This is a genomic window from Nonomuraea sp. NPDC005983 (assembly GCF_040614375.1).
Classification (GTDB): domain Bacteria; phylum Actinomycetota; class Actinomycetes; order Streptosporangiales; family Streptosporangiaceae; genus Nonomuraea.
The window spans coordinates 1-57,033 of the sequence record NZ_JBEXUP010000011.1 but is presented as its reverse complement, the minus strand read 5'-3'; the positions used below and the strand labels follow the sequence as shown (position 1 = coordinate 57,033).

Genomic DNA, 57,033 nt, shown 5'->3' with positions numbered 1-57,033 from the left:
TGGCGCTGGCGGGGCGCGACGGCGCCGTCCCGCGCTACCACGTCTCGCCGCTCCAGGTCCGCACCGCCGACCTGGAGCAGTGCCCGATGGTCGCGATGGACGTCGACGACCTCATCCGCCCCTACCTGAGCAGCGGCAGCCTGCCCCGGGTGCCCGAGCAGCTCGGCCCGAAGGAGCGGCGTGACGCGCTGCGGCTGGCCGACGCCAAGGCGGGCGCACTGCTGTCGATCCTGCCGCAGAACACCACGGTGCTGCTGGCGGGCCTGTCCGACCACGGGTCGGTCCCCCACCTGCGGGTGGCGATGATGCGCGAGGCCGGAGCGCAGGGCCGGCTGCTCGGCGCGGCCTCCACCCACCGCGAGGACATCTCGATCCTGCCCGACCTGACCGCGACGACGCTGACGCTGCTCGGCGTGCCCGTGCCGCAGACGGTCGTCGGCGTGCCGCTGCAGGCCGGGGAGCGCGGAGCGACGTTCGACCGGCTCCAGCGGGCCGACGCGACGGCGCAGGCGATCCGCTCGGTGAAGGGCATCTACTTCACCGTCGTCGCCGTGCTGCAGGTCCTGTTCTACGTGATCGCCTTCCTGCTGCTCCGCCGCCGCAAGGGCCTGTCCTGGGTGCGCCTGGCGGCCGTCGCGCTCGCCGCGCTGCCGGTCTCCAGCTACCTGGTGAACCTGCTGCCGTGGTCCAGCCTGACGGGCCTGATCGCGGGCGCGCTCGGCTGCATGGTGGCCATCACGGCCGTGGCCTTCGCCGGGCCGTGGCGGCGCAGCCCGCTCGGCCCGCTCGCGGTGGTCGCGGGCGTCACCGCGCTGACGCTGGCCGGAGACCTGCTGACCGGCACCACGCTCCAGCTCAACAGCGTCATGGGCTACAGCGCCGAGGTGGGCGCCCGCTACTACGGCCTGGGCAACATCCCGTTCGCGCTGCTGGCCACCGGCACGCTGCTGGCCACCACGGTGATCGCGCACCGCTGGCCGGGCAGGCTCGGCGTGGCCGCGGTGGTCGTGCTCGGCGCGTTCGCCATGGTGCTCGGCGGGTCCGGGATGGGCAGCGACTTCGGCGGCGTGATCGCCTTCGTGCCGGGCATCGCGGTGACCGCGCTGCTGGTGGCGGGCAAGCGGGTGTCGATCATCAAGCTCGGGGCGTTCTGCGTCGCCGGAGCGGTGATCGTGATGACGTTCGCGGTGATCAACTACCTGCAGCCGCCCGACAAGCAGACCCATCTGGGCCGGTTCGTCGGGCAGGTGCTCAGCGGCGAGGCGTTCGAGGTGATCTTCCGCAAGCTGAACGCGATGCTGGCCACGCTGCTCAGCCCCAACCTGATGCCGATCGTGATCGCGGCCGTGGCGTTCCTCGTCTACGCGATCCTGCGGCCCGAGCAGGCGTCGGCAGGGGTGGTGCCGGCCGCGTTCCGCTACTCCCCCGCGCTGCGGGCCGGGCTGATCGGCACCCTGGTCAGCGGCGTCATCGGAATGCTGGTCAACGACTCGGGGGCGGCCGTGCTGTCGATGGCGCTGGCGCTGGCCGTGCCCCTGCTGCTGTCGGCGGGCATCGCGGCGCTGCCGCGCGAGCAGGGCTCAGCGCCAGGCGTCGGCGAGCAGCTGGCGCGTGTCACGAAGTAGCTCGGGCAGCACCTTGGTCTGGGCGACCACCGGCATGAAGTTGGTGTCGCCGCCCCACCTGGGCACCACGTGCTGGTGCAGGTGCGCGGCGATGCCCGCGCCGGCCACCTCGCCGAGGTTCATGCCGACGTTGAAGCCCTGGGCGCCGCTGGCCTCGCGCAGCGTGCGCACCGCCTTCTGGGTGAACTCGCCCAGTTCCGTCAGCTCGGCGCGGTCGAGCTCGTCGTAGCCGGAGACGTGGCGGTAGGGCACGACCATGAGGTGGCCGGAGTTGTACGGGTAGAGGTTGAGCACCGCATAGACGACCTCGCCCCTGGCCACGACCAGGCCTTCCTCGTCGGTCATCTTGGGGATGGCGTCGAACGGGCACCCGTCGTCGGGGCCCGTGCCGGTGGGCTTGCCCTCACCCTTGATGTAGGCCATCCGATGAGGGGTCCACAGCCGCTGGAAGTTGTCGGGGGACCCGGCTCCTGCCTGATCGTGCATATCTAGCAGCATAGGGCCAGGACGGTCGCCACCCTCCTGCGAACCCCGCGTCAGCCACCGCCCGTCACAACCGACGGCGGTCTAGGGTGGGCGCATGGCGGAGCAGCTCGAACCGATGCCGGAAGACTGGCAGCGCGCCCTGGCGATCGTGGCGCACCCCGACGACCTCGAGTACGGCTGCGCTGCGGCCGTCGCGACCTGGACCGACGCGGGGCGGGAGGTGACCTACCTGGTCGTCACCCGCGGCGAGGCGGGCATCGACACGCTGGAGCCCGCGAAGGCCGGGCCGGTGCGGGAGCGGGAGGAACGGGCGAGCGCCGCCGTCGTCGGGGTGACGGGCGTGGAGTTCCTCGACCACGCCGACGGGGTGATCGAGTACGGCACCGCGCTGCGCAGGGACCTCGCCGCCGCGATCCGCAGGCACCGTCCGGAGCTGGTGATCACGCTCAACCCCGACGACACCTGGGGCGGCACGTACTGGAACACTCCGGACCACCGGGCGGTCGGCAGGGCCGTCCTGGACGCCGCCGGAGACGCGGGAAATCGGTGGATATTTCCGGATACTGACGCGGAGCCGTGGAACGGGGTGCGCTGGGTGGCCGTCGCGGGCTCGTCCGAGCCGACCCACGCGGTGGACGTCACCGACGGCCTCGAGCGGGGGGTGCAGTCGCTCGTGGAGCACCGCACCTACATCGAAGCCCTGACGGACGAGGCCCCGGAGGCGTACGCCCGCTCCCTCATCGAGGGCTTCGCCGAGCAGGCCGCCGAGCGGTTCGGCGGCCGCCCCGCGATCACCTTCCGCCTGTTCCCGCGCTGAGCCCCGCAGGGCCGGCGGCGTGGGTAAGCGGTCGTATCAGAGGCCGTGATCCCGGGTGCGGCGGAGCAGCCTGAGCCGGGCCGCTCCGCCGGGCCGTGTCAGACCTGGACGCGACGTTCCACCGCGTTGACGATCTCGGCGATCGCCTCGTCGACGGGGACGCCGTTCTTCTGCTCGCCGTTGCGGTAGCGGAACGAGACCGCGCCGTTGGCGATGTCGTCGTCGCCCGCGAGCAGCATGTACGGCACCTTGGCCTTCTGCGCGTTGCGGATCTTCTTCTGCATCCGGTCGTCGGCCACGTCGACCTCGACCCTGACGCCGCGCTCACGCAGCTTCTCGGCGAGATCCTGCAGGTACGGGGCGTGCGCGTCGGCGATCGGGACGCCGACGACCTGCACGGGGGCCAGCCAGGGCGGGAAGGCGCCCGCGTAGTGCTCGGTGAGCACGCCGAGGAAGCGCTCGACCGAGCCGAACAGCGCCCGGTGGATCATGACCGGGGTCTGCCGGCTGCCATCGGCCGCCTGGTATTCCAGACCGAAGCGCTTGGGCTGGTTGAGGTCGAGCTGGATGGTCGACAGCTGCCAGGTGCGGCCGATCGCGTCCTTGGCCTGCACGGAGATCTTCGGCCCGTAGAACGCCGCGCCGCCCGGGTCGTCGACCAGCTCCAGCCCCGACTCGGTGGCGACCTGGCGCAGCGCCTCGGTGGCCTCGTCCCACTCGGCCGGGTCGCCGATGAACTTGTCGGAGTCGTCGCGGGTGGACAGCTCGAGGTAGAAGTCTTCGAGGCCGAAGTCGCGCAGCACGCTGAGCACGAACCTCAGCAGCGACTTGATCTCATCGGCCATCTGCTCCCTGGTGGTGTAGATGTGCGCGTCGTCCTGCGTCATGCCGCGCACCCGGGTCAGCCCGTGCACCACACCCGACTTCTCGTAGCGGTAGACCGAGCCGAACTCGCACAGCCGCAGCGGCAGCTCGCGGTAGGACCGCCCGCGCGCCCTGAAGATCAGGTTGTGCATCGGGCAGTTCATCGGCTTGACCCGGTAGTCGATGCCCTCCAGCTCGAAGGCCGGGAACATGTCGTCGGCGTACCAGGGAAGGTGGCCCGACGTCTCGAACAGCGACGACTTGGTGATGTGCGGGGTGTTGACGAACTCGTAGCCCGCCTCCGCCTGCCGCCGCCGCATGTAGTCTTCCATCTCCTTGCGGATGATGCCGCCCTTGGGGTGGAAGATCGGCAGGCCGCTGCCCAGCTCCGGCGGGAAGCTGAACAGGTCGAGCTCGGCACCCAGCTTGCGGTGGTCGCGCTTCTCGGCCTCCTCCAGCAGCTTGAGGTACTCATCCTGCTTGTCGCGGGACTCCCAGGCGGTGCCGTAGATGCGCTGGAGCTGCGGGTTCTTCTCACTGCCTCGCCAGTAGGCGCCGCCGGAGCGCATCAGCTTGAAGGCCGGGATGGACCTGGTGGACGGCACGTGCGGGCCGCGGCACAGGTCCTTCCAGCACAGCTCGCCGGTCTTCGGGTCGAGGTTGTCGTAGATGGTGAGCTGGCCGGCGCCGACCTCCACGCTCTCCTCGGCGTCGGCACCGCCGCCCTTGAGCCCGATCAGCTCCAGCTTGTACGGCTCCGCGGCCAGTTCCTCGCGCGCCTCGTCGTCGGAGACGGGCCGGCGGGAGAACAGCTGGCCCTGCTTGACGATCTCACGCATGCGCTTCTCGATGCGCTTGAGATCATCGGGGTGGAACGCCTGCTTGACGTCGAAGTCGTAGTAGAACCCGTTCTCCACGGGCGGGCCGATGCCCAGCTTGGCGTCGGGGAACAGCTCCTGGACCGCCTGCGCCATGACGTGCGCGGTGGAGTGCCGGACGATGGCCCTGCCTTCGCTGCTGCCGGCCTCGATCGGCTCGACCACGTCGTTGTCGGCGAGCGGGTGGGCCAGGTCGCGCGGCTCCCCGTTGACGCGGGCGGCCACGACGGTGCGCCCGTCGGCCTCCAGCGCCTCACCGGCCGTCGTGCCGGCCGCGACCACACGCTCGGCTCCGGCGAGGGTGATGCGTAGCTCGGCTGACACGGTGACTCCCTGGGATAGATACGGCTGTCATGGTGGACAACCGATGCTATCGCGGGTCGAACCCCAGCCTTGTCAGCTCGTGGCGGCTGCCGCGGAAGACGTTCCGGTCGAGCGGGCTGTTGGAGTACTGGTGGATCGTCCATCGCTGCCATGGCCTGGGCACGATCGGCTCGCCGCGCGCCCTGGCGGGGCTGGCGATCCACAGCGGGTACTCGCCCAGGCCGGCGCAGTTTCCGGCGTCGGCGAACCACTGGTAGGTGTAGACGAACGGCCGCACGCCGCCGAGCCGCTCGACGTGGTGGCACCAGCGCCGGGCGTAGTCGGCGACCTTCTCGGGCTTGAGCCCGTCGTTGCTCTCCAGGTCGAGCGCCACCAGGTCGCCGCGGCGCAGCCCGCCCGCGGCCTTGATGGTCTGCAGGAAGTGGCGGGCGTGCTCGGCCGGGTCGCCCTTGGGCCTGCCGAAGTGGTACGCGCCGCAGACGATCCAGCTCTCGCGCATGCCGTGCCAGTTCTGCGCGAAGTACCTGTCGGTCCAGCCGTCGCCCTCGGTGGCCTTGGCGAAGGCGAACGCGATGCCGTTGTCGGCGTGGCCCGCCCAGTTGACGGCGCCCTGCCAGTTGGACACGTCGATGCCGTGCAGCAAGCCCTTCACCTCGCCGGAGTGTATTGGGGTGCTTCCCGGTCAGCCCCTCGACGCGCCGGTCAGGAACGCCCTGGTGCGCTCACGCTCGGCGTACTCGGACGCCACGAAATCGGTCACTCCCGCCCCGGCCAGCTCGTCGAGCTGGGCGCGGACGCTGTCCTCGTCGCCGACGACGGCCACCTCCCCGGGCCCGGCCGCGCCCTCCTTGTCGAGCATCGCCCGGTAGGAGGGCAGCTGCCCGTACATGGAGAAGATCTCGTTGGCGCGGGCTCGGGCGCGATCGGGGTCGTCGGTGACGCAGACAGGCAGCGCGCAGACGATGCGCGGCGGCTTCCTGCCCGCCTCGGCCGCCGCCGCCGTGATGGCCGGGGCGACGTGCTCGGCGACGGTCCTCGGCCCGGTCATCCACAGGACGGTGCCGTCGGCGAGCGCGCCCGCGAGCTTGAGCATGCGCGGGGCCAGGGCGGCGAGGAGGATCGGCATGCCCGCGCCGGGCGCGGTGAGGCGAAGGCTCGCCCGCAGGGTCTCGCCGGTGTACTTCACGTGCTCGCCGCGGGTGGCGGGGATGAGGATGTCCAGGTACTCCTTCATGTGCCTGGCGGGCTTGTCGAAGCTGTAGCCGAACATCTGCTCGATGACGACCTTGTGGGAGGTGCCGATGCCGAGCGCGAGACGTCCGCCGAGCGCGGCGTTGGTGGTCATCGCCTGCTGGGCGAGCGCGGCGGGGTGGCGCGGGTACGTCGGCACGACGGCGGTGCCGAGTTCGATGCCCGGCTTGTCGCCCGGCACCTGGCTGCCGGCGACGGCCAGCGCGGTGAGGGCGTCCAGGCCGAAGATGTTCGACAGCCAGGCGGAGGTGAAGCCGTCGTCGGCGGCGCGGCCGATGGCGGTGCGCAGGTCGGCGAACGGGTCCGGGCCCGTGGGCTCGTTGAGCATCAGTCCGAATCGCATGGCTGCCGAACTCCATTCTGGTGGTTTCCGCGAGTGTAAGCCCGGGAGCGCCGGTGGCGCGGCGTCCGACACGGCGATCTCCGTCCCGGGCGGATTTGTAGAGTGGCCTCATGACCCACGAACGTGCAGGACAGCCCGCTCAGCCCGCCGACCTGGTCGACGTCGCCAGGCTGGTCACCGCGTACTACGCGCTGCATCCCGACCCGGAACAGGTCGCGCAGCGGGTGGCGTTCGGCACGTCGGGCCATCGCGGATCCTCGCTGAACACGGCGTTCAACGAGGACCACATCGTGGCGACGAGCCGGGCGATCTGCGAGTACCGCGCGCAACAGGGCACGAACGGCCCGCTGTTCCTCGGCATCGACACGCACGCGCTGTCGGAGCCCGCCCGGGTGTCGGCGCTGGAGGTGTTCGCGGCCTGCGGGGTCCAGGTGCTGATCGACACGCGCGACGGCTACACGCCGACGCCCGCCGTGTCGCACGCGATCCTCACCTACAACCGGGGCCGCCGCTCGGGGCTGGCCGACGGGGTCGTGATCACGCCGTCGCACAACCCGCCCGCCGACGGGGGCTTCAAGTACAACCCGCCGCACGGCGGGCCCGCCGACACCGACGCGACCTCCTGGATCCAGGACCGGGCCAACACGCTGCTGGCCTCCGGCCTGGAGGGCGTCACCCGGATGCCGTACGAGAGGGCGCTGGCCGCCGAGACGACGGGCCGGTACGACTTCCTCGGCCACTACGTCGACGACCTGCCGTCGGTGCTCGACCTCGACGCGATCCGGTCCGCGGGCGTGCGGATCGGGGCCGACCCGCTGGGCGGGGCGAGCGTCGCGTACTGGGGTGAGATCGCCGATAGGCATCGGCTGGACCTGACGGTCGTCAACCCGCTGGTGGACCCCACCTGGAGGTTCATGACGCTCGACTGGGACGGCAAGATCCGGATGGACTGCTCGTCCCCCTACGCGATGGCCTCCCTCATCGCCTCGCGCGACAGCTACGACATCGCCACCGGCAACGACGCGGACGCCGACCGGCACGGCGTCGTCACGCCCGACGGCGGCCTGCTCAACCCCAACCACTACCTGGCCGTGGCGATCTCCTACCTCTACGCGCACCGCGACGGCTGGCCGCAGGACGCCGGGGTCGGCAAGACCATGGTGAGCAGCGGCGTCATCGACCGCGTCGCGCGGTCCCTGGGCAGGCGGCTGTACGAGGTGCCGGTGGGTTTCAAGTGGTTCGTCCCCGGCCTGCTCGACGGGTCGCTCGGCTTCGGCGGCGAGGAGAGCGCGGGCGCCTCGTTCCTGCGCCGCGACGGCTCGGTCTGGACGACCGACAAGGACGGCATCATCCTCGCGCTGCTGGCCTCGGAGATCCTCGCGGTCACCGGCAAGTCGCCCAGCGAGCACTACAGGCGGCTGACGTCCGAGTACGGGGAGCCGGCGTACGCGCGGGTGGACGCCCCGGCGACGCGCGAGGAGAAGACCGTCCTGGGCAAGCTGTCGGCCGCGCAGGTGACCGCGTCGACGCTGGCGGGCGAGGCCATCACCTCGGTCCTCACCTCGGCTCCCGGCAACGACGCGCCGCTCGGGGGCGTGAAGGTCTCGACGGAGAGCGCCTGGTTCGCCGCCAGGCCGTCGGGCACCGAGGACGTGTACAAGATCTACGCCGAGTCCTTCAAGGGGCCTGACCATCTGGCCAAGGTCCAGGAGGAGGCCCGGTCCCTGGTGTCGGACGCGCTCTCCTGACGCGCGTCAGCCGCTCGCCTGGCCGGGGAGTTCGCGGGGCGCGGCGGCGTCCATCCCGGTCCGGCCGAGGTCGGCGCGGCGGCCCGCCTCGGCTCCGTCGCGGTAGCCCGTTCCCGAGGTGCGGGGCCTGACGGTGCGGACGCGGGGGTACTGGGCGGCCACGGCGCGCTCCACCTCCGCCCTGCGGTCGGCGAGGACGAGCGCTGTGCCCACCCCCGGCGCCTGCGCCTCGGCGCGGGCCTCGGCCTGGGAGAGCAGGCGGTGCACCTCGTCGGTGAAGCCGAGCAGCCACGACCTGCGGTAGGCGCGCACGGCCGTGACGTCCGGCGGCAGGCTGACCCTGGCCAGGCCGGAGGCCATCTGCAGCAGCAGCGAGGTCGCCAGGACGTCGGCGCGCTCCAGGTCGGAGGTGAAGCCGAAGATGTGCACCCGCTGCCCGCCCTCTCCCCTGCCGATCAGCAGCGGACGGCAGCGCACCGCCTGCGCCACCAGGCTGACCAGCCGGGCCTTCTCGCGCGCCCACGGGTCGGGCAGGACGACCACGCGGTCGCGGGGGCCGCGGCGGGGCTCGGCGGGGTCGAGGGAGTCGATGCCGTGCCTGGCCATGAGCGAGGAGGCCGCCGCCATGAAGGTCGCCCGCTCGTGCTCGTTGTCGGTGCGTTCGGCCTTGGCCAGCAGCTTCCTGACCCGGTCGAGCGTGCGCTCCCTCAAGCGGCCTCTCCTGGGGTCCTCTAGGGTCCTCTAGGACCCTCTAGAACTTCGTCAGTACCCTTCCGTCGTCGGCGATGGCCGGGAAGGCGCCCGTGTCGACGATGCCGTGCTGCTGGTACAGCGCCTCGATGAGGGCGTGCGCCTGCGGCTCCAGCTTCCAGAGGGCACGATACTCGCGGGCCGTGGCCAGCGAGATGCCGATCTCCTGGGCGATGTCCACGGTGCGGGGCACGATGCCCTTGGCGATCTGCCTGTCCCAGTAGACGCGGGCGGCCCGCATGAGCGCGGCGCGCTGGGCGGTGTCGACGACCTGCGGCGTGGTGTCGAGGACCTCGATGTCCTCGTCCTCCTCCTCGACCAGTTCGGCCAGGGCGGGCGGCAGGGCGGGGCGGGCGGGCACCGGGTGGTGGTCGGCCTCGGGCTCCCACGGCACGCGCGGGTCGGCGTCGATGAGCGCGCTGGTGTTGTACAGGGCGGCGATCTGGGCGAGCAGCGCCTCCTGGCGGCTCTGGTCCACGGCCAGCCCGGTGTGCTCGACGGCCTGGTCCATGGCCTTGTCGAGCTTGGCGAGCGCGCCGCGCATCTTCCTGTCGGACGCTCCGGCCTCGCGCAGGGCCCTGGCCCGCTTGGCGGCCAGGGCGACGCGGGTGAGCCTGCGGTGCGCGTCCACTTCGCTGGCCGTGCGGTCGCTGACCTCGGCCAGGCCGACCCGGACGAGCAGCCGTTCCGGGGTGAGGCGCCAGTTGATGCGGCCGGTGCCTCTGATGCGGTGCCGTTCGATGGCCATGCCGCGCTCCCACAGCCAGGCGGCCACGAGCGGCGCGGCGAGCCTGAACAGCGCCTCCGGCAGGCTGCGCGCGTCCATGCTCGACAGGACCGCGGTCAGGCAGGTCAGCGCCCACACCGCGATGCCGTCGATGCCCGCCGAGAAGTTCTCGCGCATGTTGCGGCGGGCCCGCACGGCGGAGGTGATGATCGCGACCTCTATGAACGCGAACAGCAGCAGCCGCAGCGGCCCGTCGAGCCCGAGGACGTCGCCGGAGAAGCGCCACATGCCCTGCGCGGACACGCCGGTCGCGATGGAGGCGGCCACGATGGTGAGGAGGTCCTCGATGGGGCGCGGGGCCACGTAACGGCCGACCAGGAACACGCCGGCCCGCCAGGCGACGCGGAGCACCAGGTACGCCAGCACGAGCGCGGCAAGGCCCAGGAGCGCGATGACGGCGGTGGCGAACGGCTTCTCGGTGACGAAGGCGGCTATTTCCTCGAACGTTGGCATCAGTCACTATCCGTGAGGCTCGAACTCCTGCGACAAACAACGACGAGATCATCGCAGAATGTCAGCATCTTGTACGCCAAACAGCCGCTCCAGCCCTGTTTTGCCCCGCTTTTCCCACCGTTCACTGGCGTCTGATCCGCACCAGGTCGCCTGGTTGCTCCGCGTCCACGCTCTGGCCGGCGAACCTGACACGGACGGTGACGGCCGAGTCGAGGAAGGCGTTGCCGCCCGTCACGATCAGGTCGTCGAGGCCGCCGCCGGTCAGGCGCAGCAGCGCCGCGCCGCCGCGCGCCGCGGTCACCTCGACGGCTCCCAGGGGCGTGCGCACGGTGACCGGGCCGTCGTTGCCGTCCTGGACGAGCACGGTGAGGTAGTGGACGTCCCGCTCCGGGTGCGAGCGCAGGAACGCGTCGGCGTCGCCGGCCAGGACGGCGACCTCGGCGGGCCCCTCCACGGCGGGTTCCGACGACCTGAACAGCGAGCAGGGCGCCAGGTTCTCGTCGAGGGTGGGCGTGGGGCCGTCCACGTGCACCCGGCCGCCTGCGAGCAGGTACTCCGCGAGCAGGCGCTGGACGTGGCGGTGCATGAAGGGGCCGCCGGGCACGGTGATCGCGCCGAACCCCGCCAGCCGCCCGGGTGTGGCCGTCTCCAGGTCGAGCAGGGCGTAGTCGCGGCCCTGCGCCCGCATCCGGTCGTGGAAGCGGCGCAGGACGCGCCCGCACTGGGGGCCGTCCTCGCCCGACAGGGCGGCGATCCCGGCGTAGGGCAGGTACAGGCCGAACGCCTGCGAGGCCACCGGGACGCACTCCAGGAACTCCGCCCCGTGCACCCGGAAGAAGTCCGCGAGCGCGCGCACGACGGGGGCCTTCTCCGTCGCGGTGCCGTCGCACGCGATCGGGGCGCAGTCGGGGTACGGCCCCGCGTGCGCGGAGTCCAGGTCGGCTGGCCAGCCGGACGTGGAGACCCCGGTGTAGACGTTGACGCCCGTCGCCCCGGCGGCCATGGCGAGCAGGCTCTGGTGGAAGCTGGTCGCGGCGTCGGCGTAGGCGGGGTCGTAGAGCTGGGAGAAGCTCCAGTTCTCCTCCAGGTTGGGCCCGGGGGCGCGCTTGGCGGCGATCACGTAGCGGGCCTGGGCGTCGGGGTCGGCCGAGACCACGCCCATCCAGTTGGTGAACCCGTAGGAGATGCTCCCCCACAGCTCGGGGCGGACGCGGGCGAGCCAGTCGTCCAGGTCCTCCACGGTCGGCGGGTTCAGGTTGACCAGGACGGGCAGCGGCGAGCCGACGGCGCGCGCCCAGGCGCGGTAGACCTCCGCCAGGTACTCGGCGTGGAAGCGGCCCCAGTCGGCCCGCGCCGCCAGCGTGCTCCCCGCGCCGCCGGGTGCGGGCGGGCCGATCTCGTCCCAGCCGCCGTACGCCGTCTGGTGGATCTTGTTGTAGGCCCGCGTCGTCCCGTACCAGGACCGCAGCCGGTCGCGGAAGAAGGCCAGCCCGGACGGGCTGTAGTCGTAGGCGGTCAGCGGCAGCGCGCCGCTGGTGTAGATGCCCTCGTTCGCGATCTGCAGCGCGACGACCGGCCCGTCGGCGGCGAGGACGTCCTTGCCCACGGCCGACAGCCACTGCCCCACCTTGGCGGAGAAGGCGGCGCCCAGCGGGGCGGGCAGGGGGCGTCCCGGCCGGCGCTCGGCCGAGTCCGCCCACCTGACCGGCTCGCCCCACGCGTCGAGCAGCGGCTCGATCGACGGGTCCGCGTCGGGGCAGACCCAGTCGGGCAGCCCGCCGTAGGTGACCTCGGCGTGGATGAACGGGCCGGGCTTGGCCACCACCCGCAGCCCCAGCTCCAGGCAGAGCGCCAGGAAGCCGGCCACGTCCCGGCCGGGGTGGGTGGCGCCGGTGAAGTCGGGGGCCGTGCCCGGGTCGGGCTGGTGGTGCCGCCACGGGACATAGCAGGTGATCACCCCGATGCCCAGCTCGTCGCGGACGGCCCGCAGCCGGTCGGCCCAGACGGCGGGGTCGTCGCGGTAGTAGGGGTAGTCGGCGGTGACGAGCACCCGCGGCTCGCCGTCGACGACGGCGACTCCGTCGCGGATCTCGATGGTCACGCTCACGCTCCTTCGCGGTTGGTCAGGACTTGAGCCCGGTGAAGGCGATTCCCTGGAGGATGCGGCGCTGGAAGACCAGGAGCACGCCGATCACCGGGATGACGGCGAGCGTGGCGCCCGCCATGATGTAGTACGCGCGACCGCCGTCGGGGCTGGCCACGAGCTGCTGCAACGCGAGCGGCAGCGTGTACAGGTCGGGGTCGTTGAGCACCACCAGCGGCCACACCAGGTCGTTCCAGTGGAACAGGAAGCTGGTGATCGTGACGACGGCCAGCACGGGCTTCGACAGCGGCAGCACGATCCGCCAGAAGATCTGCATCCGGCTCGCGCCGTCGATGAGCGCGGCCTCCTCCAGCTCGGCCGGGATCGACAGGAAGAACTGCCGCAGCAGGAAGATGTCGAGCACCGAGGCGATGTTCGGCACGATGAGACCCCAGCCCGAGTCGAACATGCCGAGCGCCTGCGTGACGTGGATGCGCGGCACCAGCAGCGTGATCGTGGGCACCATCATGCCGCCGAGCAGGGCGACGAACAGCTTGTCGCGTCCGGGGAAGGGGATCCGGGCGAAGGCGTAGGCTGCCAGGGCGTCGACGAGCAGTTTGGCGGGCACCAGGACCAGGCAGACCCACACGCTGTTGAGGAAGGCCCGGCCGAGCCCGCCGACGTCCAGGACGTAGTCGTAGTTCTCCAGCGTCGCCGCCCACTCCCCCGTCTTGCGGTCGAGGGGAAGCAGGCTGGGCACCTTGGTGTAGATGTCGTGGCCGTGCTTGAGCGAGGTGGCCACCATCCACAGGAACGGCACCACCGACACGGCCGACAGCAGGACCAGCGCTACGTAGATCGACGCCTTGCGCGCCCTCGTCATGCCGCCTCCTGCTTGACGAACCTGAACTGCAGCGCAGTGATGATCATGATGAAGACGAGCAGGATGAACGACATCGCGCAGGCGGCTCCCATGGCGTCGTAGCGGAACGCGAACAGGTACAGGTGCAGGACGTAGCTGAGCCCCGACTGCTCCGGGCCGCCGGTGACGCTCCGGCCGGAGCCCGAGAAGATCACGTAGACCAGGCCGAACACCTGCAAGGCCGCGATCACGCCCGTCACCATCAGGTAGAACGTGGTGGGCCGGAGCATCGGGACGGTCACCCGCCAGAACCGCTGCCACGGACCTGCGCCGTCGATGACCGCCGCCTCGCGGATGGCCCCGGGGATGCCCTTGAGCCCGGCCAGGTAGATGATCATCGAGATGCCGCACTGCCAGGCGGCGATGAACGCCAGGGCTGGGATGACCAGCTCGGGGGTGTTGAGCCAGTTCTGGCCGGGGATGCCGAACAGGCCGAGCACCGAGTTGATCAGGCCGTACTGCGGGTCGTAGAGCCAGCGCCAGATCGCGCCCACCGCCGCCTCGGCGGTGACGACCGGCAGGAACAGCAGCAGCCTGAACAGGTTCGCGCCCCTGCGGACCGCGTTCACCAGCAGCGCCTGCGCCAGCGCCGAGACCATGGTCAGCGGCACCGCGATCAGCGTGTACTGGAGGGTGACCCGCACCGACTTCCAGAAGTGCGGGTACTTCACGTCGTCGAACAGCAGGTCCGTGTAGTTGGCCAGGCCGACCCAGCCGGCCGCCGAGCGCAGGTTCCAGTCCGTGAAGCTGTAGTAGAGCGCCGACAGGGCCGGGTACAGCAGGAAGACCAGGAAGTAGCCGAGCGCCGGGACGACCAGGAGCCAGCCGACGAGATGGTCGCGGCGGTGGGGGCCGGGGCGGCGGCGGGCGCGCACCCCGGCCCCCTGCGTCAGGCCGGGCGGATCGGCCCGCACCGGTGCGGTCACGTCAGCCGTTCCAGCCGAGGAGGGAGCGGGTCTTGGCGGCCGCGTCCGTCAGCGCCTGCTGGGCGGTCGCCTTGCCGGTCAGCGCCGACTCCAGCGCCGGGGCGATGATCTCGTCGTTGACCTGGATCCACTGCGGCACGGCCGGGCGGGCGTGCGCGACCTTGAGCTGTTCCAGGAACGCCGCCTGCTCGGGCCCGCCCGCGACCGCCTGCGCCTTGAGGTTGACGGGGAAGCCGCCGAACGCGTCGGCCAGCGGGCCGTTGTGCTGCGCGTCGGTCAGGAAGGCCAGCCACTTCCAGGCGAGGTCGGCGTTCTTGCTGGTGGAGAAGACGACGGAGTCCTCGCCTCCGATGTTGCCCGCGGGTTCGGTCTTGTACGGCAGGGGCGCGACGCCGAAGTCGAGATCGGGGAACTGCTCGTGGATGGTGGGCACGTCCCACGGTCCGGAGATCGTCATGGCCGCCAGGCCGTTCTCGAACGGCTTGTCCGAGTCGGTGATCTTGCGCGGCGAGGACTTCAGCAGGTCCACCCAGAGCTGCAGCGCCTCCACGGCCGGTGGCTGGTCGAACAGCACCTTCTTGGCCGCGTCGTCGACCATCTGGCCGCCCGCGCCGTGCACGACGCCGGGGAACATCCACGCGCCGTAACCGTCGCCCTTGGGCACGTTCATCCCGGCGACGCCGGGGTCGGCCTGGTGCACCCGCGCGGCCGTCTGCTTGAGCTCCTCCCAGGACTTGGGCGGGGTCGGGACGAGCTTCTTGTTGTAGAAGAGCGCGACGCAGGTCTGGTCGGCGGGCAGGCCGTACAGCTTGCCGTTGGCGCGGTTGGTGTCGAGCGCGCCCTTGTAGTAGGCGCTCTCGTCGATCAGCCCGGCGGGGACCTCCTTGATCGTGCCGTCCAGGGCGTACTTGGACACGAGCGGCTGGTCGAGGATTCCCGCGTCGGGTGCGCTCTTGCTGGCGACGGCGCCGCCGAGCTTGGTGTTGTAGTCGTCCTTGGGGATCTTGACGAGCTTGACCGTGACGCCGGGGTTGGCCTTCTCGAACTCCTTGCGGATCTTCTCGATGACCTGCCCAGCCTGGGGGGTGCGGTCCTGGTACATCCAGAAGGTGAGCGTCCTGTCGCCGCTGCCCGATCCCTGGTCGCCGCCGCCGCAGGCGGCGAGCCCCGCCACAAGCACGGCCGCAAGCGCGGCCACGACGGGGCCTCGCGCGAGTCCTCGGCTCATTGTCATCTCCTCATCGGGGGGATGGGCAGAACATAATCCAGACCTCGAAGAAAGTCAGGACTGGCCGGGAAACGCTTCGGTAACGCCCCCGATACGAGCCTGGTATGGGGGTGATTTCGAGGCTTGAACTAACATGGCGGAGCGAGTTCGGGAGAGGACGGGACGATGGGCACGTCAGAGCGCAGGACCGTGCGGGATCTCCGCCGGGGGAACCGGGCGATGCTGCTGCGTGCGCTGTACTTCGGCGGCCCCGCGAGCCGCAACGAGCTGTCCGGCGCGACCGGGCTGAGCGCCGCGACGGTCAGCACCATGACCGCCGACCTGCTGGCCGACAACCTCGTCGTGGAGGCGGGCCAGGTCGACTCCGACGGCGGCCGGCCGCGCGTGCTGCTGCGTGTCAACCCCGCCTACGGCTACGCGGTCGGCGTCGACGTGGGCGAGACGCGGGTCAGCGTCGAGCTGTTCGACCTGGAGATGAAGGAGCACGCGCGGGCGCACTACGTGGTGCGTTCCGCCAGGCACGACCCCGAGCTGGTCGCCCGCCACATCCTCACCGGGGTGGAGGCGGTGATCGCCGAGAGCGGGGTCCCCGCCGAGCGGGTGCTGGGCGTCGGCGTCGGCGTCCCCGGCATCGTCGAGCCGGGGCCGGGCGCGCTGGTGCGCGCCAAGACCTTCGCCTGGGAGGCCGTGCCGCTCGGCACGCTGCTGCGCGCGGGCACCTCGCTGCCGCTGTACGTCGACAACGGCGCCAAGACGATGGGCCAGGCCGAGCTCTGGTTCGGCTCGGGACGGGGCACCCGCGAGGCGATCATCGTGCTGATGGGCTCGGGGATCGGCGGCACGATCGTCACCGGCGGCACCATCTACCGGGGCGCCGGCAGGGCCGCGGGCGAGGTCGGGCACCTGAAGATCGTCGCGGGCGGCCGTCCGTGCCGCTGCGGCGCCAGGGGCTGCCTGGAGGCCTACCTCGGGGCCGAGGCCATCCTCGACCGCGCGGGGATCGTCGCCGACTCGGCCGACGAGGAGGCGGCGCTGGCCGGGCTGCTGGAGTCGGGCTCCCCCGTCATCCGGGAGAGCGTGGACCTGCTGGGAGTCGGCCTGTCGAGCCTGGTGCACCTGTTCAACCCCGAGCGCATCGTCATCGGCGGCTGGGCGGGCCTCATGCTGGGCGGACGCCTGCTGGACGAGATCCGCGCCGCGACGGCCGCCAACACGCTGGCGCAGCCGTTCCGGCCCGACAGCGTGGTGCTCGGCCGCCTCGGGCCCGACGCCGTCGCCCTGGGTGCGGCGACGCTGGTGATCGAGGCGTTCTTCGGGGACGCCGCGCTCCGGGACCCGGTCCCCACTATTGCCTAAGAGTTGAATTAAGTATCGACACAAGCCCCGAGCCGCACCGCGCCCAGCGCCCGGGGCGCTGTCGGCTACCGCAAGCACCCCGGGCCGCCGGGCGGGTCAGGCCGCCTTGAGCTGGGCGGCTATCCTCACCACGCGCTCGGCCTGGTGGCGGGCGGCGGCGCGGGTGGTGTCGTCCACCGGGTTCGTGCCCTGCCCGTCCACGTGCGAGGTGCCGTAAGGGTTGCCGTCGGCGAACTTGATCGGGTCCGTGAAGCCGGGGGCGACCACGATGCCGCCGAAGTGGTGGGCGCTGGTGTAGAGCGCCTGGAGCGTCGTCTCCTGGCCGGCGTGGAGGGTCGCGGATGAGGTGAAGCCGCTGTAGACCTTGTCGGCCAGCTTCCCCTGCGCCCACAGCCCGCCGAGGGTGTCGATGAACTGCTTGAGCTGCGAGGAGATGTTGCCGAACCGGGTGGCGGATCCGAACAGTACGGCGTCGGCCCACTCGATGTCCTCGGGTGTCGCCTCGGGGATGTCCATGGTGGCGGCGTGGTTGGCCGCCCACACTGGATTGGCCTCGATGGCCGCCCGCGGGGCCAGTTCGGCGGCTTTCACCAGGCGGACCTCGGCACCTGCCTTCACCCCGGCATCGCGCAGTTCCTTGGCGATCTCGGTGATGGTACCGGTGGAGGAGTAGTAGACGATCGAAAGCTTGACGGGAGTGGCCACGACGGTGGCTCCATTTCTTGTGGGGATTCTGGTGGGGTTGTCGGGAGTCCGGTACTAGACGACCGGTCGACTATTCCAAGGTAGACGACCGGTCTAGATGAGTCAAAACCGGGTGCCGCGGGAGCGACGAGGCCCGTCGACCCGCACGATCAGGTGGTGACAGCAGTCCTGCCCGGGTCATTGGGGTGGGGCTCCAGGGCCGTCACCACCGAGGTCATCCACGGCCAGAGCGGCAGCGTGCCGAGCACCTTCTCGTACAGCTCACCTTCGTCGGCGGCCCGCCACAGACCGATGCTGCGCAGTTCGCCAACCGGGCGCCACAGCCTGACGAGGTGACCGGCCGCAGCCAGTTCCCCGGCCCTTACGGATTCCTCGGCGCGACGACGGTCGACCTCCGCCGGGTCGGTGCCCTCGGGGACGGTGGTGGTGAGCTCGACCAGGAACTCCTTCATGGCGCTTCTCCTTCTCTCTGCGGGGCCTACTGGCCCCTCGCGACGACGTACGAAAGGCGGTCGGTGTCGCCGCTCGTGCATTTCGCGGGCGCATGCCCTGCCGCCTGGCGGCACGCCTTTTGAAATATTTCGACCGGTCGTCTACCTTGGCATAGGCGACCGGTCGGCTAGTCATCGGTCATCCTAATCCCCCTGGAGGAAGGTCATCATGAGCACACACGTTCAGAAGGTCGCGGTCGTCACGGGTGCGTCGCAGGGCATCGGAGCCGGGATTGTCACCGCCTACCGCAAGCTGGGCTACGGCGTCGTCGCCACCTCGCGCCACATCCCCGCGTCGGACGACCCCGACGTCGTCACCGTCCAGGGCGACATCGCCGACCGCACGACCGCAGAGCGCGTCATCGCCGCCGGCGTCGAGCGGTTCGGCCGTATCGACACGCTGGTCAACAACGCGGGAATCTTCGTCGCGAAGCCCTTCACCCACTACACCGAGGACGACTACGACGCGGTGATCGGCGTGAACCTGGACGGTTTCTTCCGCATCACCCAACTCGCGGTGGAGCGCATGCTCGAGCAGGGCGGCGGCCACGTCGTGCAGATCACGAGCACGCTCGCCGACCAGGCCAACTCCAGCGTGACCTCCGTACTCGCCTCCCTGACCAAGGGTGGACTGCAGTCCGCCACCAAGGCGCTGGCCATCGAGTACGCCGGCCGCGGCCTCCGCAGCAACGCCGTGGCGCTGGGCATCATCAAGACACCCATGCACTCCGAAGAGCATCACGCGGCACTCGCGGCACTGCATCCTGTCGGCCGCATGGGCGAGGTGAGCGACATCGTCGACGCGGTCGTCTACCTCGAGAACGCCCCGTTCGTCACAGGCGAGATCCTCCACGTCGACGGCGGCCAGAGCGCCGGGTACTGAGCGCGGGCACTCACCGCCGGCCTCGCCCGCGCGGGCCCGAGGCGGGGGCGCGCCACCCGTGCCCCTGCCGGCCGCCCCGGATCCGGCTGCCGGCGGCCCGTCCGGTGCCCACGACGACCTCAGGGACCGGCCCGGGCGGGCCACTGCCTCGTCCCGGACCAAGTCCCTCCCCATCTCACGAGGAGAGAAGACACTCCATGACTTCGCCACTCGACGGTCTCGCCGTGGACAACCCGGTTCTGGCCGCGCCGATGGCCGGCGGTCCCAGCACCCCCGCACTGGTCGTGGCGGCGGCCCGGGCGAACGGACTGGGGTTCCTCGCCGGCGGATACAACAGCCCCGACGCGCTGGCCGAGCAGATCGCCGAGGTCCGACGCCACGGCATCGCCTTCGGGGTCAACCTCTTCGCTCCCAACCCCCTGCCGGTCGATCCGGAGGCCTTCCGACGTTATGCCGCCGCGATCGCCCCCGAAGCCCGGGCCTACGAACTCGACGTCCAGGCAGCGGGAGTCGTCGAGGACGACGACCACTGGTCGGACAAGATCGACTTGTTGCTGTCCACGCCGGTACCGTTCGTCAGCTTCACCTTCGCCGTCCCGGACGCAGCCGTCATCGCCCCACTGCGCGCCGCCGGAACCCTGGTCGTCCAGACGGTCACGTCACCGACGGAGGCCCGCCTGGCCGCCGACGCGGGCGCCGATGCACTGGCCGTACAGGCGTCGGCCGCCGGAGGGCACTCCGGCACGCTCACCCCCGAGCATGTTCCGGCCTCCGTCCCGCTGACCGATCTGCTGGGGCGGATACGGGAGGCGGTGTCGCTGCCGCTCATCGCCGCGGGCGGGCTGGCCACCCCGGCCGGCGTGACCGAGGCACTGCGCGCCGGAGCCGAGGCGGTAATGGTCGGCACGGTCCTACTGCGGGCGGACGAAGCCGGTACGTCACTGCCGCACAAGGCGGCCCTGGCCGACCCGAAGCGCCGCCGGACCGTGGTGACCAGGGCGTGCACGCCAAGGCACCATCGGTCCGGGACCTCCGGGCCAACGAGCCTCCGGCGCCCCGACCCGCCGGCAGCAGACCAGGGCTCACGCCTCGGCCGCTGCCTCCTGCGGCGTCCGGGCCCCCAGCAGGGCCAGGCAGTTCGCCCAGAGAACGCTCAGCTGGGACGTGTTGTTGTAGAGCTTGGCGAACAGCACCTGCCCTTCGAGCTGCGCGACGACCGATCGCGCCGCCTCACGGGCGTCGGCGACAGAGATCTCGCCACGCTCACGCGCCTCGACGACGACCGACTCCACCATGTCGACCTGGGCGTCAAAGATCTCCTGCAGGCGCCGGCGGATCGCTTCGGTCTGATTGCTCAGCTCCAGCGTGAGATTCCCGAACAAGCAGCCGGAGACGGTGCCACAGCTCTTCTGCCCCGCGCGCTGGCTCGCCTCGGTCTCCTCGAAGAGCTGCCGCAGCCGCTGCAGGGGGTCGGCGTCGCCGCGCAGAACACGGGTCCATTCGCGACGCTGGACGGCCCAGTGCTCGTCGAGCACGGTCAGCGCCAGAGCCTCCTTGGACTCGAAGAAGTAGTAGAAGCTCCCCTTGGGCACCCCGGCCGCCTTACAGATCTCGGCCACGCCCAGCGCCGAGTATCCACGCAGCTCGATGAGCGACTGCGCGGCACTGATGATCTTCTCCCTGGCGTCACTGGTCCGTCCCATGGTTGCAAGTATACGACCGCTCGTCTAATTTGTACTAGACCGGTCGGCTAGCAACTCCCCGGGACCGTTCGGTGGCAGTCCGCGACCGTCCAGAGCGGGAGCCGCTGCCCGCACGCCCACGCGCAGATGAGAGCTGAAGCAATGAACCATCCGATGCATGACGTCCTTCGCCGCTGGAAGGCCGCTTTCGACGGCCATCAGCCCGACGCCATGGCCGATCTGTTCACCCCGGACGCCCTCTTCCAGGGCTTCGGGCCCGCCGTCCTCACGGGCCGGGACGCGGTGCGGGGCTACTACGAAGTCGTACCGGCCGGCCGAAGGGCCGAGGTGACGGTCCTGCACACATACACGATCGGCGAGCAGGTCGCCGGAGGCTTCGCAGACGTCACGTTCGGCGACGCGCACGACTGGGAGGTCCATGTGCACCTGTCGCTGGTCCTCCGCCTCGACGACGCCGGCTGGCGGATCCGCCAGTACCACGTCTCCCGCGTCGACGCCGAGCACTGACCCCAGGCCCTGGGGGCGGGCAGGCTGAAGCAGCCTCGCCGACGCATTAGGAAGGCTGGACTTGCAATGCGGTCCTTCGAAGCCTAACCTTCTAATCATGGACGCTCGCGATGCTCTGAACCGGTCCACCGCCACCGCGATCCGGGTGGCGCTGGGGATGCTCAAGCGACGCACCCGCGAGGCCGTGGCCGACGGGCAGTTGACGAGCCCGGAGTTGTCCGCGCTGGCGCAGATCGATCGCAGCGGTCCGAGCACTGTCGCCGATCTCGCCCGTCAGCAGCAGATCACCCCGCAGGCGATGGGCTCCACCGTCGCGTCGCTGGAGAAGCACGGGCTGGTGACGCGGTCCCCGGACCCCAACGACCGGCGGCGATCACTGCTGACGGTGAGTGGCGCGGGCAGCGACGTCCTCCACTCCGGCCGCAACGCGATATCCGATCGCATGGCCGTCGCGCTCGGCGAGTCGTTCACCGACGACGAGGTCGCCACTCTGGCGGCTGCGGCTCCGCTGCTGGAACGCCTGGCCCAGCATCTCTGACCCTTGATCCGAACCAGATGCCATGCCGAGCGTGCGGAGCCGATGGCGTGCGGCCTCGACCGCACATAAGGACGTGCGTATGTCAGTGACCGAAGGGCACTCCGCGACTGTGCCTGCGCACGGTGGCCACCCGTTTTCCTGGCGTTTCACCACACCCCTGTTCGTCGGTTCGGCCCTCAACCCGGTCAACAGCTCACTCATCGCGACGGCGCTGCTGCCGATCGCCGACGACTTGGGCATCCAGATCGGCCAGACCGCGGCCCTTGTGGCCGCCCTTTACCTGGCGAGTGCGACCGCCCAGCCCACCGCGGGCAAGGCCGCCGAGGTGTTCGGGCCCCGGCGGGTCTTCATGTCCGGCATTGTCATGGTCGCCCTCGGCGCCGTCTTCGGCGGTTTCGCGCAGAGCCTGTGGATGCTGATCCTGAGCCGGGTCGTGATCGGATTGGGCACCTCGTGCGCGTACCCGACCGCAATGCTGCTCATCCAACGCCGCGCGCGGGATGCCGGCATGGCCAAGCCGCCGGGCGGCGTCCTTGGCGGACTCATGATCGCCGGGATCGCCACCGCCTCGCTCGGCCTTCCCCTCGGCGGCGTCCTGGTGAACGCCCTGACCTGGAGAGCTGTCTTCTTCGTCAACGTGCCCGTCGCCGTCATTGCGTTCATCGCCGCGGTCGCCTGGATCGAACCCGACCCAAAGCGTGCCGAACGGATGAGCGCGCATGAGATCGCGTCGAAGCTCGACGTGTCCGGCATCCTCGGCTTCGTCGGAGCCATGCTGACACTGCTGATCTTCCTGCTCGGCCTGCCGACCGCCCACTGGTGGGTCCTCGCACTGTCCATTGCGCTATGGGCGGTACTGGTGCTTTGGGAGCTGCGAGCGCGGACCCCCTTCCTCGACGTGCGGCTCCTGACCGCCAACCCCGGACTCGCCAACACCTACCTGCGCTTCGGCCTGACCCAGTTGTGTGTATACGTCGTCCTGTATGGCGTCACCCAGTGGATCGAAAGCGTCCGCGGCTTCAGCGAGTCCGCCGCCGGACTGCTCCTCCTGCCCATGACCCTGGTCTCGGGTCTCATCATCGCGCCGCTCTCCCGGCGCAGCCTCGTCCGGGGACCGGTCATCGCAGCCGCTGCCGCCTGCCTGCTCGGATCGGTCGGTGTCCTGCTGCTCAGCTCCACAGTCTGGATCGGCAGCGTGGTGATCCTGACCCTCGTGTTCGGTCTCGCCATCGGCTTCTCAACCGCCGGCAACCAGACCTCGCTCACCCAGCATGCACCCGCCGATCAGCTGGGCACCGCGTCCGGGCTGCTGCGCACCTTCGGGTACGTCGGTTCCATCGGCGCCAGCGCCGTCACCGGCTTGGTCTTCCATCACAACGTCACCAATCACGGCGTCCACCAGATCGGCTGGATCATGACGGCCGTCAGCCTCGTTCTGGCGGCGCTCACACTCGCCGACCGCACCCTGCGGCCCGCCCGGCACTGACCGCTCAACACCACCAATTGATCAAGGAGATACACATGCCCATCACCACGATCGACCCCAACACGGCCCTCATCGTCGTCGATCTCCAGTCCGCCGCCGCCCACATGCCGACGGTTCACCCGTTCGACGCTGTCCTGGCCAACGCGGTCAGGCTCGCCGACGCATTCCGCGCCAAGCAGCTCCCCGTCGTACTCGTCAACGTCGCCGGCGGCGCCCCGGGCCGCACCGAGCACGACTTCGGGGCCTCGGACCTCCCCACTGGCTGGACGGACCTTCTCCCGGAACTTGACCAGCAGCCCGGCGACAAGACCGTCACCAAGTACACCTGGGGCGCGTTCCACAACACCGACCTGGCAGAACACCTCCAGAAACTCGGCGTCACCCAGGTCGTCGTCTGCGGACTCTCCACTGCCATCGGTGTGGAGTCCACCGCCCGGCAGGCCCACGAGCACGGCTTCCACGTGGCGCTGCCCCTCGACGCCATGACCGACCTCGACGCCGCTACGCACGAGAACTCGGCCACGTTGATCTTCCCCCGCCTCGGAGAGACGGGGACCACCGCCGAGGTCCTCGCCCACATCGGCGCCTGACCCCCTCCACCTGCGCGGCGTGGACCACGCGCTCCACACTGCGACGGTGGAGGGGGACAGGAGGCCGGGTTCGCCGACCCCCGGGGGCCCTAGGCCGGTCGTCGTTGCACGGCGTCGGCGATGACCGCTGTCACGAGCTTGTTGACGGCTGCCGTGGCCGGCGGGCCGGGGTCGCGGTCTGCGAACAGCAGATGCCCGCCACCGACCAGGGAGAGAGTGAGTGAGTCGATGTCGGCGTCGGCCGCGATGCGGCCCAGTTCACGCTCGTCGGCCAGATAAGCGGAGATCGCGGTCGTGGCCTGGGCGAGGATCGCGATGCCGCCTCCGGGCCTGGCTTGCCGCAGCCGGGCGCGCAGCTCGTCCCGGAAGGTGATGAGCGGGATGATCGCCACCGGAATCGGTCCGAACAGGGTGGTCAGCGCGCTGGTGAGGTTGTTGGCCACCGTGCCGGTGCCGGCGGACTCGCGCAGCGCACTCGCCTGCGTCTCGAGCTGCGCGGCCCGGTCAAGCACGAGGTCGGCGAGGAAGGCGTCGAAGTCGGCGAAGTGCCGGTGCAGGACGCCTTTGGCACAGCCCGCCTCGTCGGTGACGGCCCGGCTGGTCAGCCCGTTCGGCCCATCCCGCAGAAGCACGCGTTCGGCAGCGGCGAACAGCTGCTGCCGGGCGTCGCGAAGGTGCACCCCCGTCGGCATTGACAGATCCTCTCGTGCGTCGGCCCGCTGGCATCCGTTGCTAAGTGGGCGCATGCCCACTAAGGTGGGCGCATGCCCATCCTACCGCGAGAGCAACCAGATCCGTCCCCAGCGGAGCCGCATCAGGCCCGGCGAATGGCCGAGTCGTTCGGCGTGAACGCGCAACGCTACGACCAAGCCCGCCCCGGCTACCCCGATGCGTTGGTGGCGCGGATCGTCGCCGGGAGCCCCGGGCCTGACGTGCTCGACGTCGGCTGCGGTACCGGCATCGCAGCCCGCCAGTTCCAGGCCGCCGGCTGCGCCGTGCTCGGCGTCGAGCCCGATGCGCGGATGGCCGACTTCGCGCGAGCCCGTGGCCTGCAGGTCGAGGTGGAGACCTTCGAAGCCTGGCAGCCGACTGGCCGGACGTTCGACGCGGTCATCGCCGCCCAGTCGTGGCACTGGGTGGATCCGATCACCGGCGCCGTGAAGGCGGCACATGTGCTGCGTCCAGGGGGACGGCTGGCGATCTTCGGGCACGTGTACGAGCCGCCTACCGAGGTGGCCGAACCGTTCGCCGCCGCCTACCGGCGGGCGGTGCCCGACTCCCCGCTCAACGGCCAACCGGCCCGACGTCCGCTCGACCTCTACCAAGCGGCATACGCGAAGTTCGCCGACCAGATCCGCGAGACCGAACAGTTCAACGATGCCGAACAGTGGCGATTCGACTGGGAGCAGTCCTACACGCGCGACCAGTGGCTGGACCTGCTGCCCACCACCGGTGGGCTCACCCAACTCCACCCTGATCAGCTAGCCGAGATACTGGACGCGGTCGGGGGCGCCATCGATTCCCTGGGTGGACGCTTCACGATGAACTACACCACCCTGGCCGCGACCGCCGTACGCGCCGGCACCTCCTGAGTCCATCCGCCACGTCGCCGCCGACCTAGACATCCGCGCGGCCGTTCGACACTCTGCCGGGCCTCGGCGGAGTGCGACCAGCCGCGGGCGGCCATCTCGGCCAAGACGAGTGGGACGCGCGGCGCGTACCGGACGCCGTCGGTGCGGGGCCGTCCGCAGGCGGGCGCCGTCCCCGGTGCGGGCCGCCGGTACCGTGGGCTGGTGCTCATCGAAGGCTGGTCCGCGCTGGCGGGCGACTCCCCCGCCGCGCGGGCGACAGGTGCCGAGCTGGTCGCACGCTGGGCCGAGCCGCACCGCCGCTATCACACGCTCGACCACCTCGCGGCCGTCCTCACCGCGATCGACGGGCTCGCCGAGGCCGCCGACGACCCGGTCGCGGTGCGGCTGGCCGCGTGGTTCCACGACGCCGTCTACGACGGGCGTCCAGGCCGGGACGAGGAGCGCAGCGCCCAGCTCGCCCAGGCCACGCTCCCCCGCTGCGGAGTCGACCCCGAGCGGGTCGCCGAGGTGGCCAGGCTGGTCCGGCTCACCGCAGCCCACGACACACTCGCGCCCGGCGACGCCAACGGCGCGGTCCTGTGCGACGCCGACCTGGCGATCCTCGCCGACGCGGACTACGAGACCTACCGGACACGGATCCGCCAGGAGTACCGGCACGTGCCCGACGACCTGTTCACCATGGGCAGAGCCGACGTGCTGCGCAGGCTCCTGGCGACCCCGCGCCTCTACCGGACGCCCCAGGCGTACCACCTGTGGGAGACGCGGGCCCGCGCCAACATGGAGACCGAACTGACGACCCTGGCAAGCGGGAAGGTGTAGCCCCACGCGGACAACGGCCCCCGACAGACACGGTTGCTCACACCCCGACACCAGCCAGACGCGGAGGCCCCCGGCCGACGCCGACCGCTCAGCAAGCGCGTGGGCGGGCGGCGTCAGCGGATTTTGCGGCGGCGTAGCCCGCCGGCGATGAGGCGGCCCAGCAGCTCTCGCGAGCTGACCGCCTGCGCCCCCAGCGACACCGCGTGCGCGTGGACCGTCTCCGGCACGTCGTAGTGGTCGCGGTCGAAGGCCCGGCGGGGCACGCCGAGCAGCACCGCGAACGTGTGCAGCTCGTCGAGCGAGCTGTCGCTGACCAGATGGGACCACATGAGCCCGCGCGGGCCGGGCCAGTTCGGAGGGTCGATGAGCACCGTCACGTCGTCAAGGGTAGGACCCGCCCGCGCACCTCCAGTTCCCCCAGGTCGGTGACGACCACGTCGGCGCCCCGCTCCGCCAGTTCGGCGGCCTGGCCGTCCTGGACGGTGTTGCCGACGGCGACGACCAGCCCGAACCCGCCCTTCCTGCCCGCCTCGACCCCGGGCAGCGCGGCGTCGACCACGGCCGCCCTGACCGCGGGCAGCGCCAGGCGGCGCACAGCCTCCAGGAACAGCGCGGGATCGGGCTTGCCCGGCAGGTTCATCAGGGCGGCGTCGTCGCCGTCGACCAGCAGGTCGAACAGGTGGCTCACCCCGGCGGAGCCGACCAGTCTGCGGCCGTGCATGCTGGCCGACACGGCGGCGGTCCGCGCGCCCCGGTGGCGCAGCTCGTGGAGCAGGGCCACCGTCGCGGGGAAAGCGGCCACGCCGTACTTGTCCACCTGGTCGATGAACAGCCGGTCCTTGGCCAGGCCCAGCCCGTGCACGGTGGGCGCCCCCGGCTCGTCGTCGGGCGCGCCTTCCGGCAGGGTGATGCCGCGCGAGGCGAGGAAGGTACGGACGCCGTCGAGCCGGGGACGTCCTGCGACGTGGCGCAGGTAGTCGTCCCTGATGTCGAACGGCGTGGAGCGGCCGCGCAGGAAGGCGTCGAAGACGTGCTTCCAGGCGGCCGCGTGGCCCCGAGCGGTGTCGGTGACCACGCCGTCGGTGTCGAACACGACGGCGTGGATCACGGTCAGGTCGATGACGGGCTTGTTCACACCGTGAACGTAACCGCTCTACCAGGCGACGGGTAGCTTCTCCACGCCGTAGACGATGGCGAGCTTCCTGAACGGCACCTCTCCGGCCACGTGCAGGTTCGGGAAGCGGCGCAGCAGCGCGGGGAAGGCGATGCGCATCTCCATCTGCGCCAGCGGCGCGCCGATGCAGCGGTGGATGCCGTGGCCGAACGCCAGGTGCGAGCCCGCCGTCTCGCGTCCGGGCTTGACCTGCTCCATGTCCTGGCCGAGCTCGGGGTCGCGGTTGGCCGCGGTCAGCGAGCAGAGCACCATCTCGCCCTTCTTGATCTGGTGCCCGTGCAGTTCCAGGTCCTCGCGGGCGAAGCGCGGGAACGCCACCTGGACGACCGTCATGTAGCGCAGCAGTTCCTCGACGACCTGGTCGGCGTAGCCGTCGACCTCGCGGACCTTGGCGGCCTGGTCGGGGTTGTCCATCAGCCAGAGCGTGCCGAGGGCGAGCATGCTGGTGCTGGTGTCGTGGCCGCCGGTGAGCAGGCCGTCGGCCATGCTGGCCAGTGTCCTGTCGTCGAGGTCGTCGCCGTGCTCGCGCAGCAGGTGGCCGAGGAGCCCGTCGCCGGGGTTCTGGCGCTCGCGTCCGACGAGGTCGGTCAGGTACGTCATCGCGTCGTTGATCGCCTGGAGCGACGCCTCGGGCCCGGCCGTGAAGTCGAACCGGTCGGTGCTGATCTTCATGAAGTCGGCCCGTTCCTCGTACGGGACGCCGAGCAGCTCGCACACCACCAGTGACGGGATGGGCAGCGCGAACGACTCGACCAGGTCCGCCGGGGAGCCCTGGGCCTCCATGCGGTCGAGGTACTCCTCGACCATGGCCTCGATGCGCGGCTCCAGCCGCTTCAGGCGGCGCATGGTGAACTCGGGCGTCAGGTACTTGCGCAGCCGGGTGTGCTCGGGCGGGTCACGGAAGCCAAGGCCGCCCGGATCCTCCTGGTTGGAGCCGAGCCCGATCACGTTGCCGAAGTCGTTGCTGAAACGCTCGTGGTCGCCCAGGACGCCGCGGACATCCTGGTAACGGGTGACCAGGTAGACCGTCTGCCCCCCGGGGATCTCCATCGGGAAGACGGGCTGTTCCGTGCGGATGCGCGCAAGCTCCGCCACGGGGTCGAAGCCCTCGCGCATGAACTGGACGAGAGGGAACTCTGAGTCTGACATGGAGAATCCGTCCTGCTGGGGATACATCACGCCTTGTCGGGATAAATCCCTCCATAGATGGTCCCATCTGGCGGGACGCGATCCGGCCAGGCTCAGCCGAGCGCCGGCACCCACGCGGGGTCGTCAGGTGACGGCACCGTCCCGAGGTGCGCGTGAAGGGGCGGTTCCGGCACCGCTTCCGCCGTCAGCGAAGGAGGGGCCGGCTTGGGCCTGCGCGGCTCCCGCACCCCTCCCGGCGGGTCGTCGGACGGAGGATCCCCCTCGCCGGGGCCGTGCGGCTCCCCCGGGCCGAAACCGGGCCGCCAGCTGGGAGCACCGCCGGTGAGAGCACGGCGTTTGCGCGATCGCTTGCTCACATCACCCTCCTTGGGCCGATTTGCTCCATTCTGCGCCCCGGCGCACCCACACGCGAGCCGTCAAACGCCGGAAAACAGGGCTTCGGACGGTCCGGCGAGACCAGCCCCGGCACCTCGAACCTCCCGCGAGCGCCGGATGGTTGATTGTCCACATTCGGACAGGTTCGCGCGGCCCCGCGGCGCCTGAGTGACCGTCACACCTGTGTCACGTTCCACTCCCACCTCTGGAGATCGCATTGCTCAAGCGTCTGCTCGTCTCCGCCGCGCTCATCGGCGCCGCTCTCGCCGTCCCCGCCACGGCGGCGCCCGCGTCCGCCTCGGCCCAGTCGCCCGCCGGAGGCGGGACAGCCCGGGGTGCGTAGCGCGGACCCAGAAGTGGTCAGGTGGGGCGGCGCTGTTGTTCGATGTACGCCTTGATGATGGCGAGTGGGGCTCCGCCGCAGGAGGCGGCGAGGTAGGAGGGCGACCAGAAGTGGCCGTCCATGATGGCCTGGTTGACCCGGCTGGTGAACTCCTTGCGCAGGTAGAGGGATGAGACGCCCTTCAGCGAGTTGACGAGTTTGGAGACCGCCACCTTCGGGGGGTAGTGGACGAGGAGGTGGACGTGGTCGTCGGCGCCGTTGAACTCGCGTAGTTCGGCCTCGAAGCTGTCGCACACCTCGACCATGATGTCCTCGCAGCGTCGCAGCATCTCGTCGTTGAACACGCCTCGCCGGAGTTTGGTCACGAAGACCAGGTGGACGTGCAGCGCGGAAACCACATGTCTGCCTCGCCGGTATTCCACATCCTGACTCATAGACCAGATGATAATGTGTTCGAATCGGTGAGAGGTGAGTGCCGCACGGAGAAAGGGGGTGTTCCATCGTGTTGGCGGGTCGCAAGTACCGGCTGGAGTTCGACTTCGGGCAACGGGTGTTCGCCGAGCGGCTGGGCGGGATCTGCCGCAGCGTGTGGAACACCGGCCTCGAGCAGCGCCGCGCATACCGGCGGCGAGGCGCGTACCTCACCTACGAGGAGCAGTGCGCGCAGCTCGCCGAGGCGAAGAAGGACCCGTACTGCGACTGGCTCGCCGACGCCCCCGCCCAGGTCATCCAGCAGACGCTGAAGGACTTGGGCCAGGCGTGCCGAAAGCATGGCACCTGGAAGGTCCGTTGGAAGTCGCGGACGAAGTGGAAGCCGTCGTTTCGGTTCCCCACCGCGAAAAACATCCCCGTCGAGCGGATCAACCGCAGGTGGGGCCGAGTGTTCCTGCCGAAATTCGGGTGGGTGAAGTTCCGGATGTCGCGCCCGCTGGGCGGGGCGGTGAAGTCCGCGACCGTCTCCCGCGACGGCAGGCACTGGTTCATCTCGTTCCTGGTGGAGGACGGCCTCACTCAGGTTGAACAGCACATCCATCCCGACGCGCACGCCGGGGTGGACCGGGGTGTGGTCACGGCCGCGGTCACCTCCGACGGGGAGTTCTTCGACCGCCGCCACGCCGGAACCGGCGGCGTGTCCAGTCTGGTGCCGCCCCCTGAGCGGAAACAGGACAGGCAGGCCGATCCCGCCTTCCTCGCTCCGGGCGAGGCGGAACGCTATCTGCGGCTGCAGCGGCGGCTTTCCCGGTCGAAGAAGGGCTCCCGGCGGCGTCAACGGGTCGTGGCGGCGATGGGCGACATCATGCGCCGCGTCCGGTGGCGTCGCGCGGATTTCAACGCGCAGACCGCGCACCGCCTCACCCGCCGCTACGGCATCGTGGTCCTGGAGAACCTCAACATCGACGGTATGACCACCGCCGTGCGGCCCAAGCCCGACCCCGGCCAGGTGGGTCGATACCTGCGCAATGGGGCGGCGGCGAAGTCCGCCTTGAACAAGGCGATCCTGGACAAGGGCTGGTACGGCCTAGAGACCGCCCTGCGGAGCAAGGCCCGCTACACCGGGACCGTCGTCGCGAAGGTCCCGGCCCCGTACACGTCACAAACGTGCCCGGCACCTGCCTGCGGGAAGGTGGATGAGAAGAGTCGCGAGAGCCAAGCGGTCTTCTCCTGCACCGCCTGCGGGCACGCCGAGCACGCCGACATCGTCGGGGCGAAGAACACGTTAGCACTGTGCACTGTGGAACTGCTTCACCCCCGGCGCGTACTGCCCGAAGGCGGCGCACAACCGGAGCGGCTATGCGAAGGTCACGAATCGGCTCTACACCTGCAGCCAGTACACCAACGGGCAGTGGCGGTGGAAGCGCGCCTGATCCCGGCGGGCACTCGCCGACCTGGCCGAGGAGGCGGATCCAGAGGCCGGCGACGATGATCGAGAGTGCTTCGCCGTAGGGGGCGCTGCGGCGAAGCGGAAAAGTTAATCCTTCCCGTCCTGATCTCCTTGTAACCGCACCGGCCACCCGGCCCGGAGCGAGGTCTGGACGCGCGCCCGCCTCGTCCACACGTGGCGGGCGCCTTGAATCGGGCGAAAAAGGGGGCGAGGGGGCCGGATACCACCCCGGCCGCCCTCGCCCTAGGCAAAGAGCTCCGCGAAGAGTCTGCGCCAATCTTTGACAATACCCTGTGCCCGCAAGTGATCGCGCAGAGTAATCAAAAGGTGACTCCAGAGAATTTCTCGGATTCCGTCTCGCCTGATGATGCACTGTCCAGATTCAGGCAGTAGAGTGCCGACATCGACACTCCGTAGTCGGTCAATTACCAACCGTCGCAAATACGGACACAGTCGATATAGCTCCGCGAAGCAGTCAAAGGGGACTTCTCCCCACGTCCGAAAGGGGGACAAAATGTCATCCCAGCTGCCCCTTCTCTACGCCGCGTGCGTCATCCTGGCCATTCTCTGGCTGACCTACTACGCCATCCGGCGACTCTCCGCTGTCGCCCCGACGACCATCGCCGCCGTCATCACCGCACTGGCCGCGCTGCTCACCGCCACGGCGCATCTGCTAGGCCTGCTACCCATATGACCGCGTCCTTACGGTCGCGTGAAACGTGAGGGCCGGCCGGCCGCTCGCCCGCCGAGAGGCCGGCCGGCCCATCAGCGCCGGACGAATCCGTTGACGACGAGCGGCAGCGACGCGTCCAGCCCGGCCACGTTGAGCACGCCGGCGTCCTTCGGGTCGCCGATCGTGTAGCCCACCGCGGTCATCGCGGCCACCACCACGCGGGTCTGCGGGTTCACCTTCCGGCGGTAGGCGGCGAGTGCCTGCGCCGGGTGGGAGCGCCCCGCCCACGTCTCGTTGTCGGTGAACACGACGATCCCGTCCACGTCCATCCGCCGGCCGGCCGCCCACGTGAACGGCAGCGACAGGTCGGTGCCGCCGCCGGAGGGCCGCCAGGAGGCGATCTCGCGCAGGTTGGTGCGCGGCGTCACCTTCGACGCGTGGACGGACGTGTCGACGTCGATGACGTGCACGTCGCCCCGCTCGATGCGGGCCAGCATGACGGCCATCGCGCAGCCCACCTCGTACGCGCTGCCCACCGGCGAGCCGCCGACGACGACGTGCTGCTCCATCGAGCCGGACGAGTCCACGGCCGCCAGCAGCCGCCTGCCCGAGGGCTCGGCGTTGCCGAAGGACAGCTCGTACGTCTCCTCCAGCGCGTCCAGGATGGCCGGGACCGGCTGCCACGTCTGCGCGTCGGCTCGCCGGTTGGGCTGGGAGCGGCCGGAGGCGTAGACGCGCAGCGCGAGCCAGGCGTCCATCGGGTGGATGCGAGCTCTGAGCAGCGCGTCGCGGTCGGCGAGCCGGGCCGCCGCCCGCGCGGTGGCCTCGCCCATGGGCGTGAGCGTGCCGATCCGGGTCATCCGGGCGAGGTTGCGCAGGAGCGCGGTCATGCCGGCCGTGTCGACGAGGGCGTCCCACACGGCGGGCTCGCGGAGCATCGCGTCCGGCAGGAACTCCCACGGCACCCGCAGCTCGGCGACGGCGCGGACCGCCTCGTCCACGGTGGTGGCCGCCTTCGCGGTGAGGAAGCGCTCGACGGCGGGCAGCGCCGCGCGGGCCCGCTCGTCGGGGACGTTCCCGGCGATCCACCCGAACAGCGTCCTGCGCTGCTCGGAGTCGGCCACGGGGTGGGCGATCCGCAGCACGTCCCGCAGGGAGAACGTCTCGCCCTGCGGGGTCCTGCGCTGGGCCGCCTTGCACGCCTTGAACGCGACGTCGTCCGCGCTGCCGGTGAGGAACCAGGAGCCGAGCGCCGTGCGCAGCGACCGGCCGGTGACGGGCGCGGTGCCGCGTCCGGTGGCCTTGCCGCCCAGGTTCTTGTAGTAGCCGAAGAACTGCGCCAGATGATCCGTGGTGCGGGCGACCCTGGGCAGGGCGAGCTTGGCCGCCTGCCGGGTGTCGGCGTCGCCGCGGGCGTAGGCGGCGGCCAGCGCGAACAGCGCGGGACGCTGCTTCGGCGCTCGCGGCGGGCGGGCCGTCGAGATCTCCGTCAGCAGGGAGACGACGCGAGGGCCGTCCTCGGCGAGGGCCTGGAACAGCACGCCGGCGTTGTCGGCGGTCAGCTGGTCCTCGCTGACGTAGTAGGTGCCGCCCGTGGTGCCGAGGATCAGGAAGTCCTCCAGCTTGGTCCACAGGTCCTTGTCGAAGACGTAGCCGCCGGCGGCGTTCTGCACCTGGTCGGCACGGCCGGGGATGCGCCGCGTCTGCGGGGTCGCGACCGTCGACACAGACGCGAGAGGGTCACGGGTCATGGTGTTGCCCTTTCGCTTCGACCCGCCTGAGGCGGATATGGGCAGTGGGAGGGAGCGGATGTGGTGGTGTCCACCGGGGTGTGCAGATGCTCTGCCGGCTGAGCTACGCACGGCCAGGGCCGTGCGGCGGGACTCGAACCCGCGCCCGTCTGATCCGGTAACCGATGGACGTCGACCCGCGCCGGCACCAGACCTGACCAGCTCACCGTGCCGGGAGAGACGCAGGTTCGCGCCCCGCTTCCTCTCCGTTCCCGGTGAACTGGTCTCAACGTTAGCGATCAGCGCGCCGCGTCACACCTGAATATCCGCCCTGTCGCGAAATGTCGGGAGATTGCCCGAAATAGGCGCATTCTTCGCAAACGACCAGGATGTGCGAGGAGCGAAAGGTGAGGGGGCCGGATACCACCCCGGCCGCCCTCACCGCAGGGCAAAGAGCTCCGCGAAGAGTCAGCGCCGGTCTTCGACAATACCCTGCGGCCCGGCCGTCGATTGCGCAGAGTAATCAAAGGGTGACTCCAGCGAAGTCTCGGATTCCGTCTCACATGAGGACGCCCCCCGGCCTCAGGCAGCCGGGCACTCTTCTCGGGAGCTCCGGTTCCGCATGGTGGGCACTCAGCCACCGTGAAGACGGTGAGCACCGGCAACCCGAAGACGGCGCTTCAGCTTCGCGGCTCGGGTAACGCGCTCAGGTAGCCGGCCTCGACGATGCGGTCGGCCATGACCTTGTAGTCGGCCGGGTCGTCCGGGGTGAACGCGGCCAGGCCGTCGACATACCGGTTGAACATGCAGAAGGCGGCCGCGATCAGGATCGCGTCGTGGATCTCCACGTCGGAGGCCCCGGCGGCCCTGGCGGCGGCCACCTGCCGGTCGGTGACCGTCTTGCCGCCCTGCCGTACGGCTCCTGCGATGTCCAGCAGCGCCTTCATCTTGTCGGAGATGGGGACGTCCGCCGGGTCGGCACAGATCTCCTCGACCGGGGCCGTCCCCTCAGGGAGCTGCGCCTCGGCGAACGCGGCGTGTGAGGAGAAGCAGAACCGGCAGTCGTTCTGCGCGGACACGTAGGCCGCGATCAGCTCCCGCTCGCCTCTGGACAGTGAATTGTCGCCGCGTAAGAGCACCTCGGCCAGCTCGCTCATCGGTCGCGCGGTCTGCGGCCGGTAGTGGAACAGGCCGACGATGCCCGGGTGGTCGTTGCCCAGCGTGATGTGCGCCATGAACGCTCCTTGGAGAGTACGGATCGACAGGCTTCAGGCGCAGCGTGAGCGGTCAACGCCACCCGGTCAACCCTCGGTCGCGCAGGCGCCGCCGGGCAGGGCGAGTAACGCACGCAGGAAGAAACCGTGCCGCGGAGCCCGGTGTTAGCGTGATCGTGACCCGGATGAGGGGACGATGGCCGTGTCCAGACCGAACCATCAGTGGCGGATCGTTCGTGAGACGCTGGAGCAGGTCGGCGCCCGGTTCGCCCGCCTGCTGACCTCCGTCCCGCCCGAGACGATGGCGACGCGCGACTGGACCGTCGCCGAGACCGGCGCGCACGTCGCGTCCATCGCCTGGCTCTACACCGCCATCGTGCGCCAGGACGACGCTCCGCACCCGATGCCCTCGCTCGCCGCGCCGATCGCGTCCACCAACGTCGACACCGTGGCCGACGTCAACGACCTCGTGCTGGGCTCCTACTCCGAGCGCGACCCGGCCGAGCTGGCCCGGCGGCTGCGTGCCGACATCGGCCAGATCCTGCGCGTGACCGAGCAGCTGGACCCGGCGACGCTCATCCCCTGGCTCGGCGAGGCCCGCGTTCCGCTCGCCGGCCTACTCGCCCATCTGGTCAACGAGATGCACCTGCACGGCTGGGACATCGCCCGGAGCGGACACGTGCCGTGGACGATCCCGCCGCGCGAGGCCGCGCTGTTCTTCGACCTGTTCCTCATCGGGATGATCCGCGAAGACTACGGGCGGTTGATGGACACGGGCGGGCCCCGGCGGTCCGGGCGGATAGCGGTCCAGTTCCACTCCCGCTACACCGCCCCGGCGACGCTGGTGCTGCGGGACGGCCGGGTGTCGGTGGAGGAGCCTTCGCCTCGCACGGACGTCCACGTCGCCTTCGACCCGCCGACGCTGAACCTGATGCTCTTCGGCCGTGTCAGCCGTCCGAAGGCCTTGCTCACCGGCAAGATCGCCGTCTGGGGGCGACGCCTCTGGCTGCTTCCGCCGTTCCTGCGCGAGGTCCACCTGCCTGCCAACCGGCGTCCGCGCCGTCACTACCCGACGGCCGCCGGTGAAACCGTGGCCGACGCCTGATCCGGGCTCCCCCGTCGGCCGCCGCCAGTGCGGCCGCCCCCCAAGCGACCTGCTTGGGGGGAGTCAGGACAGGTTCGAAAGCAGCGATCATCCGGTTTCCACGCGGGCCAGCACGGCCCCCACCACGAAGTCCGGGTACTTCTCGGCGACGGCGTCGACATCGGGGAGGATCTCCACGTCGCCGAGGCCGGCGGCCTCGAACGTGGCGCGCCACGCCGCGGGCGTCAGGAAGCCGTGCGTCGGCCGCTTCACCGGATCGGTGGCGACGTCGGTGAAGCTGTCCAGGAAGTCGAAGATGAACTCCACGTAGATGGGCCGCGCGCGCTTCGTGGGGCGGACGCACTCGGAGACGACGACCGTCCCGCCCGGCTTGAGCGCCTTCGCCGCTTCGGCGATGACGAAGTCGAGGTCCGGCGCCACGTGAAAGCAGTTGACGGAGTAGACCACGTCGAACGTGCCGGGCTCGACCCCCTGCTGTGCCCAGGGGATCGTCATGTCGAGGCGCGCCGACTCGACGAGCGTCGTCGGCGAGGCGGCGGCTCGTGCCGCCCGCTCGCCGTGACGGGCGAAGGTCTCGGCGATCTCGGTGAATCGGTAGCGCGAGATACGGGGGCCGAGCTTTGTGAGCGCTTCCTCGGCCGCGCTGCCACAGCCGCCACCGATCTCGAGGACCTCGAACGCACCGCCGTCCTCGGGAGCGATGCGGGAGAGCGCCTCGGCGCCGAGAGTGTTGTTGATCGTGTAAAGAAGATTGGCATTGGAGAAGTACCGGAGCCAGAGCGGGAGTTTCTGGGGAGAGAAAAGGATCTCGTCGCCCGTCGCCTCGCTGCGGAAGTAGCGCGGCGCCTCGTCGACCAGCGTCCGCACGAGTTCGGCGGCCACGGCGGCGCCGGGCTCCAGCCGGGCGAGCTCGGCGGCGACGGTCTCGAACTCCTCCACCGGGGCCGTCCCGGGAAAATAGCGGCCGTCCCGCCGGTCCAGTGTCCCGGTGTCCGAGAGCTTCTCGTAGAGGAACGTCAGGGCGACGGTGCGGCGCCATGGAATGGACAGCGCCTGCTTGGTCTCCTGCACCGTCACGCCCCTCGCAGCGGGAAGCGCGCCGATCGACGAGAGAATGCGGTGAGCGGCCGCGTCGACGAGGCGGTCGAACGTCTCGGTCGCCGCCAGGAACCGGAAGGTGAACAGGTCGCGGACGCGCTCGTCGGCGATGGCGGCCTGGAGTTTCGCGAAATCCGCCGTATCTCTGCGCCGCGTGGATAGATCATTCCGAAGTTCCGCGAGGTTTTCCATGGCGCGCTACCGCCTTTCCGTGAAGTCATCCAGGGTTCTCCTGGCCAAGTGCCGGCGGCGACCTTCTCGCCGGGCGGATGGACAGCCTGAAACCGCGCGCCCGCGGTGACCCTGTGCCGGCCGGAGAGCGGCGCTGGTCACCGCGAGCGGGGTCATGCCGCTGAGCGGTCGGCCGCCGCCCAGGGGTGGACGGTCATGGGGAGGCCGCCGCCGAGGCGCAGCGAGAGCATCGGCTCCGGCTTGACCCGGAGACCGGGCAGCCTCTCCAGCCGCAGGTCGCGCAGGAGCGTGGAGACGATGAAGGTGGCCTCCATCATCCCCAGGTGGTTGCCGACGCAGAACCGGGGGCCGGCGCCGAACGGGATGTGCGCGTAGCGGGGCCGGCTCGACGGGACGTCCGGGTTGAACCGCTCCGGGTCGAACCGTTCCGGGTCGGCCCAGTACCTCGGGTGCCGGTGCAGGGTGTACGGGCAGATCAGGACCTCCGCGCCGGCGGGGACGTGGTAGCCGCCGACCACGTCGTCGCGGACCGCCCGGCGGGTGAGGATCCACACCGGCGGGAACAGGCGCATGGTCTCCTGCAGCACCATGTTCGTGTAGCGCAGCCGGGGCAGGTCCTCGTAGGTCGGGCGGCGGTCGCCGTAGACGGCCACCGCCTCCTCGTGCAGCCGGTCCCGAACCTCCGGGTGCCGGCTCACCAGGTTCAACGTCCAGCCGACGGTGCTGGCCGTGGTCTCGTGCCCGGCCAGCAGCAGCGTCACCAGCTCGTCGCGCATGCGGCGGTCGGCGACCGCCTTGTCGCTCTCCTTGGCGGTGGAGGCGATGAGCCGGGTCAGCACGTCGTCGCCGGACTCGGACGGGTAGGCCTTCCGTTGCACCACAAGGATGTCCACGATCCGATCGAGGTCGGCGCGGGCCCTGCGGAACACCCGCTGCCGCTTCAGCGGCAGCCACTGCGGCACCAGGCCCAGGGTCTCCATCTCGAACATGGCCTGGTCCTGCACGGCCTCGAAAGAGTGCCCGACCGACTCGAACGCGCCCAGGTCGGCGGCGAGCAGAATACTGCCGAGCACACCCAGGGTGAGCGAGGTGATCTCGGACAGCACGTCCACCGGCCGGCGGGCGGCCTGGTGGGCACGCAGCCGCTCGACCAGGCCGAGCGCCTCGCCGACGATCACGTCGGCCTGCGCGGCGATCCGCTTGTGCTGGAACACCGGCTGAATGGTGCGCCGCTGCTCCTCCCACAGCGCGCCCTCGCTGGTCAGCAGCCCGTCGCCCAACGCCCGCTTGGCCTCGGTGTAGCCGATGCCCTTGTGGTAGTTGGCGGCGTTGTCCGCGAGCACGTGCTTGGCGTGGTCGGGGTGGTTGAAGATGTAGAGCTTCTTCGGTCCGATCGCCACCCGTACCGCGTCGCCGTACTCGCTGACCGCCCCGCTCATCAGGCCGAGCCGGTCCGCGCGCAGCTTGCGCAGCAGCCCGAGGGCCGCCCTGCGGGGCGGCCCTGGGGGGACTCGACCGCCGGTGGCGGTCATGCGACCGGGCGAGCCATCGGCTCGTCGTCGGTGAACACCGTGACCGGCGAGGCGGCCGCCTCCGACTGCGCCTCCGCCGCTCTGGCTGCCTCCGCCTTGACGCGCTGCTCGGCCTCGAACCGCTCGCGCGCCTTGTTGACGAAGTGCAGGCCCCACAGGAACATCCCGCGGATCAGGCACACGATCGCGGTGGCGAAGAACAGGCCGTAGGCGATGTGCGCGACCATGAAGACCCCGTAGACCAGCGCCACGCCGCCGCCGAACGCGAACTGCGCGCCCGGCTTGGACGGGGTGGTGCCCGGGTCGGTCACCATGTAGTTGCTGTACAGCACGAACGCGACGCCGGTCATGACGGCCAGCGCGGCCGGGATCGACGTGTCGAACAGCAGGCCGCGGAGCACGGCCTGGAGCGCGAAGACGCTCACCCAGCCGAAGATCAGCCACATCCGGTTGGTCAGCTTGGCGTTGAGAATCGTGCCGGACACCAGGATCACCGCGACGATGACCCAGCTGATGGGGTCGTTGACGTGCTCGGTGAAGTGGTACGGCGGCGCGATGCTGCCCCACGGGAACAGCACGAGCACCATCAGGATCCCGAAGTTGGACGGGTTCATGTAGTGCCGCAGGTTGCCGCGCACCGGGGCACGCAGGATCCACTTGGTCGCTACCGCGAGGGTGACGGCGAACATCATCACCCAGATCCGGTCGTTGACGTAGATCAGCATGTTCAGCGCGAGGCTGGTGATGTGCGCCGGGAACAGGAACTCGATCAGGCCCTTCACGCCGCCGCCGAGGAAGCGGGGCGCCCGGCCCTCGACCCGGGCGCCGATCGCCTCCAGCACCAGCTCGGTGGTGTACCCGGTGGCCAGGGCCACCAGCGGCCAGGTCCACGGCTGCTCGAAGCCGAGGACGGTGTAGCCGAGAATGTTGAAGATCGAGATCGAGATGGCGAACCTGCGCAGCGCCTTGATGATCTTCGGGTCGTGCCGCGGGCCGCCGGCAGGCGGCTTCCCGCCCGTTTTCACTTCCTGGACCACCATTGTCCTTCTCACCTCTCCCTGGCCTGGTCGCCGAGCACGAGCGCGTGCCGGCCCTGGCTGAGCTTGAGATCCTGCTGGTGCACCGCGCCCTGGCGGTCTCGCCACTTCAGGTGCACCTGGACGGCGCCCTTGGCGTCGCCGAGGCCGATGTGCACCTCGCTGCTGCGCCGGCCGGAGTGCCCGCTGCTGCCGTCGACGCGCTGGACGTACTTCTTGCCGTCCGCCGTGGTCACCGTGACCTCGGCGCCGGTGGCCGGCGAACCGGGCGCGGGCGCGGTGCCCACCCTCGTCGCCTGCTCATGGGTCAGCGTCAGGTCGAGGTAGCCGCCCGGCTTGGGCGCCTGGTTGTGGTAGAAGATCGGGTCGCCGTACTGCCGGGCCACCGCGAGGTCGAGCAGGCCGTCGCCGTCGGCGTCGCCGGTGGCGATGCCGCGGGTCGGGATCGGCACGGCCAGGCCCAGTTCGGGGGCCAGGTCGGTGTAGCGCCCGTCGTCCTCCTTGACGTAGAAGCGCAGCGGCTCGCTGCCGGCGAGGTCGTCGCCGGAGTTGGCGTTGGGCCAGAAGAACGGGTTGGCCACCAGGGTGTCGTTGGCCATGGCCAGTTCCTGCAACTGCGGCCAGCGGTTGGTGTAGCCCCTGATGAAGCCGGTGGCCTGGGTGATGTCCAGCTCGCCGGAGTTGGCGAAGTCGGCGATCTTGACGTCCCAGCTCCAGCCCGACCACGCGGTGCCGTCCGCACCGCTGACGTCGCGGAACGGCGCCTCGCCGGCGCGCAGCCTGGCACGCAGGTCGGCCTCGTCCTTGGCGGTGTTCATGAAGTGGAAGTTGCTCTCCACGATGCCCCACCCGACGGTGAGGTTGGAGACGAACGCGTCGTAGAGGCCGTCGTGGTTGAAGTCGCCGAAGTCGACGCCCATGCCCTTGAAGGAGTCGGCGCCGATCCGCTTCGACTTCGGCGTGCCCGGCGTGCGCGCGGTGGTGACGCTGGCGAACTTCACGTGGCCCGGCGTCGACTGGTTGTACAGCAACCGGTCAGGGCCGAAGTCGTTGGCGATGTACAACTCGGGCAGCAGGTCCCCGTCCAGATCGGTGGCGCTGGCCGCCAGCGACCAGCCGTGCCGGGCCTCCTCGGGGAGCGCGTCGTCGGGGACGCGCTTGAAGGCGGCGGTCGGGTGGTCGCCCGCCGTGGCGCCCGCGCTCAGCAGGATGATCTTCTCGCCGCCGTTCTGGGCGTGCGACAGGGAGTGGTTCATCGTCACGCCGCCGTCGACGGACGGGTCGAGCAGCGGGCCGTCGGGGAAGTAGTTGCCGATGAAGATGTCGTCGTGACCGTCGCCGTCGAAGTCGCCGATGGTCGCCGCGTTGGTGTTCCACTGCGGGCCGGTGTACTTGCCGTCCGCGCCGGCGTTGCCGGGCAGCACCTCAACGGGCTCGTACGCCTGGGGTGAGAGGGTGCCGTGGTCGGCCCGGCTGAGGTAGAGGATCGGCGTCCGCCCCCACATGTAGACCAGCAGGTCCAGCCGGCCGTCCTCGTTGAGGTCGGCGGGGACGCAGCCCATCGGCGCCATCACGTCGCTGACCGGCAGCGGCGCCGGGTTCAGTGCGAAGGGCGCGTAGCGGTGCTCGCCCTTGCCCGGCGTCGGCGTGATGATCACCTGGTCGGTGCGCGGGTCGACCAGGCACAGGTCGTTGGGCAGGCCGTCGCCGTCCAGGTCGTTCATCGCGACCGCCGCGCCGACCGAGGAGATCCAGGCGTCGAAGCCCTTGTAGTCCTGGTTGACCTTCCTGATCGTCTGCTGCTTGTCCGACGTCGGCAGCGCCACGCTGTGTCCGGCGAACGCGTACCTGCTCGCCAGTCGGTTCTTCGCGTCGGCCGAGGCTTCCGGCAGGATGACCACGAAGTAGAAGCCGACGACGACCACGAGCGCGATGACACCGGTCAGCTGCCTGCGCAGCATGCCTAGTGCCGCGTTCATCTGTTGACACCTCCAGAAGAGACGAATGCGTTGGCGAGTCGCTGCCGCCACACCTCGTACGCCGGCAGTTCGCCCTCGACCGGGTGGACCGGGCGCAGCTCGGTCACGATCCGGGCCGCCTCCTCCGGCGTCGTGCCGCAGAACATCTGGGTGGCCAGCGCCGTGTGCGGGGGGACGATGCCCGTACGCACCCGCGCGTCAGCGGCGAACGCGGACGCCTGGGCGAGGTTGCCCCGGTAGCTGCCGGCGCGGGACCACAACGTCCGCAGCTCCTGCTCGTCGACGCCGCCCGCGTAGGTCGCCGCGAGTCCGGTGCCGCTGTAGAGGTCGCCGCGACGAGACTCCGGAAACGCGTCGATCAGGTCGGCCACCCGCTCCGGGTCGGTGCCGCCGACGAACCACATCGCGCGGCCGATGCCCTGGTCGATGGCGTTGTTGGCGTACGCCCCGTGCGGGCCGCCCGGCCACGGGAAGTTCAGGTCCCGGTACTGGCCGTGGACGTAGCGGGCGGTGTGGAAGTAGGCCTGGTGGAAGCCGTAGCCGTCGAGCACCAGCGGCACCAGCACCGGGTCCAGGGTCTGCGGCCTGGGCCACCGGAACCGGGGTATCCGGGCCATCGCCCAGCCGATCCCGACGTAGACCAGGTAGCGGGACGCGTCAGCCAGCGGGCGTCGCAGAAGCCGGCGGACGTTGTCCGAGCGGCCGAACGGCAGACCGTCGAGTACGGCCAGGGCCATGGCGGCGCCTTCGTAGGCGAAGCCGCGCAGCCAGTCGGGCACCTGCTCGATCACGGCCTCGGCGTCGGCCGGGGTGCGGGCCTCCATCGCGGAGGCGTAGCCGACGATAAACGTCTTCCCAACGGCCTCAAGCCTTTCTTGGGCTGCGGGCGATTTCTTGTGGAAGCCGCGTTTGTCGAGACTCGTCTCGGCGACGTCCGGGGTCAGAATGCGACGCCGGAGCGCGCGTAGTGAACTGGACAATTAAGCCCCCTAACAATCGTTCTCAGTTCCGCCGGTCAGCCCGGCAACGATGCGGTGTCGGTGAAATGTGCGCGAATTCGGCTGCGCCACTGCTCATACAGCGGCACCGTTTCCCGCGCCGGGTCGCGGCCGTTCGAGCCGGCCTCGGTGCGGTCGGAGATCCGCACCGCGTCCGCTACGGACATTCCGGCCAGCACCTCGGTGGCCAGCGTCGAGTGCTCCGGCACATGGCCGGCGAACGTCCGCGCCTTGATCGCGAACACCGCGCCGAGCCCGAGCTGCGGCCAGTGGTCGCCGGCCGCCTCGCGCAGCACGGCCAGGCCCTCGGCCGGGCAGCCGCCCGCGAACGTCGCGGCCAGGCCGACGCCGCTCCACAGGTCCGGCCGGCGCGCTTCGGCGAACCGGTTGACGGCGGCGGCCGCGGCCACCGGGTCGGCGCCGTTGATGAACCACAGCGCTCGCCCGATGCCCTGGTCCACGGCGCGCGGGAAGTAGCCGGGCGCCCCCTCCCACGGGTAGGGCGCCGGCACGCGTTGCGCGTCGACGTACCGGCTGGTGTGGAAGTAGGCGAGGTCGAAGCCGTAGCCGTCGACGGCGAGCCAGGTCATGGTGGGGTAGTAGGGCGAGCCGGTCAGGCCGGGGATGATGTTGCGCCAGAGCGGCCTCGGCAGCCGCGCCATGGCGAACCCGATGCCGATGTAGGTGAGGAACACGTGCGGCGCGCCCGGCCCGAGCAGCAGCTCGCGGGTGAGCCGGCCGCTGCCGCCCGCCATCGCGTCGCGGACCGCGAACGCCATCGCCGCGCCCTCGTAGGCGAACCCGCGCTGCTCCGGTTCGACCAGCTCCAGCCGCCTGCGCACGTCCCACAGGTCGCGCGCGGAGATGCCCCACTCGAACCCGCACACCACGGCCTGCGGGATGGCCTCCAGCTGCTCGGTCGCGGGCGAGCCGGCTCCGGGAAAGCCGCGCTTGGCGAATGTTACGGAGTACAGATTCGGCGCCAGCACGAACTGGCGTAACGAACCCAGAAATGATGGCATCGGCTCCTCCGGTGGTGGGGGCATTGCCAGAGTCGGCCTGGTAATCAGGGGGCCGCATCTTCGCTACTGCGGTGTCGCGGCACCGGCTGATGATTATTTACCGGAATGCAGCAATATGAGAGAAGCGGGCGTACCGCACCTGAGGAGAAGAATTCCGGCGCGGCGGTGATGCACCCTTTAGCTGGGCAAGAAAAATCGTTTAAAGGACTATCGCCGGACTCGGCTGGTTCACGACATGTGCCCGGCGTAAATGGGCGCGTCGATTCGGGTCGGGTGGTCATCGAGAAAAGGCGGTACAGGATTGAGCACCGTTCGGCTCGCGATCGTTGGCATCGGACTTCGTTACCCCGACGCGGCTAGCACTGACGAGCTCTGGGAGAACATCCTGGCTGGTCGCCGCGCCTTCCGCAGACTGCCCGACCAGCGAATGAACCAGGCGGACTACTGGTCTCCGGACCCGAACGCGCCGGACCGCTTTTATGCCAACAAGGCGGCCGTGCTGCGCGACTTCGAATTCGACCGGCTCAAGTACAAGGTCGCCGGCAGCACCTACCGGTCGACCGACCTCACGCACTGGCTGGCGCTGGACGTCGCCTCGGCGGCGCTCGCCGACGCCGGCTTCCCGGACGCGGCGGGCCTCCCCCGCCAGGCCACCGGCGTGGTCATCGGCAACAGCCTGACCGGTGAGTTCTCCCGCGCCAACCTGATGCGGCTGCGCTGGCCCTACGTCCGGCGCACCCTCGCGGCCGCGTTGGCCGCCAAGGGCTGGGACGACGACGAGACCAGCGCCTTCCTGCGCGACCTCGAGCCGGTGTACAAGGCGCCGTTCCCGCCCATCGACGAGGACACGCTCGCCGGAGGCCTCGCCAACACCATCGCCGGCCGCATCTGCAACTACTTCGACTTCCGCGGCGGCGGCTACACCGTCGACGGCGCCTGCTCCTCGTCCCTGCTCTCGATCGCCACCGCGGCCAAGGCGCTGGCGGACGGCGACCTGGACGTCTGCCTCGCCGGCGGCGTGGACCTGTCCATCGACCCGTTCGAGGTGATCGGCTTCGCCAAGACCGGGGCGCTGGCCACCAGCGAGATGAAGGTCTACGACAAGGACTCCAACGGCTTCTGGCCGGGCGAGGGCGCCGGCGTCCTCGTGCTGATGCGCGAGGAGGACGCCGTCGCCCGCGACCTGCGGATCTACGCCTCGATCACCGGCTGGGGCATCTCCTCCGACGGCAAGGGCGGCATCACCCGCCCGGAGGCCTCCGGCCACCGGCTGGCCATCAACCGCGCCTACACCAGGGCCGGGTACGGCGTGGAGACCATCGGTTACTTCGAGGGCCACGGCACCGGAACCGCGCTCGGCGACGCCACCGAACTCGAGGCGCTCGGTTCGGCCCGGCGCGACGCCGATCCGGACGCCCGCCCGGCCGCGGTCAGCTCCGTCAAGGGCAACTTCGGCCACACCAAGGCCGCCGCGGGCGTCGGCGGAGTGATCAAGGCCGCGCTGTCGGTGTATCACCAGGTCATCCCGCCGGCCACCGGTCACCACGAGCCGCACCCGAAGCTCACCGGCGAGTCCCCGGCCCTGTACGTGCCGCGCAGGGCCGAGCTCTGGCCGGCGGATCAGCCGATCAGGGCCGGGGTGTCGGCGATGGGCTTCGGCGGCATCAACACGCATGTCGCGCTCGAGCAGGCGCCGGGGGCCACCCGCCGTGCCGAGCTGCCCGGGAGGACGGCGGCGCTGGTCGGCAGCCGGCAGGACGCCGAGTTGCTGCTGCTGGACGCCGCCGACGCCGCCGCGCTGCGCGATCGGGTCGCCGGGCTGGTCACGCTGGTGCCGGCGCTGTCATTCGCCGAACTCGCCGACCTGGCCGGCACGCTGGCCGGGCAGCTGTCCGGCGGGCGGGTGCGGGCCGCCGTCGTGGCCACCGGCCCCGAAGACGCCGCCCGCAAGCTCGACCGGCTGCTCGCGGCGCTCGACACGGGCGAGCAGAGCCGGTTCGCCGCGGACGGAGTGTTCCTCGACCATCGGCTGACCGCTCCGAAGATCGTCTACCTGTTCCCCGGCCAGGGTTCGGGACGTGGCGCCGTCGGCGCGATCCGCCGCCGGTTCGCCGCGGCGGAGGCCGTGTTCGCGGAGTCCGGGGTGTCCACCGGGGGCGACCAGGTGGCCACCGAGGCGGCCCAGCCGCGCATCGTCGCCGGCTCCGTCGCCGCCCTGCGGGTGCTGAAGACACTCGGCATCGACGCCGACGTCGCGGTCGGGCACAGCCTCGGCGAGCTGACCGCGCTGGCCTGGTCCGGCGCCATGGGTGACAAGGATGTGCTGCGTCTGGCCAAGGCGCGCGGCCAGGTCATGGCGAACGCCAGCCAGGGCGGCGGCGCGATGGCCGGCCTCGCCACCACGCCGGACCGGGCCGAGCAGCTGTTCGGGGACGACCCGGTGGTGATCGCCGGGTACAACGGGCCACAGCAGACGGTCATCTCCGGCGACGCCGGCGCCGTGGAGCACGTGTGCGAGCGGGCCAGGGCCGCCGGCGTGACCGCCACCAGGATCAACGTCTCGCACGCCTTCCACTCGCCGCTGGTCGAGCCCGCGGCCGAGGCACTCACCGCGCGGCTGGCGGAGTTCACCTTCACCCGGCCCACCCGCTCGATGGCGTCCACGGTGACCGGTGACCTGCTCGACCCGGCCACCGACCTGCGGGTACTGCTGCGCGACCAGGTGCTGTTCCCGGTCCGCTTCCATGAGGCGGCCGCCAAGGCGGCCATCGGCGCCGACCTCGCCGTCGAGGTGGGCCCCGGCCGGGTGCTCGCGGGCCTGCTGCACGAGATCGCGCCGGGCACGCCGGTGCTGTCCGTCGACACCGACAGCCAGTCGCTGAGCCCGCTGCTGTCCGTCCTCGGTGCCGCGTACGTGCTGGGGGCCGCGCTGGACACCGAGGCGCTGTTCGCCGGCCGGGTGGTGCGTCCGCTGCCGCTGGACGGCGGGTTCACCTTCCTGTCCAGCCCGTGCGAGGCCGCGCCCGACCTCGCCGTCGGGCTGAGCGTCCCCGGCGAGGACGCGTCCGGCACCTCCGCCGAGCCGGCGGGGGCCGACGCCGACGCCGCCGCCGACACCGGCCCGTCCACGCTCGACCTGCTGCGCAGGCTCGCCGCCGAACGCGTGGAGCTGCCTCTGGAGACCGTGACCGCGGACACCCACCCGCTCGACGACCTGCATCTCAGCTCGATCACGGTCGGCCAGATCGTCAACGACGTCACCCGTCAGCTCGGCCTGCCCGCGATGGAGGCGACGACCAACTTCGCCACCGTGACGCTCGGCGAGCTCGCCCAGCTGATCGACGAGCTGGCCGAGACCGCGCAGGGCGGCGACGGAGACGGCGGCGGCAGCACCGAGGTGGCCGGCGTGGCGCAGTGGGTGCGGCCGTTCTCCCTCGACTACGTGCCGGCCGGCGCGCCGAGGGTGGACGTCGGCGCCGGCCCGGCCGGCCAGTGGCAGGTGTTCGCACCGGCCGGCCACCCGCTCGCCGAGCGGCTGCGGGTCGCGCTGGCCGAGTCCGGCATCGGCGACGGCGTGCTGCTGTGCCTGCCGGACGACGGCGAGAAGCACCTCGAGCTGCTCCTGAAGGCGGGCAGGACGGCCGTCGTCGCGCCCGCCGGCACCCGGTTCGTCGTGGTGCAGCACAAGCTCGGGGCGTCCGGCCTGGCCAGGACCGCGTTCCTGGAGGCGTCGGGCGTGCCGACCACGATCGTCACCCTGCCGGACCTCGCCCCGTCGTCCGCGGCCGCGGTGGACGAGGCGGTGCGGCGGGTGATCACCGAGGCCGCTGCCACCACGGCGTTCAGCGAGGTCCGCTACGACGCCGACGGGCAGCGGACGGTGCCGGTGATGCGCGTGCTGCAGCCACCTGCCGAGCCGCGGACCGGCACCCCGCTGGACGGCTCGGACGTGCTGCTGGCCACCGGCGGCGGCAGAGGCATCACCGCCGAGTGCGCGCTGGCCATGGCCAAGGACTCGGGGGCCAAGCTCGCGCTGATCGGCCGGACCGAGCCGGCGGAGGACGAGGAGCTGTCGGCCAACCTGGCGAGGATGGCCGCGGCCGGCGTGGTCTACCGGTACGAGCTCGTCGACGTCACCGACGCCGAGGAGGTCGCCGCGGCCGTGGCGCGGTTCGAGGCCACCCTCGGCCCGATCACCGCGGTGCTGCACGGGGCCGGCCGCAACGAGCCGGCCGCGCTCGCCAACCTGACCGAGGAGGCGTTCAGCGAGACGGTGGCCCCCAAGGTCGCCGGCCTGCGCGCGGTCCTCGACGCGGTCGACCAGGACAGGATCAAACTCCTGGTGACGTTCGGCAGCGTCATCGGCCGGGGAGGGCTGCGTGGCGAGGCGCACTACGCGACCGCCAACGACTGGATGACCGAGCTGACCGTCGACTTCCAGCGCGCGCACCCGGGGGCGCGGGCGCTGGCGTTGGAGTGGTCCGTCTGGTCGGGCGCCGGGATGGGCGACAAGCTGGGCGTGGTCGAGTCGCTGGTGCGCGCCGGCATCACCCCGATCTCCCTGGAGAACGGGCTGAGCGTGCTGCGCCAGCTGCTCGCCGACCCGTCGGCCGGGCCGGTGCTGGTGGTCACCGGCCGGATGGGCGGCCTGCCGACGCTGCCCCTGGACACCAACCGGGAGCTGCCGCTGACCCGGTTCGTCGACAGGGTGGCGGTGCACTACCCGGACGTCGAGCTGATCACCGAGGTGGAGCTGTCCGCCGGCAGCGACCCCTACCTGTCCGACCACCTGCTGGACGGCGACCTGCTGTTCCCCGCGGTGGTCGGAATGGAGGCGATGACCCAGGTCGCGACGGCCGTGCTCGGCCGGACCGGCTCCCCGCTCCTCCAGGACGTCGAGTTCCTGCGGCCGATCGTGGTCCGTCCCGGCAACCCGACGACCGTGCGGTTGGCGGCGCTGGTCCGTGACGCCGAGACGGTGGCGGTGGCCATTCGCGCCGAGGACACCGGGTTCAGCGCCGACCACTTCCGGGCCACGGTGCGGCTGCCGCAGCCGGCCCTGCCCGACGAGGGCCCCTCGCGGGAGGCCACCCTGCTGCCGATCGTGCCGGTCGACCCGATCACCGAGCTCTACGGCGGGGTGCTGTTCCAGGGCAAGCGATTCCAGCGCCTGCTCGGCTACCGGAGGGCGAGCGCCCGGCACGCGGTCGCCGAGCTGTCCACCGCCGCGCCGGCGCCGTGGTTCGCCGCCTACCTGCCACAGGAGCAGGTGCTGGCCGACCCGGGCACGCGGGACGCGGTGATGCACGCCATCCAGTGCTGCGTTCCCGACGCGGTCCTGCTGCCGCAGGGCGTGCAGAAGCTGTACCTGGCGGCCCCCTCCGACCAGAGCGCCGAGTTCGTGCTCATGGACGCTCGGGAACGGTCGCAGGACGGCGACAGCTACACCTACGACATCGACGTGCTCGACGCGTCCAACCGGGTGGTCGAACGCTGGCAGGGCCTGACGCTGCGGGCGGTGCGGAAGAGGGACGGATCAGGCCCGTGGGTGTCCGCGCTGCTCAGCGGCTACCTGGAGCGGTCGCTGGAGCGGGTCCTCGGCGGCAGCCGCGCCGTGGTCGTCGAGCCGGACCCCGAGCCGGCGCTGCCGGGCGCGCAGACCGACCGGCGGGCGCAGACCCAGCTCGCCGCCGCCCGCGCCCTCGGCGGCCCGGTGACGGTGCGGTACCGGCCGGACGGCAGGCCGGAGCTGGACGGCGCCGCGATCTCGGCGTCCCACGGCGCCGGGGTGAGCCTGGTGGTGACGGGGTCGGGCCGGCTCGGCTGCGACCTGGAGACGGTGGTTCACCGCACGGAGGACGACTGGGCCGGGCTCCTGGGCGACGACCTGCGCCACGTCCGCGACCTGGTCATGGCCGAGTCCGGCGAGGACGCCGACGTGGCCGGTACCCGGATGTGGACCGCGCTGGAGTGCCTGCGCAAGGCCGGGGTCACGACGCGGACGCTGACCGTGGACCGGCTGCACGCGGACGGCTGGATGGTGCTGTCCGCCGGTGACGTGAAGGTGGCGACCTGGGTGACCACGTTGAGCCACAAGGCTGATTCCGTGGTGTTCGCGGTCCTGGTGGGAGAGGAAAACTGACCCGAGATGAGCAACTACTACGAGTTCCGCCACAGGGTTGGCTTCGAGGAGACCAACTTCGTCGGCAACGTGTACTACGTCAACTACCTGCGCTGGCAGGGCCACTGCCGGGAGAGGTTCCTCGAGGAGAAGGCGCCTGCCGTGCTCTCCGACATCATGCACAACGACCTGAAGCTGTTCACGCTCAAGGCCGAGTGTGACTTCTTCGCCGAGATCACCGCGTTCGACGAGCTGTCGGTGCGCATGCGCCTGGAGGAGCTGACCCAGACCCAGATCGAGTGCAGCTTCGACTACGTACGGCTCAAGGACGGGCTGGAGAACCTGGTGGCCCGGGGCAAGCAGCGGATCGCGTGCATGCGCGGGCCGAACAACGAGACGGTCCCCGAGCGGGTGCCGGTGGAGCTGCGCGAGGCGCTGGCCCCGTACCAGGGGGAGCAGTTCGGCCGGCGGGCGTCCGCGTCGACGGTGACTGGAGAGTGACATGTCGGCGGAGCAGGGCCTGATCTCGCTCCAGCGGGATGAAGCGGGTACGAGGCCATCAGGGGAGGAGATGGTTCCGGCGTCGCTGCGCGAGGTGCTGTCGAGGCTCCCCACGGGTGTCACGGTGCTGACCGTCGGTGGCGAGCGCGGGCACGGCATGACGGCCAACGCGTTCTGCTCGGTGTCACTGGACCCGCCGCTGGCGTTGTGCTGCGTGGCCCGGCCTGCGCGCATCCACGAGGCGATCCTGTCCACGCGCAGTTTCGGCGTATCCCTCCTCGCGGCCGACCAGCAGCACCTGGCCAAGTACTTCGCCGACCGGACCCGGCCGCAGGGCATGGCCCAGTTCGACGGGGTCGACTGGGTGCCGGGCCCGCAGACGGGCGCGCCACTGCTGGCCGGGGCGCTGGCGTGGGTGGAGTGTGGGCTGACCGAGGTCTATCACGGCGGCGACCACTCGATCTTCCTCGGCGAGGTGCTGACGTCGAGCCGGGGAGGCGACCAGGACGCGCTGCTGTTCTTCGCCGGCGCCTTCCACCAGATCTCGGCGCCGGGGAGGCCGGCGGAGCCGGTGTAAGAGGCATCAAAGTACAGGGGGCCGTCCCATGCTGGTGAGCGTTGCCGGTGGCACCGGGCACGTCGGTGCGCCTTCGGCCGCGGTGACGCTCACCGGCGGCGACGGCCGCTCTCCGCGTGGACGGCGAACCAGCCGCGTGTGCGCGGTGCGTGCGCGTCCGGTGTGTGGCGGGTCTCCTCGGCCATGGTGCGATCGTGTCGAGGAGAGCCGCCCATGGATGATCTCCATCGCCGTTCGGGCATGTGAGAAGAAGATTCACGATCTGCCGCGGTGCGAAGATGCGCCCATGGCAATGTTCGATGGACCCGGAACATTCGATGACTCTGGAACGACCGTCTGGCTGCCCGGCGAGACGGCCTACGAAACAGCGACGCGGGTGTTCAATCTCGCGGCGCCGGCTCGGCCGGCCGCCGCGGTGACAGCCCGGACCCTCGACCAGATCCGCGCCGCGCTGGGCCATGCCCGCGCCGAGGGGCTGCCCGTGCGCGTCCACAGCACCGGCCACGCGGCGGCCGCGACAGGCCCGATGGAGGGCTCGCTGCTGATCAGGACCGAGCTGGAGGGCGACGTCGAGATCGACCCCCGCCGCCGGCTGGCCCGGATACCCGCCGGCACGCGCTGGGGCGCGGTCGTGGCGGCCGCCGCGCCGCACGGCCTGGCCGCCCCGCATGGCTCCTCCCCCACCGTCGGAGCCGTCGGCTACCTCCTCGGTGGCGGGCTGAGCCCGTACGGCAGGCAGTTGGGGCTGGCGGTGAACAGTGTCCGGGCGATCGAGCTGGTAACCGCCGACGGGCAGCTGAGGCGGGCGGACGCGTCCCACGACCCCGACCTGTTCTGGGCCCTGCGCGGCGGGGGCGGCGGGTTCGGCGTCGTGACGGCCGTCGAGGTCGAGCTGTCCGAGGCCGCCGGCGTCGTCACCGGTTCCACCTCCTGGGCGGCAGAGCACGCCGGCCCCCTGCTGACGCGCTGGCTGGAGTGGACGCTCAAGGCGCCCCGTGAGGTGACCACGTCCCTGCGGCTGATGAACCTTCCGCCGCTGCCGGACGTTCCCCCCGCCCTCGTCGGCTCTACGCTGGCCGTCGACGGCGCCATTCTCGTCCCGGCCGGCGGCGATCCGGCGGCCGCGCAGCGCATGGCGGACCAGATGCTGGAGCCGCTCCTCGCCACGGCCGACCCAGTGATGAGCACCTGGGCCCTCACGTCGCTGTCCGGGGCGCTGGAGGCCCACATGGATCCGACGGACCCGGTCCCGTTCGCCGGCGACCACATGCTCCTGTCGGAGCTGGACGAGGATGCGGTCGCGGAGTTCCTGAGGCTGTTCGGCCCCGGTTCCGGATCACCGCTGATCGTCGCCGGCCTGCGGCAGCTCGGTGGGGCGTTCGCGGAGCCCGCCCCCGACGGCGGGGCGCTTGATCACCTCGACGCGCCCTACTGCTACGCGGGCTCGGGCGTCCCGTTCGACGCCGCGGCCGCGCGGGCGCTCGAGGAGCACCGGGCGAAGGTCCGCACAGCCCTGCGGCCATGGGACACAGGGCGCACCGTGCCCTCGTTCGTGGAGAGTGTCACGCAGCCGCAGCGGCACCTGGACGCTCTCGCGGTCTCCCGGGTCGACCGTGTCCGCACCCGGGTCGACCCGGACGGACTGTTCCGCGGGGACATCGCGCCGAACGCCACGTCGCTCTGGTGACGCCCGCGGCGTCGGCCACCAGCGGCCTGGAGCCAAGGACCGGGTGCGATCCCGGCACCGCGCTCCAGGCCACCCGGCGCCCCTGCCGCCTGGCGGGGGCGCCGCCTTCCGGGTTACCCGTCAGGCCGCCTCGGTGGCCGCACCCTCGTCCGCTGCCGCGCCCAGCGGCGGCTCGTGCCGCAGTTTGACGATGATGACCACGGCCAGGACGGCGAGCAGCACCGCGGTGATCCAGGCGACGACGTGCATGCCGCTGTTGTACGCCAGGCGTGCCGGGCCCAGGAGTGCCTCACCCAGCTGCTCGGGCAGCGACTGCGCCGCAGCCGTGGCGCTGGCCACGCTCTCGTCCGCCGCCGCGGCGGCCGCCGACGGCACGTCCGCCGGGATCGCGCCGGACAGCTTCGCCCGGTAGACCACCGTGGCAACCGTGCCCAGCAGGGCGAAGCCCAGCGCCGACCCGACCTCGTTGCACACCTGCGGCACAGCCGACACCGCCCCGGCCTTCTCCGGCGGCGTGGCGCCGAGGACCAGCCCGATACCCAGCGCCTCGATCGGCGCGCCGCCGATCGTCCAGACGGCGAAGGCTGCGATGACCAGCGTCGCCGAGAAGCTCGCCTGCGTGATGACGACCAGCGCGGCAACGGTGATCAGCAAGCCGATGCCGATGAGGTAGGCCGGCCGGAACCTGCGGGCGAGAATCGGAGCCACCGTCGAGGCGATCGTGGACGTGATCATGCCGGGCACGAGCGCGAGGCCCGCGCCGAGCGCTGACAGGCCGGCGACCGACTGCAGCCACTGCGACATCAGCAACAGCACCGCGCCGGTCAGCAGGCTGTACCCGAACAGGCCGAGCAGCCCGAAACGGACGTTCGCGATGGAGAACAGCTTCAGGTCGAGCAGCGGATGGGGCAGCCGGTTCTGGCGGCGGATGAACAGCACGCCGAACACGATCCCGAGGAGCAGGGCCACCACGGGCACGACCTGCAGGCCGGACCTGGCGATCTCCTTGACACCGTAGATGAACGGCAGCATCGCGGCCAGCGACTGGAAGACGCTGATCAGGTCGAGCCGGCCGGCGTCGGGGTTGCGGAACTCGGGAAGCATGGTCGGGCCCAGGATCAGCAGCAACGCCAGGATGGGCACGCCGATCAGGAACACCGACCCCCACCAGAAGTACCCGAGCAGGATGCCACCGGCGATCGGGCCTAGGATCGCGCCGACGGTGAAGGCCCCCGCCCAGATGCCGATGGCGAGGCCTCTCTCCTTCGGATCCCTGAACATGTGGCTGAGCAGCGACAGCGTCGAGGGCACCAGCGTGGCGCCGAAGAGGCCCAGCAGTGCGCGGGCCCCGATCAGCATTTCCGGGCTGGTCGAGTACGCCGCGAGCACGGAGGCGAGGGCGAACCCGGTGCCACCGATCAGCAGCAGCTTTCGCCGGCCGATCCGGTCACCGAGGCTGCCCATCGTGATCAGGAGGCCGCCGACGAAGAAGCCGTAGATGTCCATGATCCACAGCTGTTCGACGCCGTCGGCCCCCAGGTCGGCACTCAGGTGCGGCAGGGCCAGGAGCAGCACGAAGAAGTCGAACGAGATGAGCATCGCCGTCAGCACCAGCACGGCCAGGCCGACCCACTCGCGCTTTCCCGCCCTCTCGGATATCTCTACAGCACTCACATTCTCATTCCTCTCCGAATTGGACGAAAGCGGCGAGTCATTGAACGGTAGCAAAGGCAGCCATGAGCGGCACACTTCTCGCCCATGACTCGGCTCAGAACCGCGCGCCTGAAGGCTGGCATCGCTCCGCTGAAATGCTCTTCGCCGGCGTCAGCTTACTCAGCACATTCAACTACAGGTCAAATGGCAAACAGGCATCTTCTGGAATGCTCTCCTCGTCGGCGACGGGTCCAGACCGCCCTATAGCGGCCTTCCCGCCAAAATGGGTATAGGTAGCAAACAGTCACAAAACTCTGTCCCGAGAGCAGGCAGGGAGACGTCCCTCATGGGAGCGGACGGAGTTCCCTCCGCCTTCGGCAGTAGCGGCTTGACAGTGCGCTTTGCTGATTCGCATGGCGGGAGAAGCCTTGCCCCGCACCGGCTGACACCATGAACGAAACGCCTGCCGCGATTCCCAAGTCACCCCCTTTCCGGTGCGCAGCAAGGAGATGACGTCATGAAAATTGGCCTGGAACTCGCGGAGTTCGGCTGGGACGGCGGGCCGGCCGGCATGGGCCGCACGCTCAAGCAGATCGCCCGAGTCGCCGACGACGCCGGGTTCGACCTGATCGGGGTCGGCGATCACGTCTGGCAGGGCCCGCACGCCGGCGGGCCGGAGCAGCCGCAGCTCGAATGCTTCACCACGCTCGCCGTCATCGCCGCCCACACACGGCGGTGCCGGGTCGCGCCGGTCGTCGCCGGCGTCCACTTCCGTCAGCCGGCGCTGCTGGCCAAGACGGTGACCACGTTGGACGTGCTGTCCGGCGGCCGGGCGATGCTCGGCGTCGGCGCGGGCTGGTACGCCGACGAGGCCACCGGCATGGGTTTCCCGTTCCCGCCGCTGGCGCAGCGGTTCGAGATGCTCGAGGAGACGCTGCAGATCTGCCTTCGGCTGTGGGACGGCGAACGCGGCGACGAGCGCCCGTTCGAGGGCGCGCACTACCGGCTGGAACGCCCGTTGAACCTGCCGCAGAGCCTGACCCGGCCGCACCCGCCCATCATGATCGGCGGTGATGGCCGCAAGACGCTGCGTCTGGTGGCCCGCTACGCCGACGCCTGCAACGTCTACCCGGGCCCGGATGTCGAAGCGAAGCTCGACCTGCTGCGCACGTACTGCGCCGAAGAGGGCCGCGACTACGACGCGATCGAGAAGAGCGCCATCTTCCCGCTCACCGTCGGTACGGACGGGACCGGCGTCGCCGAGTTGACCGGGGAGCTGCGCCGCTGGGCCGACGCCGGCATCCAGACCGCGATCGGCATCGTGTCGAGCACCGACCCGGTGCGGCAGATGGAGCTCATCGGCGAGAAGGTCATCCCGGCCGTCGCCGACCTGTAACCACCGAACGAGGTTTCGGCTAATCAACTCCAGGAGGACATGGTGCCCAAAACTGTCATTCCGACGCGGGAGCAGCTCGTCGACCGCGCGGCCGAACTGGTACCGCTGCTGCAGAGACATGCGCGCTGGGCGGAGGAGAACCGCCGGCTGCACGAGGAGGTGGTGGAGGCCCTCAGCGACGCGGGCATCTTCAAGCTGCGCCGGCCGAAGCGCTACGGCGGTTATGAAGCGGACGCCCGCACGCTCGTCGACGTCGCCGCGGAACTCGCCCGCGGCGACGGCTCGGCGTCCTGGGTGGCGTCGGTGTACTGGATTCCCGGCTGGATGGCGTGCATGTTCCCGGACGCGGTCCAGGACGAGGTGTTCGCCACGCCGGACACCCGGGTGTGCGGCACGCTGAGCCCGAGCGCGATGGCCGCCCCCGCCGAAGGCGGCGTCACGGTCACCGGCAAGTGGCAGTTCATCAGCGGCGCCCACCACGCGGACTGGCAGGAGATCATCGCGATCCTCGTGCCGCAGGAGGGCGACCCCTACCCGATCATGGCGCTGGTTCCGATGTCGGACCTGCTCGTCGTGGACGACTGGCAGACTTCAGGGCTGAAGGGCACCGGCAGCGTCAGCACGGTGGCCAGGGACCTGTTCATCCCGCAGGAGCGCGTGCTGCCGCTGCCCGCCGTGCTGCAGGGCCAGACGGCTTCGAAGAAGAACGCCGAGTCGGCGATCTACCGTGTCCCGCTGCTGCCGACCGCCGCCGCGTCCTCTGTCGGCCCCGTGCTCGGCCTCGCGCGGGCCGCCGGCGAGGCCTTCCTCAAGCGGCTGCCCGGCCGGAAGATCACCTACACCGCCTACGAGAACCAGCGTGAAGCGCCGATCACTCATCTGCAGGTGGCCGACGCCGCGCAGAAGATCGACCAGGCCGAGTTCCACGCCCACCGCCTTGCCACCCTGGTCGACACCAAGGCCGTCGAAGGCTCCGACTGGAAGATCGAGGAGCGCGCCCGCGCCCGCGCCGACCTCGGCACGGTGGTCCGGCTGGCCAGGGAGGCGGCGGACATCCTGGCCACGGCCAGCGGCGGCTCGTCGATCTACCTCGACGTGCCGATCCAGCGCATCTCGCGCGATGTGCAGGCCGTCAACCTGCACGCGTTGATGCATCCCAACACCAACGCCGAGCTCTACGGCCGGGTGTTGTGCGGCCTCGAACCCAACACGCTCTACATCTGACGGGGGCCGCGTTCCCGTTCAGAACCCGTCCGGGACGCCGCCCTCGGCCGACGCAAGGCCCCGGGTCCGACAGGATCCGGGGCCTTGCACGTTGTCACCGGACTTCTCCCGCGCTCAACAGCCCGCGATCAACCGCCCCACCTCGGTGTGATCACGCACGCGTCCCCGTGCGGCCTGCGCCGGCGCGCGCAGGGCGCACGGGGACGGGGGGAAGAA

At 70.7% G+C, this 57,033-nt stretch carries 49 protein-coding genes and 1 pseudogene (1 of these 50 only partly in view); 22 read left to right on the top strand and 28 right to left on the bottom strand.

Translation table 11 applies throughout. The features are described 5' to 3' along the window. Positions 1-1,625, top strand: partial view of a hypothetical protein gene (locus ABZ297_RS08175; protein WP_355341290.1) — the 3' portion only. 439 nt of this gene lie to the left of the window's left edge; only the last 1,625 of its 2,064 coding nucleotides appear in the window; its start codon lies off the left edge, out of view; the stop codon is at positions 1,623-1,625. Here ABZ297_RS08175 and ABZ297_RS08170 read toward each other — a convergent pair. Further along, a complete protein-coding gene (locus ABZ297_RS08170; protein ID WP_355341287.1) occupies positions 1,581-2,111 on the bottom strand; it encodes an HIT domain-containing protein in 531 nt (176 codons plus the stop codon). The genes ABZ297_RS08175 and ABZ297_RS08170 overlap by 45 nt on opposite strands. 94 nt (positions 2,112-2,205) lie before the next feature. On the opposite strand from ABZ297_RS08170, the gene ABZ297_RS08165 reads away from it, so the two are divergent. Beyond that, a complete protein-coding gene (locus ABZ297_RS08165; RefSeq protein ID WP_355341284.1) occupies positions 2,206-2,928 on the top strand; it encodes a PIG-L deacetylase family protein in 723 nt (240 codons plus the stop codon). A 98-nt stretch (positions 2,929-3,026) separates the two neighbouring features. On the opposite strand, the gene thrS is transcribed toward ABZ297_RS08165, so the two are convergent. From thrS to ABZ297_RS08150, 3 genes are read right to left on the bottom strand one after another with little or no spacing between them, the layout of a single operon-like run. Then, positions 3,027-4,994 carry a threonine--tRNA ligase gene (gene thrS, locus ABZ297_RS08160; RefSeq protein WP_355341281.1) on the bottom strand — a complete coding sequence of 656 codons (1,968 nt, stop codon included), beginning with the start codon at positions 4,992-4,994 and terminating at the stop codon, positions 3,027-3,029. A 46-nt stretch (positions 4,995-5,040) separates the two neighbouring features. Further along, a complete protein-coding gene (locus ABZ297_RS08155; RefSeq protein ID WP_355341278.1) occupies positions 5,041-5,646 on the bottom strand; it encodes a glycoside hydrolase family 25 protein in 606 nt (201 codons plus the stop codon). 30 nt (positions 5,647-5,676) lie between these two features. After that, the gene (locus tag ABZ297_RS08150) at positions 5,677-6,588 is read right to left on the bottom strand and encodes a TIGR03564 family F420-dependent LLM class oxidoreductase (protein ID WP_355341275.1); all 912 of its coding nucleotides are present in this window, start codon (positions 6,586-6,588) and stop codon (positions 5,677-5,679) included. A 110-nt stretch (positions 6,589-6,698) separates the two neighbouring features. Between ABZ297_RS08150 and pgm the strand changes: the two genes are divergently transcribed. Beyond that, positions 6,699-8,336 (top strand): phosphoglucomutase (alpha-D-glucose-1,6-bisphosphate-dependent), encoded by a 1,638-nt coding sequence (gene pgm, locus ABZ297_RS08145; protein WP_355341272.1) that lies wholly within the window; start codon positions 6,699-6,701, stop codon positions 8,334-8,336. Between the two features lie 6 nt (positions 8,337-8,342). Here pgm and ABZ297_RS08140 read toward each other — a convergent pair whose 3' ends face one another. The 6 genes from ABZ297_RS08140 to ABZ297_RS08115 all read right to left on the bottom strand — a co-directional run bounded on the left by ABZ297_RS08140 (position 8,343) and on the right by ABZ297_RS08115 (position 15,485). Then, positions 8,343-9,047, bottom strand: coding sequence for a DUF2786 domain-containing protein (locus ABZ297_RS08140; RefSeq protein ID WP_355341269.1), 705 nt, complete (start codon positions 9,045-9,047; stop codon positions 8,343-8,345). A 40-nt stretch (positions 9,048-9,087) separates the two neighbouring features. Next, positions 9,088-10,326, bottom strand: a complete 1,239-nt coding sequence (locus ABZ297_RS08135) for a hypothetical protein (protein WP_355341266.1) — start codon at positions 10,324-10,326, stop codon at positions 9,088-9,090. Between the two features lie 121 nt (positions 10,327-10,447). Continuing rightward, positions 10,448-12,427: a beta-galactosidase gene (locus ABZ297_RS08130; RefSeq protein ID WP_355341263.1), complete on the bottom strand. Its 1,980-nt coding sequence runs from the start codon at positions 12,425-12,427 to the stop codon at positions 10,448-10,450. Positions 12,428-12,449: 22 nt separating this feature from the next. Beyond that, positions 12,450-13,292 (bottom strand): carbohydrate ABC transporter permease, encoded by an 843-nt coding sequence (locus ABZ297_RS08125; protein ID WP_355341260.1) that lies wholly within the window; start codon positions 13,290-13,292, stop codon positions 12,450-12,452. Then, the gene (locus ABZ297_RS08120; protein ID WP_355341257.1) at positions 13,289-14,257 is read right to left on the bottom strand and encodes a sugar ABC transporter permease; all 969 of its coding nucleotides are present in this window, start codon (positions 14,255-14,257) and stop codon (positions 13,289-13,291) included. The genes ABZ297_RS08125 and ABZ297_RS08120 overlap by 4 nt, the downstream gene beginning before the upstream one ends. A 1-nt stretch (position 14,258) precedes the next feature. Next, a complete protein-coding gene (locus tag ABZ297_RS08115; protein ID WP_355341254.1) occupies positions 14,259-15,485 on the bottom strand; it encodes an ABC transporter substrate-binding protein in 1,227 nt (408 codons plus the stop codon). Positions 15,486-15,650: 165 nt separating this feature from the next. Here ABZ297_RS08115 and ABZ297_RS08110 point away from each other — a divergent pair, with 165 nt between their 5' ends. Next, entirely contained in the window at positions 15,651-16,841 is a 1,191-nt protein-coding gene (locus tag ABZ297_RS08110) for an ROK family protein (protein ID WP_355341251.1), read from the top strand. A 96-nt stretch (positions 16,842-16,937) separates the two neighbouring features. Here ABZ297_RS08110 and wrbA read toward each other — a convergent pair whose 3' ends face one another. Further along, positions 16,938-17,546 (bottom strand): NAD(P)H:quinone oxidoreductase, encoded by a 609-nt coding sequence (gene wrbA, locus ABZ297_RS08105; RefSeq protein WP_355341248.1) that lies wholly within the window; start codon positions 17,544-17,546, stop codon positions 16,938-16,940. 149 nt (positions 17,547-17,695) lie between these two features. Continuing rightward, positions 17,696-17,998, bottom strand: a complete 303-nt coding sequence (locus tag ABZ297_RS08100) for a muconolactone Delta-isomerase family protein (RefSeq protein WP_355341245.1) — start codon at positions 17,996-17,998, stop codon at positions 17,696-17,698. A 208-nt stretch (positions 17,999-18,206) separates the two neighbouring features. On the opposite strand from ABZ297_RS08100, the gene ABZ297_RS08095 reads away from it, so the two are divergent. Further along, the gene (locus tag ABZ297_RS08095) at positions 18,207-18,920 is read left to right on the top strand and encodes an SDR family NAD(P)-dependent oxidoreductase (protein WP_355341242.1); all 714 of its coding nucleotides are present in this window, start codon (positions 18,207-18,209) and stop codon (positions 18,918-18,920) included. Positions 18,921-19,117: 197 nt separating this feature from the next. After that, a pseudogene (locus ABZ297_RS08090) lies at positions 19,118-19,885 on the top strand (nitronate monooxygenase); the annotation flags it as partial. 117 nt (positions 19,886-20,002) lie between these two features. On the opposite strand, the gene ABZ297_RS08085 reads toward ABZ297_RS08090, so the two are convergent. Next, the gene (locus ABZ297_RS08085) at positions 20,003-20,623 is read right to left on the bottom strand and encodes a TetR/AcrR family transcriptional regulator (protein ID WP_355341239.1); all 621 of its coding nucleotides are present in this window, start codon (positions 20,621-20,623) and stop codon (positions 20,003-20,005) included. A gap of 153 nt (positions 20,624-20,776) precedes the next feature. Between ABZ297_RS08085 and ABZ297_RS08080 the strand changes: the two genes are divergently transcribed. The 4 genes from ABZ297_RS08080 (at position 20,777) to ABZ297_RS08065 (ending at position 23,744) form a co-directional block, all read left to right on the top strand. Beyond that, the gene (locus ABZ297_RS08080) at positions 20,777-21,130 is read left to right on the top strand and encodes an SgcJ/EcaC family oxidoreductase (protein WP_355341236.1); all 354 of its coding nucleotides are present in this window, start codon (positions 20,777-20,779) and stop codon (positions 21,128-21,130) included. Between the two features lie 97 nt (positions 21,131-21,227). Then, positions 21,228-21,668, top strand: coding sequence for a MarR family transcriptional regulator (locus ABZ297_RS08075; RefSeq protein WP_355341233.1), 441 nt, complete (start codon positions 21,228-21,230; stop codon positions 21,666-21,668). Between the two features lie 85 nt (positions 21,669-21,753). Then, positions 21,754-23,154 carry an MFS transporter gene (locus ABZ297_RS08070; RefSeq protein ID WP_355341230.1) on the top strand — a complete coding sequence of 467 codons (1,401 nt, stop codon included), beginning with the start codon at positions 21,754-21,756 and terminating at the stop codon, positions 23,152-23,154. Positions 23,155-23,189: 35 nt separating this feature from the next. Further along, the gene (locus ABZ297_RS08065; protein WP_355341227.1) at positions 23,190-23,744 is read left to right on the top strand and encodes an isochorismatase family protein; all 555 of its coding nucleotides are present in this window, start codon (positions 23,190-23,192) and stop codon (positions 23,742-23,744) included. A gap of 89 nt (positions 23,745-23,833) precedes the next feature. On the opposite strand, the gene ABZ297_RS08060 is transcribed toward ABZ297_RS08065, so the two are convergent. Further along, the gene (locus ABZ297_RS08060; protein ID WP_355341224.1) at positions 23,834-24,436 is read right to left on the bottom strand and encodes a TetR/AcrR family transcriptional regulator; all 603 of its coding nucleotides are present in this window, start codon (positions 24,434-24,436) and stop codon (positions 23,834-23,836) included. Positions 24,437-24,508: 72 nt separating this feature from the next. Here ABZ297_RS08060 and ABZ297_RS08055 point away from each other — a divergent pair, with 72 nt between their 5' ends. Both ABZ297_RS08055 and ABZ297_RS08050 read left to right on the top strand, forming a co-directional pair. Further along, positions 24,509-25,336 carry a class I SAM-dependent methyltransferase gene (locus ABZ297_RS08055; protein WP_355341221.1) on the top strand — a complete coding sequence of 276 codons (828 nt, stop codon included), beginning with the start codon at positions 24,509-24,511 and terminating at the stop codon, positions 25,334-25,336. Positions 25,337-25,534: 198 nt separating this feature from the next. After that, positions 25,535-26,155 carry a metal-dependent phosphohydrolase gene (locus ABZ297_RS08050; RefSeq protein WP_355341417.1) on the top strand — a complete coding sequence of 207 codons (621 nt, stop codon included), beginning with the start codon at positions 25,535-25,537 and terminating at the stop codon, positions 26,153-26,155. A gap of 113 nt (positions 26,156-26,268) precedes the next feature. Here ABZ297_RS08050 and ABZ297_RS08045 read toward each other — a convergent pair whose 3' ends face one another. From ABZ297_RS08045 to ABZ297_RS08030, 4 genes are all read right to left on the bottom strand, one after another. Next, positions 26,269-26,532, bottom strand: a complete 264-nt coding sequence (locus ABZ297_RS08045) for a DUF4031 domain-containing protein (protein ID WP_355341218.1) — start codon at positions 26,530-26,532, stop codon at positions 26,269-26,271. After that, positions 26,529-27,290, bottom strand: coding sequence for an HAD family hydrolase (locus ABZ297_RS08040; RefSeq protein ID WP_355341215.1), 762 nt, complete (start codon positions 27,288-27,290; stop codon positions 26,529-26,531). Before ABZ297_RS08040 ends, ABZ297_RS08045 begins: the two co-directional genes overlap by 4 nt. An 18-nt stretch (positions 27,291-27,308) precedes the next feature. Then, complete coding sequence (locus ABZ297_RS08035; protein ID WP_355341212.1) at positions 27,309-28,478, bottom strand: cytochrome P450; 1,170 nt, start codon at positions 28,476-28,478, stop codon at positions 27,309-27,311. A 92-nt stretch (positions 28,479-28,570) separates the two neighbouring features. Then, entirely contained in the window at positions 28,571-28,834 is a 264-nt protein-coding gene (locus ABZ297_RS08030) for a hypothetical protein (protein ID WP_355341209.1), read from the bottom strand. Between the two features lie 236 nt (positions 28,835-29,070). Between ABZ297_RS08030 and ABZ297_RS08025 the strand changes: the two genes are divergently transcribed. Further along, on the top strand, positions 29,071-29,196 hold the full coding sequence (locus ABZ297_RS08025) for a hypothetical protein (RefSeq protein WP_355341206.1): 126 nt from the start codon (positions 29,071-29,073) through the stop codon (positions 29,194-29,196). A 17-nt stretch (positions 29,197-29,213) separates the two neighbouring features. Here the strand turns inward: ABZ297_RS08025 and tnpA are convergent, their stop codons facing one another. Next, positions 29,214-29,630 carry an IS200/IS605 family transposase gene (tnpA, locus tag ABZ297_RS08020; RefSeq protein WP_355341203.1) on the bottom strand — a complete coding sequence of 139 codons (417 nt, stop codon included), beginning with the start codon at positions 29,628-29,630 and terminating at the stop codon, positions 29,214-29,216. A gap of 68 nt (positions 29,631-29,698) precedes the next feature. On the opposite strand from tnpA, the gene ABZ297_RS08015 reads away from it, so the two are divergent. Further along, positions 29,699-31,120: a transposase gene (locus ABZ297_RS08015; RefSeq protein ID WP_355341200.1), complete on the top strand. Its 1,422-nt coding sequence runs from the start codon at positions 29,699-29,701 to the stop codon at positions 31,118-31,120. Between the two features lie 472 nt (positions 31,121-31,592). Then, entirely contained in the window at positions 31,593-31,772 is a 180-nt protein-coding gene (locus tag ABZ297_RS08010) for a hypothetical protein (protein WP_350811302.1), read from the top strand. 71 nt (positions 31,773-31,843) lie between these two features. Here ABZ297_RS08010 and ABZ297_RS08005 read toward each other — a convergent pair whose 3' ends face one another. Beyond that, the gene (locus tag ABZ297_RS08005; RefSeq protein ID WP_355341197.1) at positions 31,844-33,502 is read right to left on the bottom strand and encodes a TROVE domain-containing protein; all 1,659 of its coding nucleotides are present in this window, start codon (positions 33,500-33,502) and stop codon (positions 31,844-31,846) included. A gap of 659 nt (positions 33,503-34,161) precedes the next feature. Next, complete coding sequence (locus ABZ297_RS08000; protein ID WP_355341194.1) at positions 34,162-34,716, bottom strand: peroxidase-related enzyme; 555 nt, start codon at positions 34,714-34,716, stop codon at positions 34,162-34,164. Positions 34,717-34,891: 175 nt separating this feature from the next. On the opposite strand from ABZ297_RS08000, the gene ABZ297_RS07995 reads away from it, so the two are divergent. Next, entirely contained in the window at positions 34,892-35,800 is a 909-nt protein-coding gene (locus tag ABZ297_RS07995) for a maleylpyruvate isomerase N-terminal domain-containing protein (RefSeq protein WP_355341191.1), read from the top strand. Positions 35,801-35,887: 87 nt separating this feature from the next. Here ABZ297_RS07995 and ABZ297_RS07990 read toward each other — a convergent pair whose 3' ends face one another. The 6 genes from ABZ297_RS07990 to ABZ297_RS07965 form a co-directional block, all read right to left on the bottom strand. Continuing rightward, positions 35,888-37,090, bottom strand: a complete 1,203-nt coding sequence (locus ABZ297_RS07990; RefSeq protein ID WP_355341188.1) for a class I SAM-dependent methyltransferase — start codon at positions 37,088-37,090, stop codon at positions 35,888-35,890. Between the two features lie 152 nt (positions 37,091-37,242). Then, positions 37,243-38,622, bottom strand: coding sequence for a cytochrome P450 (locus ABZ297_RS07985; RefSeq protein WP_355341185.1), 1,380 nt, complete (start codon positions 38,620-38,622; stop codon positions 37,243-37,245). Next, complete coding sequence (locus ABZ297_RS07980) at positions 38,619-39,662, bottom strand: enediyne biosynthesis protein (RefSeq protein ID WP_355341182.1); 1,044 nt, start codon at positions 39,660-39,662, stop codon at positions 38,619-38,621. Before ABZ297_RS07980 ends, ABZ297_RS07985 begins: the two co-directional genes overlap by 4 nt. Before the next feature lie 8 nt (positions 39,663-39,670). Further along, positions 39,671-41,638 carry a CRTAC1 family protein gene (locus ABZ297_RS07975; RefSeq protein WP_355341179.1) on the bottom strand — a complete coding sequence of 656 codons (1,968 nt, stop codon included), beginning with the start codon at positions 41,636-41,638 and terminating at the stop codon, positions 39,671-39,673. Beyond that, positions 41,635-42,618, bottom strand: a complete 984-nt coding sequence (locus ABZ297_RS07970; RefSeq protein ID WP_355341176.1) for a DUF1702 family protein — start codon at positions 42,616-42,618, stop codon at positions 41,635-41,637. The genes ABZ297_RS07975 and ABZ297_RS07970 overlap by 4 nt, the downstream gene beginning before the upstream one ends. Before the next feature lie 35 nt (positions 42,619-42,653). Further along, entirely contained in the window at positions 42,654-43,658 is a 1,005-nt protein-coding gene (locus ABZ297_RS07965) for a DUF1702 family protein (RefSeq protein ID WP_355341173.1), read from the bottom strand. A gap of 301 nt (positions 43,659-43,959) precedes the next feature. Here ABZ297_RS07965 and ABZ297_RS07960 point away from each other — a divergent pair, with 301 nt between their 5' ends. The 4 genes from ABZ297_RS07960 to ABZ297_RS07945 all read left to right on the top strand — a co-directional run bounded on the left by ABZ297_RS07960 (position 43,960) and on the right by ABZ297_RS07945 (position 52,544). After that, a complete protein-coding gene (locus ABZ297_RS07960; RefSeq protein WP_355341170.1) occupies positions 43,960-49,800 on the top strand; it encodes a type I polyketide synthase in 5,841 nt (1,946 codons plus the stop codon). A gap of 6 nt (positions 49,801-49,806) precedes the next feature. Beyond that, on the top strand, positions 49,807-50,280 hold the full coding sequence (locus ABZ297_RS07955; RefSeq protein ID WP_355341167.1) for an acyl-CoA thioesterase: 474 nt from the start codon (positions 49,807-49,809) through the stop codon (positions 50,278-50,280). Between the two features lies 1 nt (position 50,281). After that, a complete protein-coding gene (locus tag ABZ297_RS07950; protein WP_355341164.1) occupies positions 50,282-50,857 on the top strand; it encodes a flavin reductase family protein in 576 nt (191 codons plus the stop codon). 286 nt (positions 50,858-51,143) lie between these two features. Continuing rightward, entirely contained in the window at positions 51,144-52,544 is a 1,401-nt protein-coding gene (locus ABZ297_RS07945; protein ID WP_355341161.1) for an FAD-binding protein, read from the top strand. 120 nt (positions 52,545-52,664) lie between these two features. Here ABZ297_RS07945 and ABZ297_RS07940 read toward each other — a convergent pair whose 3' ends face one another. Continuing rightward, a complete protein-coding gene (locus ABZ297_RS07940; RefSeq protein WP_355341158.1) occupies positions 52,665-54,218 on the bottom strand; it encodes an MFS transporter in 1,554 nt (517 codons plus the stop codon). A 496-nt stretch (positions 54,219-54,714) separates the two neighbouring features. On the opposite strand from ABZ297_RS07940, the gene ABZ297_RS07935 reads away from it, so the two are divergent. Continuing rightward, positions 54,715-55,593 carry an LLM class F420-dependent oxidoreductase gene (locus tag ABZ297_RS07935; RefSeq protein ID WP_355341155.1) on the top strand — a complete coding sequence of 293 codons (879 nt, stop codon included), beginning with the start codon at positions 54,715-54,717 and terminating at the stop codon, positions 55,591-55,593. Positions 55,594-55,632: 39 nt separating this feature from the next. Further along, complete coding sequence (locus tag ABZ297_RS07930) at positions 55,633-56,817, top strand: acyl-CoA dehydrogenase family protein (RefSeq protein ID WP_355341152.1); 1,185 nt, start codon at positions 55,633-55,635, stop codon at positions 56,815-56,817. Positions 56,818-57,033 lie beyond the last annotated feature (216 nt).

Bases quoted from the DNA above. Each gene is read 5' to 3' on its own strand.
- ABZ297_RS08170 (WP_355341287.1), bottom strand. From the start codon at position 2,111: ATGCACGATCAGGCAGGAGCCGGGTCCCCCGACAACTTCCAGCGGCTG.
- ABZ297_RS08165 (WP_355341284.1), top strand. From the start codon at position 2,206: ATGGCGGAGCAGCTCGAACCGATGCCGGAAGACTGGCAGCGCGCCCTG.
- ABZ297_RS08150 (WP_355341275.1), bottom strand. From the start codon at position 6,588: ATGCGATTCGGACTGATGCTCAACGAGCCCACGGGCCCGGACCCGTTC.
- pgm (WP_355341272.1), top strand. From the start codon at position 6,699: ATGACCCACGAACGTGCAGGACAGCCCGCTCAGCCCGCCGACCTGGTC.
- ABZ297_RS08135 (WP_355341266.1), bottom strand. From the start codon at position 10,326: ATGCCAACGTTCGAGGAAATAGCCGCCTTCGTCACCGAGAAGCCGTTC.
- ABZ297_RS08125 (WP_355341260.1), bottom strand. From the start codon at position 13,292: ATGACGAGGGCGCGCAAGGCGTCGATCTACGTAGCGCTGGTCCTGCTG.
- ABZ297_RS08115 (WP_355341254.1), bottom strand. From the start codon at position 15,485: ATGAGCCGAGGACTCGCGCGAGGCCCCGTCGTGGCCGCGCTTGCGGCC.
- ABZ297_RS08110 (WP_355341251.1), top strand. From the start codon at position 15,651: ATGGGCACGTCAGAGCGCAGGACCGTGCGGGATCTCCGCCGGGGGAAC.
- ABZ297_RS08100 (WP_355341245.1), bottom strand. From the start codon at position 17,998: ATGAAGGAGTTCCTGGTCGAGCTCACCACCACCGTCCCCGAGGGCACC.
- ABZ297_RS08095 (WP_355341242.1), top strand. From the start codon at position 18,207: ATGAGCACACACGTTCAGAAGGTCGCGGTCGTCACGGGTGCGTCGCAG.
- ABZ297_RS08085 (WP_355341239.1), bottom strand. From the start codon at position 20,623: ATGGGACGGACCAGTGACGCCAGGGAGAAGATCATCAGTGCCGCGCAG.
- ABZ297_RS08080 (WP_355341236.1), top strand. From the start codon at position 20,777: ATGCATGACGTCCTTCGCCGCTGGAAGGCCGCTTTCGACGGCCATCAG.
- ABZ297_RS08075 (WP_355341233.1), top strand. From the start codon at position 21,228: ATGGACGCTCGCGATGCTCTGAACCGGTCCACCGCCACCGCGATCCGG.
- ABZ297_RS08065 (WP_355341227.1), top strand. From the start codon at position 23,190: ATGCCCATCACCACGATCGACCCCAACACGGCCCTCATCGTCGTCGAT.
- ABZ297_RS08060 (WP_355341224.1), bottom strand. From the start codon at position 24,436: ATGCCGACGGGGGTGCACCTTCGCGACGCCCGGCAGCAGCTGTTCGCC.
- ABZ297_RS08055 (WP_355341221.1), top strand. From the start codon at position 24,509: ATGCCCATCCTACCGCGAGAGCAACCAGATCCGTCCCCAGCGGAGCCG.
- ABZ297_RS08035 (WP_355341212.1), bottom strand. From the start codon at position 28,478: ATGTCAGACTCAGAGTTCCCTCTCGTCCAGTTCATGCGCGAGGGCTTC.
- tnpA (WP_355341203.1), bottom strand. From the start codon at position 29,630: ATGAGTCAGGATGTGGAATACCGGCGAGGCAGACATGTGGTTTCCGCG.
- ABZ297_RS08010 (WP_350811302.1), top strand. From the start codon at position 31,593: ATGTCATCCCAGCTGCCCCTTCTCTACGCCGCGTGCGTCATCCTGGCC.
- ABZ297_RS08005 (WP_355341197.1), bottom strand. From the start codon at position 33,502: ATGACCCGTGACCCTCTCGCGTCTGTGTCGACGGTCGCGACCCCGCAG.
- ABZ297_RS08000 (WP_355341194.1), bottom strand. From the start codon at position 34,716: ATGGCGCACATCACGCTGGGCAACGACCACCCGGGCATCGTCGGCCTG.
- ABZ297_RS07995 (WP_355341191.1), top strand. From the start codon at position 34,892: ATGGCCGTGTCCAGACCGAACCATCAGTGGCGGATCGTTCGTGAGACG.
- ABZ297_RS07990 (WP_355341188.1), bottom strand. From the start codon at position 37,090: ATGGAAAACCTCGCGGAACTTCGGAATGATCTATCCACGCGGCGCAGA.
- ABZ297_RS07985 (WP_355341185.1), bottom strand. From the start codon at position 38,622: ATGACCGCCACCGGCGGTCGAGTCCCCCCAGGGCCGCCCCGCAGGGCG.
- ABZ297_RS07980 (WP_355341182.1), bottom strand. From the start codon at position 39,662: ATGGTGGTCCAGGAAGTGAAAACGGGCGGGAAGCCGCCTGCCGGCGGC.
- ABZ297_RS07975 (WP_355341179.1), bottom strand. From the start codon at position 41,638: ATGAACGCGGCACTAGGCATGCTGCGCAGGCAGCTGACCGGTGTCATC.
- ABZ297_RS07965 (WP_355341173.1), bottom strand. From the start codon at position 43,658: ATGCCATCATTTCTGGGTTCGTTACGCCAGTTCGTGCTGGCGCCGAAT.
- ABZ297_RS07955 (WP_355341167.1), top strand. From the start codon at position 49,807: ATGAGCAACTACTACGAGTTCCGCCACAGGGTTGGCTTCGAGGAGACC.
- ABZ297_RS07950 (WP_355341164.1), top strand. From the start codon at position 50,282: ATGTCGGCGGAGCAGGGCCTGATCTCGCTCCAGCGGGATGAAGCGGGT.
- ABZ297_RS07945 (WP_355341161.1), top strand. From the start codon at position 51,144: ATGGCAATGTTCGATGGACCCGGAACATTCGATGACTCTGGAACGACC.
- ABZ297_RS07935 (WP_355341155.1), top strand. From the start codon at position 54,715: ATGAAAATTGGCCTGGAACTCGCGGAGTTCGGCTGGGACGGCGGGCCG.
- ABZ297_RS07930 (WP_355341152.1), top strand. From the start codon at position 55,633: ATGGTGCCCAAAACTGTCATTCCGACGCGGGAGCAGCTCGTCGACCGC.